Here is a 56,177-nt window from a genome sequence, read left to right on the forward strand (position 1 = left end):
AGGCTGAGTGGAGGGATTGATCCGGGGGTGGGAGCGCAGCGACCGTGCGGCGCAGCCGCATGCATCGAGAGGAGGTGCAGCGAAGCAAACCGTAGGCGATGCCCCCGGATCAATCCCGGAGCGAAGGAACCCGAGCCACAGCGAGGGCCGTACGTCAGGGTAAAGCCTTTTTGGTTACTTTTTCGGCGTTTGGAAAAAGTGACCCGCCGTAAGGGCGGAACCCCAAGAAGCCGTTACCGCAGCAACGGATATACACACAAACCAAAACCACCCCAAAGAAAGCCCGATAACCGCCCACAAAAAAACGCCCCAATCTCTCGACCAGGGCATTTTCCATTCAACTCAACTTACAAAGCCTCAGTGCGAAACCGCCCCACTAGCCCCCAACCCAGTCTGCGAACGCACAAACTGCGGGAAGAACGCCGCACGCTCGTTCTCAGCCGCCGCCGACTTGTCGGTAACGGAGAAGAACCAGATCCCGATAAACGCAATGATCATCGAGAACAACGCCGGATACTCATAAGGGAAGATCGCCTTCTCATGATGCAGAATCTGCACCCAGATGGTCGGGCCAAGGATCATCAGACCCACCGCACTCACCAGACCCAACCAGCCGCCAATCATGGCGCCACGGGTGGTCAGCTTCTTCCAGTACATCGAAAGCAGCAGCACCGGGAAGTTGCAGCTCGCCGCGATGGAGAACGCCAGACCCACCATGAACGCAATGTTCTGGCTTTCGAACAGGATGCCCAGGCCGATGGCCAGAACGCCCAGTGCGATGGTGGTGATCTTCGAAACGCGGATCTCATCCTTCTCGTTGGCCTTGCCCTTCTTGATCACGCTGGCGTACAGGTCGTGAGACACCGCCGAAGCACCGGCCAGAGTCAGACCGGCCACTACTGCCAGAATGGTCGCGAACGCCACCGCCGAGATGAAGCCGAGGAACACGCTGCCGCCCACGGCGTTGGCCAAGTGCACCGCCGCCATGTTGTTGCCGCCGAGCAGAGCGCCCGCCGCATCTTTGAAGGCCGGGTTGGTGCTGACCAGCAGGATCGCGCCGAAGCCGATGATGAAGGTCAGGATGTAGAAGTAACCAATGAAACCGGTCGCGTACAGCACGCTCTTGCGGGCTTCTTTCGCGTCGCTAACAGTGAAGAAGCGCATCAGGATGTGCGGCAGGCCGGCGGTACCGAACATCAGCGCCAGACCCAGGGAGAACGCCGAGATCGGATCTTTTACCAGACCGCCCGGGCTCATGATCGCTTCGCCCTTGGCGTGAACCTTGATGGCTTCGGAGAACAGGGTGTTGAAGTCGAAGTTGACGTGCTTCATCACCATCAGCGCCATGAACGAGGCACCGGACAGCAACAGCACCGCCTTGATGATCTGCACCCAGGTGGTCGCCAGCATGCCGCCGAACAGCACGTACATGCACATCAGGATACCGACCAGAATCACCGCAACGTGGTAGTCGAGACCGAACAGCAGCTGGATCAGCTTGCCGGCACCGACCATTTGCGCGATCAGGTAGAACGCCACCACCACCAGCGAACCGCAGGCAGACAGGGTGCGAATCTGGGTTTGCCCGAGGCGGTAGGACGCCACGTCGGCAAAGGTGTATTTGCCCAGGTTACGCAGACGCTCGGCGATCAGGAACAGAATGATCGGCCAGCCCACCAGGAAGCCGATCGAGTAGATCAGGCCGTCGTAGCCGGAGGTGAACACCAGCGCGGAAATACCCAGGAAGGACGCCGCCGACATGTAGTCACCGGCAATCGCCAGACCGTTCTGGAAACCGGTGATCTTGCCGCCCGCCGCATAGTAATCGGCCGCCGAGTTGTTGCGCTTGGACGCCCAGTAAGTGATGCACAGGGTCGCGCCAACGAACGCGACGAACATGACGATCGCGGAAACGTTGAGCGGTTGTTTGTGGACTTCGCCGGTCAGGGCGTCAGCGGCCCAGACGGCTGGAGCGAACGCTGCGATGCTCAAAAGAGCCAGTAGACGCCGGATCATTGCTGAGCCTCCTTGAGAATCGCGTTGTTCAGGTCGTCGAACTCGCCATTGGCGCGGCGCACGTAAATGCCGGTCAGGATAAAGGCCGAGATAATCAGTCCGACACCGATCGGGATGCCCCAGGTGATGGACGATTCAGGACTGATTTTCGTGCCGAGCACTTGCGGCCCGTACGCGATCAGAAGGATGAAGCCGGAGTAGAGCCCGAGCATGATCGCCGAGAGTATCCAGGCGAACCTTTCTCTTTTCTTGACCAGCTCCTTGAAGCGCGGGCTGTTCTGAATCGAGAGGTAAATGCTGTCGTTCATTGTTTTTATCCTCGCAGCACAGATTTTTATTTTTGGAACATATCCACTGTATGCGGCTGCGAGCCGGGTTCCAGACGACCTTAGTAGTAGAACGCCATGACGTTTTTGCCAATTTCCAGACAAGCCGAAAACGGCCAACGCTGCTTATTAATAGTAGGCAAACAAAAAAGGCCGCCCGACTGTCATGTCGGGCGGCCCTGGGAAGCGCAGATTAGACGCTTCGGCTTAAATCACTTGGTCCAGTCGGCAACACGTTCCGGGTGTTTGGCAACCCAATCCTTGGCCGCTGCGTCAGGTTTTGCACCGTCCTGAATCGCCAGCATGACTTCGCCGATTTCGTCTTTCGAAGCCCACTGGAAGTTCTTCAGGAACTTGGCCACTTCCGGCGCCTTGGTCGCCAGTTCCTTGCTGCCGATGCTGTTCACGGTTTCAGCCGCGCCGTACACGCCTTTCGGGTCGTCGAGGAAGCGCAGTTTCCACTTGGCGAACATCCAGTGCGGCACCCAGCCGGTGACGGCGATGGATTCGTTTTTCTTCTCGGCACGGGTCAGCTCGGCAATCATGCCGGCGCCGGAACTGGCCTTGAGTTGATAGCCGGTCAGGTCGTAATCCTTGATCGCCTGATCGGTCTTGAGCATCACGCCTGAACCGGCGTCGATGCCGACGATGCGTTTCTTGAAGGAGTCGTCGGTTTTCAGGTCTTCGATGGTCTTGGCCTTGACGTACTCCGGCACGATCAGACCGATTTTCGCGTCCTTGAAGTTCGGACCGTAATCGACGACCTGATCCTTGTTCTTGGTCCAGTATTCGCCGTGGGTCACCGGCAGCCAGGCCGAGAGCATGGCGTCGAGTTTGCCGGTGGCAACGCCCTGCCACATGATGCCGGTAGCGACGGCTTGCAGTTTCACGTCGTAGCCGAGTTTCTGCTTGATCACTTCGGCCGCCACGTGGGTGGTCGCGACGCTGTCGGACCAGCCGTCAACGTAACCGATGTTCAGGGTCTGTTTTTCAGCGCTGGCGAAAGTGGAGCTCATCGCAAGCACCAAAGCGGCACCTGCGCCTAAAAGTCGTCGCATCTTCATCGTTACTTCCCCGAAATGCTGCGCCCGACGAATGCCGGGCATCGTCAACGTATTGTTATGGTGCACAGCGCCCCCATCACGCCTGACCGCAAACTCGTTAGATCATCAGCGGAGTACTGATGAGTCCGATCATCAACCTGACGCCCGTTAAGACCTGCTCTGCCAGCGACCTCGAAGCAACGAGAAACGACATCAGAAAGCCATTAACTGCGTCAGGATATTTGGCGCCAGACAATCCGCCCGAACTTTGCATGTCAAAATCGTGCGGGCCACCAACCTGCTTATAAATGCAGGTAACATGCGTCGCTTTGCAGCCACTCGGCCTGACCATGTCCGCGACTTCCCGCTTCCCCTTTCTTCCTTATGTGTTCGCCTGCCTGCTCGGGCTGTTTGCCCTGTGCGGTTTCTGGTACGGCCTCGGCAAACCGGTGATCCTGCCGGACGTCGCCACCCCGAGCCACAAGCTGCAATGCGCCTCCTACACCCCGTTCGACAAGGACCAGTCGCCGTTCGACGTGCCGTTCAAGCTGCGCCCGGAGCGCATGGACGCCGACCTCGCCCTGCTCGCCACCCGTTTCGAATGCATCCGCACCTACTCAATGACGGGCCTCGAAGCGCTGCCGGATCTGGCGCGCAAGCACGGTTTGAAGTTGATGATCGGCGCGTGGGTCAACAGCAATCCGGTGGACACCGAGAAGGAAGTCGATCTGCTGATTGCCTCGGCCAACGCCAACCCGGACGTGGTCAGCGCCGTAATCGTCGGCAACGAGGCCTTGCTGCGCAAAGAGGTCACCGCGACCCAGTTGGTGAAGCTGATCAACAAGGTCAAGAGCCACATCAAGCAGCCGGTGACCTACGCCGATGTCTGGGAATTCTGGCTCAAGCACCCGGAAGTCGCGCCGGCGGTGGATTTCCTGACCATTCACTTGCTGCCGTACTGGGAAGACGATCCATCGAACATCGACGCGGCCCTGCATCATGTGGCCGAAGTGCGTCAGGTGTTCGGCAACAAGTTCGCCCCAAAAGACGTGATGATTGGCGAAACCGGCTGGCCGAGCGAAGGCCGCCAGCGTGAGACCGCGCTGCCGAGCCGGGTCAACGAGGCCAAGTTCATTCGTGGTTTTGTCACCCTCGCCGAACAGGAAGGCTGGCGTTACAACCTGATCGAAGCGTTCGACCAGCCGTGGAAGCGCGGCAGCGAAGGCGCGGTCGGCGGTTATTGGGGGCTGTTCGATGCGGATCGCCAGGACAAGGGCGTGTTGGCCGGCCCGGTGTCGAACGTGCCGTACTGGTCGCAGTGGCTGACCATCGGCGGGCTGATTTTCCTCGGAACACTGCTGCTGGGCGGTCGGGTTCGTACGACGCGTTCGGCGCTGATCCTGCCGCTGCTCGGCGCCCTCGCCGCCTGCTCGATTGGTGCCTGGGGTGATCTGGCCCGGGTGACCACGCGATTTGCCAGCGAATGGCTGTGGGTCGGGTTGCTGACGGCTCTGAATCTGTTGGTGCTGGCCCATGCCGCGCTGACCTTGAGCGCCCACAGTGGCTGGCGTGAACAGGCGTTCAACGCTTTCGAGCGACGGGCCGGCTGGCTGGTGGCGGCAGCCGGTTTCGCCGCTGCCGTGATGATGCTGGAGCTGGTATTCGATCCGCGCTATCGCAGCTTTCCGAGCGTGGCCTTCATCCTGCCAGCGCTGGTTTACCTGTGCCGCCCGGTGCCCGTTGCCCGGCGGGAGATCGCCCTGCTGACCTTCATCATCGGCGCCGGCATTGCGCCGCAGCTGTTCCGTGAAGGATTGCAGAATCAGCAGGCGTGGGGTTGGGCGCTGGTCAGCATGTTGATGGTGGCTGCACTTTGGCGCTGCCTGCGGGCTCGCAAGGGCTGACCTTCAGCATCTGAAAGCATTGCATCGCGGGCGAGCCCGCGATGCATGACTACTTGGCGTCGCGCGATTCCCGCACCAGTCGCAACCCGGCAATCACCACCGCAAACACCGCCAGCGTCGTGTTGTACAGCGCCAGCGCCGGCAACCCGAACACCAGCGCCAGCACCGCCAGCCACCACCCTGCCCGTCCCGGCACGACAAAACCGATCACCGCAGCCGCGACCGCCGCCCAGCCCAGCATCTGAAAATGAATCATCAGGCCCAGGTTCGAGCGCACCGAGCATTCCCAGCGGCTCGCCTCATCCACGCAGATGCCCACCCACTGCGCATCTTCCATGAAGCCATAACGCGCGCCATAACTGGCGGCCAGCCACAACGGCAACAGAACGAGCAGCAGAATAACGGGCAAGCGGCGGGACATGGAACACTCCAATCGATGAAATCGGCGGCCAGCTTAATCTGCCGCCGCGCATACGCAAGGACTAACAACTCTTAACTGGTCATTCCTTCCTTGCAAAGTGTATCGTCCGGCTACTATTACTCCGAATTCCGTCAGTTTGGTGCCGTGGCATGGCACTTTGGCGCAAACCCGGTGGTCATAGCCTGCGAACCTCATTCGGCACCTTCCTCTAAGGGATCTAGTCATGCTCCGTTCCTTGCGCTTCGCCGCCCTGTTTGGCGGCCTTATTCTGAGTGCGTCCGCGCTGGCGGTGGATATCGACGCCGCCAGCTATGGCTATCCCCTGACCAATCCGTTCGAGGCGACCATCGCCACCACGCCGCCGGACTTGCGCCCTGAACTGCCACTGGACGACGACATCGATCAGACCGATCGCAGCGTCACCCTGCGCCCCGAGCGCGAATTCATCCTGCCGGACAATTTCTGGCCGGTGAAAAAACTCACCTACCGCATCGCCACCCAGGACAAGGCCGCGCCGCTGATCTTCCTGATCGCCGGCACCGGCGCGCGCTACGACAGCACGCTCAACGAATACCTGAAGAAGCTTTATTACAAGGCCGGCTACCACGTGGTGCAGCTGTCTTCGCCGACCAGCTTCGACTTCATGAGCGCCGCCTCGCGTTTCGCCACCCCCGGCGTGACCAAGGAAGACGCCGAAGACATGTACCGGGTGATGCAGGCCGTGCGGGCGCAGAACCCGAAACTGCCGGTCACCGACTATTACCTCAGCGGCTACAGCCTCGGCGCGCTGGACGCGGCGTTCGTTGCCCACCTGGATGAAACCCGGCGCAGCTTCAACTTCAAGAAAGTTCTGCTGCTCAATCCGCCGGTCAACCTCTACACCTCGATCACCAACCTCGACAAGCTGGTGCAGACCGAGGTCAAGGGCATCAACAACAGCACCACGTTCTATGAACTGGTGCTGAGCAAACTGACCCGTTACTTCCAGCAGAAGGGTTACATCGACCTCAACGATGCGCTGCTCTACGACTTCCAGCAGTCCAAGCAGCACCTGAGCAACGAGCAGATGGCGATGCTGATCGGCACTTCGTTCCGCTTCTCGGCGGCCGATATCGCGTTCACTTCGGACCTGATCAACCGTCGCGGCCTGATCACCCCGCCGAAATTCCCGATCACCGAAGGCACCAGCCTCACGCCGTTCCTCAAGCGTGCGCTGCAATGCGACTTCGACTGCTACCTCACCGAACAGGTAATCCCGATGTGGCGCGCCCGCACCGACGGCGGCAGCCTGCTGCAACTGATCGATCAGGTGAGCCTGTACGCATTGAAGGATTACCTGCACGACAGCCCGAAAATCGCCGTCATGCACAACGCCGACGACGTGATCCTCGGCCCGGGCGACCTCGGTTTCCTGCGCCGCACCTTCGGCGATCGCCTGACCGTTTACCCGCTGGGCGGCCATTGCGGCAACCTTAACTACCGCGTCAACAGCGACGCCATGCTGGAGTTCTTCCGTGGCTAAATATCTCCTGCTGATTGCAGCGCTCCTCAGTGCAGGTATGGCCCAGGCCGACAACAGCAAAGCCAATGCACCGGTGGTCATCGACAGCGACGGCTTCAAGGAGCCGCTGTCCAAACTCAAGTTCAACCCGGGGCTGGATCAGCGCGAGTTCGAACGCTCGACCCTCAACGCGCTGAACGTCTACGACCCGCTGGAAGAGTGGAACCGCCGCGTCTACCACTTCAACTACCGCTTTGACCAATGGGTGTTCCTGCCGGTGGTCGATGGCTATCGCTACATCACTCCGAGCTTCGTGCGCACCGGCGTGAGCAACTTCTTCAACAACATTGGCGACGTGCCGAACCTGGTCAACAGCCTGTTGCAGTTCAAGGGCAAGCGCTCGATGGAAACCACCGCGCGCCTGCTGCTCAACACCACCATCGGCATCGCCGGGCTCTGGGATCCGGCCACCGCCATGGGCCTGCCGCGTCAGAACGAAGACTTCGGCCAGACCCTGGGCTTCTACGGCGTACCGGGCGGCGCCTACTTCGTGCTGCCGATCCTCGGCCCGTCGAATCTGCGTGATACTGCAGGTCTGGCCGTGGACTACACCGCCGAGTCCGCGATCAACTTCCTCAACGTCTCGGAAGTCAGCTCCAACCATCCGGAAGTGTGGGTACTGCGTGGCGTCGACAAGCGTTACCAGACCAGCTTCCGCTACGGTCAGCTGAACTCACCGTTCGAGTACGAGAAGGTGCGCTACGTCTACACCGAGTCGCGTAAGTTGCAGATCGCCGAGTAAAAACGCCGGCCACAAAAAAGGCCATTCGATGCGAGTCGAATGGCCTTTTTGTTTGCCTCAGGATTCAACCCTTCAGCGCTTTCCAGACTTTGCCGATCACGGACACGCCCGCCAGCACCACCGCACCCGCGATGATCCCCGCCACGCCGTTCAACAGCATCGGCACCACAAACCCGGCGCCACCGGCCGCTGCGCCGACGCTTTCGATCCAGTGATGCACCACCGGCACGCCGTGGGTCAGGATGCCGCCACCGACCAGGAACATCGCTGCGGTGCCGATTACCGACAGGCTTTTCATCATGTAGGGCGCGGCGCGCAGGATGCCGTTGCCGATACTTTTGGCCATCTGCCCAGGCTTCTGAGTCAGCCACAGACCGAGGTCATCGAGTTTGACGATACCGGCCACCAGGCCGTAAACGCCCACGGTCATGACAATGGCGATGCCCGACATCACGATCACTTGCTGGGTCAGCGAAGCATCGGCCACGGTACCGAGGGTGATGGCGATGATTTCCGCCGAGAGGATAAAGTCGGTGCGGATCGCGCCTTTGATCTTGTCCTTCTCGTACGCCACCAGATCGGTGGCAGGATCAGCCACGGCTTCAACCAACTGGGCGTGCTCGGCTTCGTCTTCGGCCTTGCTGTGCAGGAACTTGTGCGCGAGTTTTTCGAAGCCTTCGAAACACAGGTAGGCGCCACCGACCATTAACAGCGGCGTCACCAGCCACGGCACGAACGCACTGATCGCCAGCGCCGAGGGCACCAGGATCAACTTGTTGACGAACGAGCCCTTGGCCACCGCCCAGACCACCGGGATTTCCCGCTCCGCGCGTACGCCGGAGACCTGCTGGGCATTGAGCGCCAAGTCGTCGCCGAGCACGCCGGCGGTCTTCTTGGCAGCCATTTTGGTCATCAACGCAACGTCGTCCAGAACGGTCGCGATGTCGTCGATCAGCACCAGCAAACTGCTTCCTGCCATGAATCATGTTTCCTTATGTGAATAATGCCGCGCAGCATACCGCGACTGCAGGCCACACGGGGCATTGTTGAGCGCCGCGCGAGGCCGGTGCTACCATGCGCAACCGCCAGAACAGGCAAGGAATCACCGGGTTTATGAGCACAATCCGCGAGCGCAACAAAGAACTGATCCTGCGTGCAGCCAGTGAAGAGTTTGCCGACAAGGGCTTCGCTGCCACCAAAACCAGCGACATCGCCGCCAAGGCAGGACTGCCCAAGCCCAACGTCTATTACTACTTCAAGTCCAAGGAAAACCTCTACCGCGAGGTGCTGGAAAGTATCATCGTGCCGATCCTGCAGGCCTCGACCCCGTTCAACCCGGACGGCGTACCGAGCGAAGTGCTGAGCGGCTACATCCGCTCGAAGATCCGCATCTCCCGCGACCTGCCCTTCGCCTCCAAGGTCTTCGCCAGCGAAATCATGCACGGCGCCCCGCACCTGAGCGCCGACCTGGTCGAGCAGCTCAACGGCCAGGCCAAGCACAACATCGACTGCATCCAGACCTGGATCGACCGCGGCCAGATCGCCCCGATCGACCCCAACCACCTGATGTTCAGCATCTGGGCCGCAACCCAGACCTACGCCGACTTCGACTGGCAGATCTCCGCCGTCACCGGCAAGGACAAGCTCGACGAAGCCGACTATGAAGCGGCAGCACAAACCATCATCCGGTTGGTGCTCAAGGGCTGCGAGCCGGACTGAAGTCCGCACCTCCAGACACAAACAAGCCCGCCCTCACATCATCCTGTGAGGGCGGGCTTGCGCGTTTCAGCGACTATCCGGTTTTAGCCACTCAGGCTGCCACCCCCGCATCCGCCCGCAGGTCCAGGGCCTCCACGGCCTTGATTGCGACCTGCTCATCGATGTCCGACAGATCGCCGCTGATGCCGATCGCACCCAGCACGTTCCCCGCCTGATCACGAATCAGCACACCACCCGGTGCCGGCACGACGCTGCCCTGCCCCATGCTGTTAAGTGCGGCGATGAACGCCGGGCGTTGTTGCGCGTCCAGCGCCAGCAGGCGTGAGCCCTTGCCCAGCGCGATGGCGCCCCAGGCTTTGCCGATGGCGATGTTCGGGCGCAGCAGGCTGGCACCGTCTTCGCGTTGCAAGGTGACCAGATGGCCGCCGGTATCCAGTACCGCGATGGTCAGCGGCGCGGCGGAGATGGCCCGCCCCGCATTGATGGCTTCGTTGACCAGCTTGACTGCGACTTTCAAGGTTAAAGCGCTCATGGTGCCGTCCTCATTTTGTTATTGGGAAAGTCGTTGGGCTGCGCTTTTCTGCCGCAGCCAGATGCAATAAATAGAACACAATGAACTATTTTTTTGTATACAATAATTCTCGAAAAGCGCCCCATGCGACGAAAAGCCACAGCAGAAAAGGCTTCCGACGAATGAAACAGGCGCTTGAGAAAATGGATTGACCTGCGCCGTCCGCCGTGAATACACTCTGCGCAAAGCCACTTGTATACAATTACAAAACGTAAAGAGGCACAAAACCATGAGCAAAATGAGAGCAATCGAAGCCGCCGTTCTGGTGATGCGCCGTGAAGGGGTTGATACCGCTTTTGGCATTCCAGGCGCTGCAATCAATCCGCTGTACTCCGCCCTGCAGAAAGTCGGTGGCATCGATCACGTCCTCGCTCGCCACGTTGAAGGCGCCTCGCACATGGCCGAGGGCTACACCCGCACCAAGGCCGGCAACATCGGCGTGTGCATCGGTACTTCCGGCCCGGCCGGTACCGACATGGTCACCGGTCTGTACAGCGCCTCCGCGGACTCGATCCCGATCCTCTGCATCACCGGGCAAGCCCCCCGCGCCCGTATGCACAAGGAAGACTTCCAGGCCGTCGACATCACCAGCATCGTCAAGCCGGTGACCAAGTGGGCGACCACCGTTCTGGAGCCGGGCCAGGTGCCTTACGCCTTCCAGAAAGCCTTCTACGAAATGCGCTCCGGCCGTCCAGGCCCGGTGCTGATCGACCTGCCGTTCGATGTGCAGATGGCTGAAATCGAATTCGACATCGACGCCTACCAGCCACTGCCGCTGGCCAAGCCGAGCGCCACACGCGTGCAAGTCGAAAAAGCCCTGGCGATGCTGGACCAGGCCGAACGTCCATTGCTGGTCGCCGGCGGCGGCATCATCAACGCCGACGCCAGCGAACTGCTGGTCGAGTTCGCCGAGCTGACCGGCATTCCAGTAATCCCGACCCTGATGGGCTGGGGCACCATTCCTGACGATCACCCGCTGATGGTCGGCATGGTCGGTCTGCAGACTTCGCACCGCTACGGCAACGCCACGATGCTGAAATCCGACGTGGTACTGGGCGTCGGCAACCGCTGGGCCAACCGTCACACCGGTTCGGTCGACGTTTACACCGAAGGCCGCAAGTTCATTCACATCGACATCGAACCGACCCAGATCGGCCGCGTGTTCACCCCGGACCTGGGCATCGTTTCCGACGCCGCAGCCGCGCTGACCGTGTTCATCGAAGTCGCCCGTGAATGGCAAGCCGCCGGCAAGCTGAAAAACCGTTCTGCCTGGCTGCAGGACTGCCAGCAGCGCAAGGCCAGCCTGCATCGCAAGACCCACTTCGACAACGTGCCGGTCAAGCCGCAGCGCGTTTACGAAGAAATGAACCAGGTGTTCGGCAAGGACACCTGCTACGTCAGCACCATTGGTCTGTCGCAGATTGCCGGCGCGCAGTTCCTGCACGTCTACAAGCCGCGTCACTGGATCAACTGCGGCCAGGCCGGCCCGTTGGGCTGGACCATTCCGGCAGCGCTGGGCGTGGTGAAGGCCGATCCGAACCGTAAAGTCGTGGCCCTGTCGGGGGACTATGACTTCCAGTTCATGATCGAAGAGCTGGCGGTCGGCGCTCAGTTCAAACTGCCGTACATCCACGTCGTGGTGAACAACTCGTACCTGGGGCTGATCCGTCAGGCCCAGAGAGGGTTCGATATGGACTACTGCGTGCAGCTGTCCTTCGATAACCTGAACGCGCCGGAACTCAACGGTTATGGTGTCGACCACGTCGCAGTCGCCGAAGGCCTGGGCTGTAAAGCGCTGCGTGTGTTCGAACCGGCTGACATCGCCCCTGCCCTGCGCAAGGCCGAAGAGCTGATCGAAGAGTTCAAGGTGCCGGTGATCGTCGAGATCATTCTGGAGCGTGTGACCAACATCTCCATGGGGACCGAGATCAACGCCGTCAACGAATTCGAAGACCTGGCGCTGGTCGGCAACGATGCGCCTACCGCGATTTCGTTGCTCGATTAAAACTGCTTGCCGTTCGTTCCCGCGCCGGGCGCGGGAACGATCAATCTAACGGGAGACCACCATGCCGCGTTTCGCAGCCAACCTGTCCATGCTGTTCACCGAACAGGATTTCCTTGCCCGTTTCGACGCCGCCGCCAAGGCTGGCTTCAGCGGTGTCGAGTACCTGTTCCCGTACGATTTCAGCTCTGCCGAAATCAAGGCCAAACTCGACGCCAACGGTCTGACCCAAGTGCTGTTCAACCTGCCGGCCGGTGACTGGGCCAAGGGCGAGCGCGGTATCGCGTGCCTGCCGGACCGGGTCGAAGAGTTCCGCGCCGGGGTCGATCTGGCCATCGCTTACGCACAGGTTCTGGGCAACACCCAGGTCAACTGCCTGGCCGGTATCCGTCCGCAGGGCGTGGACGATGCCACCGTTGAAAAGACCTTCGTCGCCAACCTCAAGTACGCCGCCGACAAGCTGCAAGCCGTCGGCATCAAACTGGTGATGGAAGCGATCAACACCCGCGATATCCCGGGTTTCTACCTGAACAACACGGCGCAGGCCCTGTCGATTCGCGAGCAGGTCGGCAGCGCCAACCTGTTCCTGCAATACGACATCTATCACATGCAAATCATGGAAGGCGATCTGGCCCGCACCCTGCAATCGCACCTGGCCGAGATCAACCATGTGCAGCTGGCCGACAACCCGGGCCGCAACGAGCCGGGCACTGGCGAGATCAACTACCGCTTCCTGTTCGAACACCTCGATCGCATCGGTTATCAGGGCTGGGTCGGCTGCGAGTACAAACCGCTGACCACCACTGAAGCGGGCCTCGGCTGGCTGAAGACCCACAACGCGATCTGACCCCTATTTGCTTGAGCAAGACAAAAACAAGAGGAATTTCTCATGGCTAAAATCGGATTCATCGGCACCGGCATCATGGGCCACCCAATGGCGGCGAACCTGCAGAAAGCCGGTCACAGCCTGTTCCTGTCGGCGCACCACGACGCCGCCCCTGCCGACCTGGTCGCCGCTGGCGCCGTCGCTCTGGCCAACCCGCGTGACGTGGCTCAAGAAGCCGAATTCATCATCGTCATGGTGCCGGATACCCCGCAGGTCGAAGACGTGCTGTTCCGCGCCGACGGCGTCGCGGCCGGCATCGGCAAAGGCAAGGTCGTGATCGACATGAGCTCGATCTCGCCGACCGCCACCAAGGCTTTCGCTGCGAAGATCAACGAGAAAGGCGCGCAATACCTCGACGCCCCGGTGTCCGGTGGTGAAGTCGGTGCCAAAGCCGCGACCCTGAGCATCATGGTCGGTGGCGATGCCGATGCCTTCGAACGCGCACTGCCGCTGTTCCAGGCCATGGGCAAGAACATCACCCTGGTCGGTGGCAATGGCGACGGTCAGACCGCCAAGGTGGCGAACCAGATCATCGTTGCCCTGAACATTCAGGCTGTCGCCGAAGCCCTGCTGTTCGCTTCGAAAAACGGTGCCGATCCGGCCAAGGTGCGTGAAGCGCTGATGGGCGGTTTCGCCTCCTCGAAGATCCTCGAAGTGCACGGCGAGCGCATGATCAAGGGCACCTTCGATCCGGGCTTCCGCATCAGCCTGCACCAGAAGGACCTGAACCTGGCCCTGCAAGGCGCCAAGGAGCTGAACATCAACCTGCCGAACACCGCCAACGCCCAGCAAGTGTTCAGCACCTGCGCGGCCATCGGTGGCAGCAACTGGGACCACTCGGCGCTGATCAAGGGCCTGGAACACATGGCCAACTTCTCGATTCGCGACAAGAAGTAAGCCCTGCCCCGTCGCTCGTTCCCACGTCGAGGCGTCGAACCGTCAGCGTGGGAATGCAGCCCGGGACGCTCCGCGTCCCTGCCGAAGCGGACGTAGAGCGTCCATTGAAGCATTCCCACGCAGAGCGTGGGAACGATCACCTGCACTAACCAAGAACAATAAGATTGGGAGCCCGCCATGTCGGTCGATCCGCAACAACTGCTGCGCGAGCTGTTTGCCACAGCCATCGACGCGGCCCATCCGAACCAGGTCCTCGAAGCGCATCTGCCGGCCGATCGCACAGGTCGCGTGATCGTCATCGGCGCCGGCAAGGCTGCCGCTGCCATGGCGCAAGTGGTCGAGCGCTGCTGGGAAGGTGAAGTCTCGGGCCTTGTGGTGACCCGCTACGGTCACGGCGCCCCGTGCGAAAAAATCGAAGTGGTCGAAGCCGCGCACCCGGTGCCGGATGCTGCCGGTCTGGCCGTGGCCAAACGCGTGCTGGAACTGGTCAGCAACCTGACCGAAGACGACCGCGTGATCTTCCTGTTGTCCGGCGGCGGCTCTGCCCTGCTGGCGTTGCCGGCCGAAGGCATCACCCTGGCCGACAAACAATCGATCAACAAAGCCCTGCTCAAATCCGGCGCGACCATCGGCGAGATGAACTGCGTGCGCAAACACCTCTCGGCGATCAAGGGCGGACGTCTGGGCAAGGCCTGCTGGCCGGCGACTGTTTATACCTACGCGATTTCCGATGTACCGGGCGACCTCGCCACGGTCATCGCCTCCGGCCCGACCGTGGCCGACCCGAGCACCAGCGCCGAAGCGCTGGCGATCATCAAGCGCTACGGCATCGAGATTCCGGCCTCCGTGCGCAGCTGGCTGCAGAGCCCGGAATCGGAAACCGTCAAACCCGGTGATCCGAGCCTGGCCCGCAGTCACTTCCAGTTGATCGCCCGCCCTCAGCAATCGCTGGATGCCGCGGCAGTGAAATGCCGTCAGGCCGGTTTCAGCACGCTGATCCTCGGCGACCTGGAAGGCGAATCCCGCGAAGTGGCGAAAGTCCACGCCGGCATCGCGCGCCAGATCATTCATCACGGCCAGCCGCTGGCAGCGCCGTGCGTGATTCTCTCCGGCGGTGAAACCACGGTGACCGTGCGCGGCAATGGCCGTGGCGGCCGCAACGCCGAATTCCTCCTCAGCCTCACCGACAGCCTCAAGGGCCAGCCCGGCGTTTATGCGCTGGCCGGTGACACCGACGGCATCGACGGCTCGGAAGACAACGCCGGCGCGATCATGACCCCGGACAGCTACGCCCGCGCCGCCGCCCTGGGCCTGAGCGCCAGCGACGAGCTGGATAACAACAACGGCTACGGCTACTTCGAGGCGCTCGATGCGCTGATCGTCACCGAGCCGACCCGCACCAACGTCAACGACTTCCGCGCCATCCTGATCCTCGAGAGCTCTAAATCATGACGCCTGATAAAAAGGTCAAAATCCTCGCCACCCTCGGGCCTGCCGTCGACGGCATCGAAGACATCCGCGAGCTGGTCGAGGCCGGGGTCAATATCTTCCGCCTCAACTTCAGCCACGGCGATCACGCCGACCACGCCAAGCGCTATCAGTGGATCCGCGAAGTCGAGCGCCAGCTCAACTACCCGCTCGGGATCCTGATGGACCTGCAAGGCCCGAAACTGCGGGTCGGCAAGTTCGCTGACGGCAAGGTTCAGTTGCATCGCGGTCAGGCCTTCCGCCTCGACCTGGACGCAACGCCGGGCGACGAACGCCGGGTTAACCTGCCGCATCCGGAGATCATCGCCGCGCTGGAAGCCGGGATGGATCTGCTGCTCGATGACGGCAAACTGCGTCTGCGCGTCGTCACCAAATACTCCGACGCGATCGACACCACCGTGCTCAACGGCGGCGAACTGTCGGACCGCAAAGGCGTGAACGTGCCGCAAGCGGTGCTCGACCTGAGCCCGTTGACCACCAAGGATCGTCGCGACCTGAGCTTCGGTCTGGAGCTGGGTGTGGACTGGGTCGCGCTGTCGTTCGTGCAGCGCCCGCAAGACATCATCGAGGCCCGCGAACTGATCGGCGACAAGGCGTTCCTGATGGCGAAAATCGAGAAGCCGTCGGCCGTCGAGCAACTGCGCGAGATCGCCGAACTGAGCGACGCGATCATGGTGGCTCGCGGCGACCTGGGCGTGGAAGTGCCGGCCGAGAGCGTGCCGCAGATCCAGAAAAACATCATCACCACGTGCCGCCAGCTCGGCAAACCGGTGGTGGTGGCGACGCAGATGCTCGAGTCGATGCGCTTCTCCCCGGCCCCGACCCGCGCCGAAGTCACCGACGTGGCCAACGCCGTGGCCGAAGGTGCCGATGCGGTGATGCTGTCGGCGGAAACCGCGTCCGGCGAGTATCCGCTGGAAGCCGTGCAGATGATGAGCAAGATCATCCGCCAGGTGGAAAACGGTCCGGACTACCAGACCCAACTCGACGTCAGCCGGCCGAAAGCCGAAGCGACCGTGTCCGATGCAATCAGCTGCGCGATCCGCCGGATCAGCAACGTGCTGCCGGTGGCGGTGCTGGTCAATTACAGCGAGTCCGGCGCATCGAGTCTGCGTGCAGCGCGGGAGCGGCCGAAAGCGCCGATCCTCAACCTGACGCCGAACCTGCAGACCGCCCGCCGGTTGAGCGTGGCGTGGGGCATTCATTCGGTGGTCAATGATCGCCTGCGTCAGGTGGATGAGGTGTGCTCGACCGCGCTGGAAATCGCTCAGGCGCAAGGAATGGCCGAGCGTGGCGATACGTTGCTGATCACCGCGGGTGTGCCGTTCGGGCTGCCGGGGTCGACTAATTCGCTGCGGATCGAAACATTGATTTAAGCAACACCTGTGTGGCGAGGGAGCGTGCTCCCGCCGCCCGGCATGACGGTTTCCACAAGAGACACCGCATTCACCGGGCACGAGCTCCTCGCCACCGCTTCAAGCAAGACCTTTTGATTTTCCCACTGCCCAGATTCTCCAGACATGCCTGCCAATCATTTCAACACCCACTGCCCTGACTGGGCCGAGGCCTTGCTCAACGGCTTCAGTCAAATCTTCCTCCAGCGCCATCCGCTGTGTGGACTCCTGTGCCTTCTGGCCATTTTATTTACCGCGCCGGTGCTGTTCGCCGGCGCGCTGCTGGGCGCGGTCGCCGGTTTGCTCACCGCGCAACGGCGCAACTACGCCAAGGCGGATCGCCAGGCCGGACTGTTCAGCTACAACGGCGTGCTGGTCGGTCTGTTGCTGAGCCTGTATTTCCCCTGGTCGCCAATGCTGCCGCCGCTGATTCTGGCGGCTGGCGGACTGAGCGCGATGATCACGCAGCAATGGCTCAAGCGCGCACGCCTCACCGAGTACCTGCCCGCCTACACCGCGCCGTTCGTGCTGCTGAGCTGGGTGTTCCTGTGTTTCGCCGAGCCTTCGACGCCGGCTCCGGCGCTTGAGCTGAACACCGTGAACCTGCTCGGTGCCGCCCTGAAAGGCTTCGGTCAGGTGATGTTCCTCGACCATCCGTTGGCCGGTGGATTGATCGCCGCCGGTTTGCTGATCGCCGATCGCCGGGCCTTTGCCTGGGCGCTGCTGGCTTCGGTAATCGGTCTGGGTTCCAGTCTGTTGCACCACGACAGCCAGGTCGCGCTGCTGGGGCTGGGCGGCTACAACGCCGTCCTCGCCGCCCTCGCCTTCAGTGCGCAGCGCCAGCAACCTTGGCTGCCATTGTTCGGTATCGGCCTGGCGCTGCTGCTGACGCCGCTGTTCAGTGCCCTGGGTCTGGCAACCCTCACGGCACCGTTCATTCTCGCCTGCTGGCTGCTGCGCACCGGCATTCGCCTGATGCAGCAACCGCAGATCAACGGCGCGCCTTGCGCTCACGGGGAGAATCAACCTAGGCTGCGCTGATCTTTGATTCAGGCGTGATCCATGGACAGTAACCAGCACTGGCGTGAACAGCTTTACGTCATGATTTTCCAGAGCGACACCCCCGCCGGGCGACGTTTCGACGGCATTCTGCTGCTGATCATTCTGGCCAGCCTGGTGATCGTGATGCTCGACAGCATCGACAGCGTTCACCGCAATTACGCCGATGTGCTGGCGTATATCGAGTGGGGGTTCACCATCATCTTTGCCGGCGAGTACATCCTGCGTCTGTACTGCTCGCCCAAACCGTTGCGCTACGCCTTCAGTTTTTACGGATTGGTGGATCTGCTGGCGATCGTGCCGGGCATCCTCGCGCTGTACTACAGCGATGCGCAGTACCTGTTGATTATCCGGATCATCCGGATGCTGCGAATTTTCCGCGTCCTCAAACTCAGTCCGTACCTCAAGCAAGCCAACTACCTGATGTCGGCGCTGCGTGGCAGCAAGCAGAAGATCGTGGTGTTTCTGGTGAGCGTCTGCACACTGGTAACGGTGTTCGGTACGTTGATGTACGTGATCGAAGGCCCGGAACACGGCTTCACCAGCATTCCCAAGGGTATCTATTGGGCTATCGTGACCCTGACCACCGTCGGCTTCGGCGACATCGTGCCGAAGACTCCGTTGGGCCAGGTGATTTCGTCGCTGGTGATGATCACTGGTTACTCGATCATCGCGGTACCCACCGGGATCTTCACCGCCGAACTGGCCAATGCGATGCGTGGTGAACAGTTGCAACACGACTGCCCGGTTTGCCAGAAAAAGAGCCATGAAAGCGGCGCCGCCTTCTGTTCGCGATGCGGCAATCAGTTATTCAAGAAGATGGAATAAGCAAAGTTCTTTTTAATCTTTAAACGACTATGCGTGCCCCGCTATAGTCGCTGGCAAATGGCCTCATCTTTGTAACCCCCCCCCCTACAGAACAAGGAATGCGCAGTGAAAAAACTCTTTGGCGCCTCACTTCTCGCCGCAGGTCTTGCCTTCGGCAGCGTGGCTCAGGCCGCACCGACCCTGCTCAACGTGTCCTACGACGTGATGCGCGATTTCTACAAGGACTACAACACTGCGTTCCAGAAACACTGGCAGGCCGAACACAACGAAAACATCACGGTGCAGATGTCTTTCGGCGGTTCGAGCAAACAGGCGCGCTCGGTCATCGACGGCCTGCCGGCTGACGTCATCACCATGAACATGGCCACCGACATCAACGCCCTGGCCGACAACGGCCAACTGGTGCCGAAGGACTGGGTCACCCGTCTGCCGAACAACAGCGCGCCGTTCACCTCGGCCACCGTATTCATCGTGCGCAAAGGCAACCCGAAAGCCCTGAAAGACTGGCCGGACCTGCTCAAGGACGGCGTGCAGGTAATCGTGCCGAACCCGAAAACCTCGGGTAACGGCCGCTACACCTACCTGTCGGCCTGGGGCTACGTGCTGAAAAACGGCGGTGACGAGAACAAGGCCAAGGACTTCGTCGGCAAGCTGTTCAAGCAGGCACCGGTGCTGGATACCGGTGGCCGCGCCGCGACCACCACGTTCATGACCAACCAGATCGGCGACGTGCTGGTGACCTTCGAAAACGAAGCCGAAATGATCGCCCGCGAGTTCGGCCGCGACCAGTTCGAAGTCATCTACCCGAGCGTCTCCGCCGAAGCCGAGCCGCCAGTGTCGGTGGTCGACAAAGTGGTCGAGAAGAAAGGATCCCGCGCCGCTGCCGAGGAATACCTGAAGTTCCTGTGGTCGCCGGAAGGTCAGGAAATCGCGGCCGCCAACTACCTGCGTCCACGTGACCCGGCGGTGCTGGCCAAGTACACCGACCGTTTCCCGAAAGTCGACTTCCTGTCGGTCGAGAAGACCTTCGGCGACTGGCGCACCGTGCAGAAGACCCACTTCAACGATGGCGGGATCTTCGACCAGATCTACAGCGGCCAGTAAGGCTTGAGCTGACATGAAAAAGGCGACCTGCAGAGGTCGCCTTTTTTGTGGGCGGCTACATGGGCGGCTTCACGCCATCCTTGCCTGCCGAGATCGATTGCGCGGTCAGCGTGCCATCCGCGCTCTGGGTCACGAAGGTGACGATCTTCACCCCGACCTTGAGCAGGCTGCGATCACCCGGCGTCAGGTTGACGATCGGCACGTCCTCCGGCACCAGGATCTTCTGCTGGCCGCCCTTGTAGTTGACGGTCAGCACCCGGCCGTTGCTCACCACCAAATCGCCGACGCTGCCGTTGGTCATGCTGCTGCCCTTGGCCAGGTCGAACGGCCGATGACCGTCGCCGCTGCCGGCCAGCTCTGGCGGGAACACGTGAACCTCCAGCGCCTTGAGCGTGCCATCCTCTTGGGGAATGGCGGCCGAGCCGATGTAGCTGCCGGGCTTGATGTCTTCGATGTTGGCCAGGGTGACCGCGCGGACCTTGGTGTCCGGGGTCAACTGGATCACGACGTTTTCACCGCTGTTGACGTGAACCTTGAGCGAGTCGGAACTGACCCCGGTAATTTCCCCGCGCACGCCCATGCGCATGCCGGGCGCTTCGGCGGCCTGTGCGGCAGTGGCGCCGAGCAGACTGATCAGGGCAATCGTTGTGGTGTGGCGAAGCAACTGACGAAACATCGCAATCCTCCGTTGATGAACGCTGAAACCCGGTCACAACATAAGCACGCTATCGAACAAGATGTAAGTGAATGTATCATCGACGCTCAACGGTCGGACGCAAGGTTCGCCGATGAACAATGGATTGTTCGGCGCCACCTGTTCCGCAACGGAATAACTGATATCGATCAGAAGCCTCTACTGCCGGCTCGGCCCGTCCCTTAGCCTCACCGCATTCCTTTTCGCTGGATCGAGAAACCCTATGACCGCCACAACTCACACAATGACCCGAGGCATGGTGCTGCTGTTCGCTTTCTGCTGCGGCGCCATCGTTGCCAACATCTACTACGCCCAGCCGATCATCGGCCTGATCGCGCCGGACATCGGCCTGAGCGACACCATGGCCAGTTTCATCGTGTCGCTGACCCAGATCGGGTATGCGCTGGGCCTGTTCTTTCTGGTGCCGCTGGCGGACCTGCTGGAAAACCGCCGGTTGATGATCATCACCACCGTGGTGGCAATTGCCAGCCTGCTGGGTGCGGCGTTTACCGATCAACCGAATGTGTTCCTGCTGATTTCGTTGCTGGTGGGCTTCAGCTCGGTGTCGGTGCAGGTGCTGATTCCATTGGCGGCTCATCTGGCGCCGGAAGAATCCCGCGGCCGGGTGGTCGGCGGGATCATGGGCGGTCTGCTGCTGGGGATTCTGCTGGCGCGGCCAGTGTCGAGCGTGGTCGCCGACCATCTCGGCTGGCGGGCGATGTTCATGATCGCAGCAGCCTTGATGGCAGCGATCAGCGTGGTATTGGCGCTGACCGTGCCCAAACGCCAGCCGGATCACAGCGCGTCCTACGGCCAGTTGCTGGGTTCGTTGTGGACGCTGCTGCGCAAACAACCGGTGCTGCGTCAGCGGGCGTTTTATCAGGCCTGCATGTTCGCCACCTTCAGCCTGTTCTGGACCGCCGTACCGCTGGAACTGGCGCGCAACCATGGCCTGTCCCAGAGTGAAATCGCGATCTTCGCCCTGGTCGGCGCCATCGGTGCCATCGCCGCCCCGATCAGCGGACGCCTGGCCGACGCCGGCCACACCCGCATCGCTTCGTTGCTGGCCATGCTGTTCGCCAGCCTGAGCTTCCTGCCCGCCTTCATCCACCCGGCCTACAGCGTGATCGGCCTGGCCGTGACCGGCGTGGTGCTCGATTTCTGCGTGCAGATGAACATGGTGCTCGGCCAGCGCGCGGTCTACTCCCTCGACGCCAAAAGCCGCGGCCGCCTCAACGCGCTGTACATGACCAGCATCTTCGTCGGCGGCGCCTTCGGCTCGTCAGTGGCGAGTGCGGTGTACGAGCATGGCGGCTGGTTGTGGATCGTGATTGTTGGCAGCGCGTTCCCGCTGCTGGCGCTTGTGCGGTTTTTGAGTGCTTCGCAGAAGCCTGTTCTGGCAACGGCCTAGACTCTGAAAAGCACTGCCGGATCGCTGATCCGACAGTGCTCGAGGCTCAATGCCGAACCAGTTTTTCCATGGCGGCATCCGCCAGAAAAGAGGAGCGGCTTTTGACATTGTGTTCACGCACGTAGCGGTCAATGCGCTGGATGACATAGCCCGGCAACGTCACATTGACCTTTTCGGTCTTGCCCATGTACGGCGAGATGTCCAGCTCGAGCATGCCCCAGCCCATGTCGGCAAACTCCGGGTTGTTGCGATGGGTGGCCGCCGAAGTCGGCATCGGAATCGAGTCGCCATCGGCCGCAATCTCCTGCAGCATGATGTGGGCAATCTCGACGGCCGCGTTGTAGGCATCCTCAAACGTATCTCCGGCAGTAATCGCGCCGGGAATATCGGGGATCTGAATCCCGATGGCGGTGTTCTCGTCACCCCATTCGATGCAGATTGGGTATTGCATTACGGATCTCCTCTGTAACTGGCTGGCGGGTTGTACAACCCGGCACGCCTCCTGATGCTCTTGACCGTCCCGACCGGCAAATCCTTTTTCGGATGCGGGACGGGAATCGTGTATGGGTTGTAACGGTGCGTGAAGATGTGGTGGCTGCCGGTTATCCGGTCCAGCGTCCAGCCTGCCTCCTCCAGCTCCTTGATCAATAACCTGCTCTGCACCAACCGCCTCCTTGCTTCGGCTTAACAAAAGTAACCCTAGAGTTATCTTTACTCAAGCACAGAAATTCGCAGCACGACGTTCGGTTGTTTTGCAGCATGTGATTGATGCACTGCCCCAGCGAGCTGGCATTGGCGCTTCTCGCAAAGCAAGCTCAGGCGTTGATGACAGGATACGAGTGAGGCATTGCTCATCACCCCAGACAGCAAAACGGCGATCCTGAGATCGCCGTTTTTCATTACTCCCCGAACTGCTTGCTTAGTCCCGCCGGTACGCCGTGGATGTTGGTTTCTTCCCACGGGCCGTTGGGGCTGATCGAGCGGCTCCAGCCGTTGTTCCAGCGGTAGTAGGTGCGCTGACGGTAGAAGGTGTTGGTCTGGTCGTCGAGCACGTAAACGCCCAGTTTCTGGTCCCAGTGGCTGTTGCCGCCAGGGGGCGGGGCGAAGCTGGCGGAGGTGCGCGGGACAGGTTTGGCGGGTTTGGCCGGGATGCCGGGCTTGCTCGGCGTCGGGCTGGTCGACGGGGTCGGGCTGGGTTGTGACGGCGGGATAGGCGGCAGCCTGGTGGTCGGCTCCGGTCGTTGCACCGCACATGCGCTCAAGCCCAGGGCCAGTGTGAGGACTGTGATTCGGGCGATGGCGTTCATGGCGGTACTTTCCTGTTGGTTCCGGCTATTTGTCCGGGCTGTCGATGGTCAGTGTCTGCGGCGCGGTGGTGCTGCTGGCCAGAGGCCCGCTGCGACCGACCCACTCACCGGCGGTCGGCTCACCGGCACGGGAGATGCGCGCAACCAGTTGGACTTCGGGGAAGTTCGACAGTTTCAATTGCGGCATCATCGCGTCGGCATCGCCCAGTTCGACAGTCACCGGCAGATCGGCGACGGTCAGGCGCTTGGCTGCCAGCGGTGCCGGCGGGCCCGAGGTGGCGCGGGCAAAAATGAACACGCTGTCACCCGGTTGCACCTTGGCTTTGAGCTCGCTGGCCAGATCCACACGCACTTTCAACAACGCCGCCGCTCTCGCTGCTGGCGCCGAGGCGACCTTGCCACCGCTGGCCTGCAGCTTTTCGGTGGCGCGGGTGATGCCGCCCTGCAGGGCCTCGCGGGATTTGTCCTGTGGCGGCAGTTGCGCCAGCAGACGGTTCCAGTAGTCGATGGCTTCCTGATAACGCTCGCCTTCGAACGCGGCGATGCCCAACAGGCCGAGGCTGGTGACTTCCTTCGGATCGGCTTTCAGCGCTTCGTCGGTCAGGGCCTGAACCTTGTCCGACCATTTTTTGTTGTCGGCAAAGTACTGGGCCTGCGCCCACTGGCCGAGCAGTTCCGGCTGGCGACCGGCGAGATTGACGGCACGTTCGAACATCTTCGCCGCGTCCGCCGGGCGATCCTGAGCCATGTAGGTACGACCGAGGAAATACACGCCTTCAGCCGAATCCGGTTGTGCGGCAACTGCGCGCTCCAGACGCTGGGTCATCTCTTCCATCGACTGCGGCGCCTGGGCGAACTCCCGGGTCAGCTCGACCTTGTCGCTCGCGCCAAAATGCAGATACAGACCCAGGCCCAACACCGGCACCAGCACGGCTGCCAGCAATGGAAGTGGTTTACCCAAACGCGAAACCCGCGCCGGCGCCACGCCTTCGGTGTCGGCCAGCAGTTCCCGGGCCGCTTCGGCACGGCCGCTGTCCATTTGCGCAGCATCGAGGACGCCTTCGGCCTGCTGCGATTGCAGTTCGGCGACGCGTTCCTGATACAGCGCGACGTTGAGAGCGGTTCGATCCTCTTCACGCTGGGCGCGACGTTCACGCAGGACGGGGATCAGCAGGAAACTCAGGGCGACCAGAAGCAACAGCCCTGCGGCAAGCCAGAAATCAATCATTCTTGGTTTTTATCCAACAGTTGGTCGAGGCGCTGACGCTCTTCAGGGGACAGCGATTGCGGCGTCTCGGCGCGCTGCCCGCGACGGCGGCGGACGATCACCGCGATCACCACGAAGCCACCCAGCAACAGGCCGGCCGGGCCGAACCAGAGCAAAGCGGTCTTGGCATTGAGCGCCGGTTTGTAGCGGACGAAATCACCGTAGCGGTCGACCATGAAGTCGATGATCTGCTGATTGTCCTTGCCCTCGCCGAGCATGCGGAAAATCTCTTTGCGCAGGTCGGCGGCAATCGGTGCATTGGAGTCGGCGATGTCCTGGTTCTGGCACTTGGGGCAGCGCAGTTCCTTGGTCAGCTCGCGGAAACGCTCGCGATCGCCTTCTTTGGCGAACTCGTAGGTGTCGATGGCGGCGTGGGCCACACCGGCCAGGCTCAAGCCCAACACCATGGCAGCTAAAAAGCGCTTCATGGCTTGGCCTCGTCGACCAGCGCCTGATACTTGGCCGCCAGTTTTTCCCGCCAGACCTGCTCATCGATCACGCCGACGTACTTGTCGCGGATGATGCCCTTGGCGTCGATGAAGAAGGTTTCCGGCGCACCGTAGACACCCAGGTTCAGGCCCAGCGAGCCTTCGTCGTCGCGGATGTCCAGTTGATACGGATTGTGGAACTCGGCCAGCCACTTCAACGCATCGGCGTTGGTGTCCTTGTAGTTGATCCCGTAGATCACCACGCCGCGCTCGGCGAGTTTGTTCAGCACCGGGTGCTCGACCCGGCAGGAAATGCACCAGGTGCCCCAGACGTTGACCAGTGCCGGTTTGCCGAGAATGTCGGCGCGGGTCAGGGTCTTGTCGCCCTGCACCGCCGGCAGCGAAAACTCCGGGAACGGCTTGTTGATCATCGCCGACGGCAGCTCCGCCGGATCCAGATACAGACCGCGATAAAGGAATACGGCCACCAGCAGGAAAATCGCCAATGGCACCAGCATCAACCAACGTCTCATGCAGCGGCTCCTTCCATGCCCAGCGCTTCACGCACGCGGGCTTTGACCTTGACCCGGTAACGCCGATCCAGCGCCGCCAGCAGACCACCGAAACCGGTCAGCAGACCGCCGAACCAGATCCAGCGCACAAACGGTTTCACATGCACCCGCACCGCCCAGGCGCCACCGCCCAGCGGTTCGCCCAGGGCGACGTAGAGGTCGCGGGTGAAACCGGCGTCGATCCCGGCCTCGGTCATCACCGAGTTCTGCACGGTGTACAGACGTTTTTCCGGGTGCAGCACGCTGACTTCCTGACCGTTGCGAATCACCCGGACGGTGCCCTTGTCGGAGGTGAAGTTCGGGCCTTCGAAGTGCTTGGCGCCTTCAAACACGAACTGATAACCGGCCAGATCCATTGATTCGCCCGGTGCCAGACGCAGGTCACGTTCGGCACTGTTCTGGCTCGACAACACCACGCCCAGCGCGCAGACGGCGATCCCGAGGTGGGCGATCTGCATGCCCCAGTAACTGCGGGTCAGGGTCGGCAGGCCTTTGATCAGACCTTTGTGGCGGGTCTTGTCGAATATGTCGCGCACGCCGGCCAGCAACACCCAGGCCGCGAGCAGGAACGTCGCGATGACGGCCCAGTTGAAATCGCCGTAAGCGACACCGGCCACCACCGCCAGGGCAACGCTGCCCAGCAGCACCGGGGTCAGCATGCTGACCAGCCATTTCACCGGAGTGTCTTTCCAGCGCACGATCACGCCGACCGCCATCACCAACATCAACAGCGCCATCAACGGAATGAACAACGCGTTGAAGTACGGCGGGCCGACCGACAGCTTGGCGCCGCTGATCGCGTCGAGAATCAGCGGATACAGGGTGCCGAGCAGGATCATCGACGCGGCCACCACCAGCACCAGGTTGTTACCCAGCAGCAGGGTTTCCCGCGACCACAGATTGAAGCCGACCTGGCTCTTGACCACTGGCGCACGCAACGCAAACAACGTCAGCGAACCGCCCACCACAAACAGCAGGAAGATCAGGATGAACACGCCACGCTCAGGATCCGAAGCAAACGCGTGCACCGAGGTCAGCACGCCGGAACGCACGAGGAACGTCCCGAGCAGGCTGAGGGAGAACGCGGCAATCGCCAGCAACACCGTCCAGCTTTTGAACACGCCGCGTTTCTCGGTGACCGCCAGCGAGTGAATCAGCGCCGTGCCCACCAGCCATGGCATGAAGGAGGCGTTCTCCACCGGGTCCCAGAACCACCAGCCGCCCCAGCCAAGTTCGTAATAGGCCCACCAAGAACCGAGGGTGATGCCGATGCCGAGGAAGGCCCACGCAACGATGGTCCACGGACGCGACCAGCGTGCCCACGCCGCATCGAGACGACCGCCGAGCAACGCGGCGATGGCAAAAGCAAACGCCACCGAGAAACCGACGTAACCCATGTACAGCATCGGCGGATGGACGATCAGGCCGATGTCCTGCAGCAACGGATTGAGGTCACGACCGTCGGCCGGGATCTGCGGCAGGATCCGCGAAAACGGGTTCGAGGTCAGAATCAGGAACAGCAGAAAACCAGTGCTGATCATGCCCATCACCGCCAGCACGCGAGCGAGCATCACTTGCGGCAGTTGCCGGGAGAACACCGACACGGCGAAGGTCCAGCCGCCAAGGATCAACGCCCACAGCAGCAGCGACCCTTCGTGGGCGCCCCACACCGCGCTGAACTTGTAGTACCACGGCAGCGCGCTGTTGGAGTTCATCGCGACGTAAGCCACGGAGAAATCGTCGGTCATGAAGGCGTGGGTCAGGCAACCGAAGGCAAACAGCAAAAACGCGAACTGCCCCCACGCCGCCGGTTGGGCGAGGCCCATCCACAGACGATCGCCGCGCCAGGCACCGAGCAACGGCACCACGGCCTGCACCAGCGCAAAACACAGCGCGAGGATCATGGCCAGATGGCCTAACTCAGGAATGAAAATGCTGGATGTCATCGATCAACCCTCCTTCGCAGGGGTTGGCGCGGATTGGCCGCTGTCCTTCAGGGCTTTGGTCACTTCCGGCGGCATGTATTTCTCGTCGTGCTTGGCCAGTACTTCGTCGGCGACCACCACGCCATCGGCGTTGAGCTTGCCGAGCGCAACGATGCCCTGCCCTTCGCGGAACAGGTCCGGCAGGATCCCGCGATAGGTGATGGTCACGGATTTGTTGAAGTCGGTGACCACGAATTTGACGTCCAGCGAATCCGTGGAACGCTGCAGCGAACCCTTCTCGACCATGCCGCCGGCGCGGATGCGGGTGTCCTGCGGCGCTTCGCCGTTGGCGATCTGGGTCGGGGTGTAAAACAGGTTGATGTTCTGCTGCAGGGCGCTCAGGGCCAGGCCGACGGCAGCGCCGACCCCGACCAGAATTGCCAGGATGATGATCAGTCGCTTTTTACGCAGCGGATTCACTTGCCGTTCTCCCGGCGCAGACGACGCGCCTCTTGTTGCAGATAACGCTTGCGGGCCGCGATCGGCGCCACCACGTTGAGGATCAGTACCGCCAGACAGATGCCGTAGGCCGACCAGACATACAGGCCGTGATGGCCCATGGCGAGGAAGTCGCCGAATGACGCGAAACTCATCGAGCGGCCTCCAGGCTGTTCTGCACTTCTTCTTTCACCCAACTGGCGCGGGCTTCGCGCTTGAGCACTTCAAGGCGCATGCGCAGCAACAGCACGGCGCCGAAGAAACAGTAGAAACCCAGCACCGTCAGCAGCAGCGGCAGCCACATCTCGACGGGCATCGCCGGTTTTTCGGTGAGGGTGAAGGTCGCGCCCTGGTGCAGGGTGTTCCACCACTCCACCGAGTATTTGATGATCGGAATGTTGATCACGCCGACGATGGCCAGCACCGCGCAGGCCTTGGCGGCGCTGTCGCGGTTGCTGATGGCGTTGCCCAGCGCGATCACGCCGAAATACAGGAACAGCAGAATCAGCATCGAGGTCAGACGCGCGTCCCAGACCCACCACGAACCCCAGGTCGGCTTGCCCCAGATCGCCCCGGTGACCAGCGCTACGGCGGTCATCCACGCACCGATCGGTGCGGCGCACTGCAGGGCGACATCGGCCAGTTTCATCTTCCACACCAGCCCGACCACACCGCACACCGCCAGCATCACGTAGATCGACTGAGCGAGCATCGCGGCGGGTACGTGGATATAGATGATGCGAAAGCTGTTGCCTTGCTGATAGTCCGGCGGCGCGAAGGCCAGGCCCCAGATGACGCCAACGCAGATCAGCAACAACGCGGCGAGGCTCAACCACGGCAGCAACTTGCTGCTGATGCCGTAGAACCACTTGGGCGAGCCGAGCTTGTGAAACCAGGTCCAGTTCATACTGTTTCCATCACGGGTGCCGCTCATCGGTGTGAGCAGTCTCAGGGTCTTTGCTGGTTAAATTTTAACCAGACCTCATTATTCGCCGACGCTGATCTTCAGGCCAGCCGCTATTGCAAAAGGTGTCAGGGTTATCGCCAGGGCGGTCAGGCTGCCAAGCCACAACAGATAACCAAGCGCCGGCATGCCCTGCAATGCCGCCTGCAAGGCGCCACTGCCGAGGATCAACACCGGGATGTACAACGGCAGAATCAGCAGCGCCAGCAACAGGCCACCACGTTTCAGACCGACCGTCAGCGCCGCGCCCACCGCGCCGAGCAAGCTCAGCACCGGTGTTCCCAGCAGCAACGAAAGCAGCAAAACCGGCAGACACGCAGCCGGCAACCCGAGCATCAACGCCAGTAACGGCGAGAGCAAAACCAGTGCCAGCCCGGAAAAAAGCCAGTGTGCCAGCACCTTGGCCAATACCAGAAGTGGCAGGGGGTGCGGCGAAAGGACCCACTGTTCAAGGGAGCCATCTTCGAAATCACTGCGGAAAAGCCCGTCCAGCGAGAGCAGGACCGACAAAAGTGCCGCCACCCAGACTAACCCCGGGGACAAGTTTTGCAATACTTGAGTTTCCGGTCCGACGGCCAGCGGGAACAGCGCGATGACGATGGCGAAGAAAATCAGCGGATTGGCCAGCTCCGCCGGGCGACGGAACAGCAGTCGGGATTCACGGGCAACCAGCAGGCCGAACACACTCATACCGCCCAATTCCCCAGATCGATGTCGCGATAACCGGCCGGCATCCGGCTCAGCGTATGGTGCGTGGTGAGCACCACCAGCCCTCCCCGTTCGCAGTGCCCGGCCAGGTGTTCTTCAAGCTGTGCCACGCCCTGTTTGTCGAGGGCGGTGAACGGTTCGTCGAGAATCCACAACGGCGGGCTGTCCAGATACAAACGCGCCAATGCCACGCGGCGCTGCTGGCCGGCGGACAGACTGTGGCAGGGAACATCCTCGAAACCGCGCAATCCAACCGCCGCCAGGGCCTGCCAGATCGCGTCGCGTTCGGCGGGTTGATGCAGGGCGCAGAGCCAGGCGAGGTTTTCTTCCGGCGTGAGCAGATCCTTGATCCCGGCGGCATGGCCGATCCACAGCAGGTTGCGCGCCAGCTCACTGCGTTGCTCGCTCAGCGGCTTGCCGTTGAGCAGTACCTGACCGTCGGTCGGCTGCATCAAACCGGCCAGCAAACGCAGCAGGCTGGTCTTGCCGCTGCCGTTGGGGCCGCTGATCTGCACCATATCGCCACTGGCCAGTCTCAATTCGAGATTGTCGAAGAGCAGTCTGAGATCACGTTCACACGCGAGGGCAACGGTTTGCAGGACAGGACTGGTCAAGGGTTCACGGGCCTTATACGGTTCAAGTCGGCTCTGGCGCGGCCGTTAAAGAGTTGCAGCATAGATGCATTGACGGCTCGATCTAGAGAGCTGCGTCAAACAATTGCAATGTTTTCGCCACTCCTGGAACGACGGGCGGCATTATACATGTCGCCATCCTCTCTCCAGAGTGCATTTTCCTCAGGTTGTGTCCGCGTATGACAGGCGAAATGAACATCCTCCCGCTCCCGCCCACCACCCCGGCGACCGTTCGCCCGCAGGTGGGTGAGCTGCTGAAGTTGCTGACGCCGGTCGACGGGCTGATTGCCGCCGGCCAGAGCGCCAAGGCCGAGGTGTTGTCGCTCAAGCAGGCGGATCAGACCTTTCAGTTGCTGCTCAAGGTGACGCTGGACAGCGGCCGTCAGACCACCGTGCAGGCGACCAGCAATCTGCCGCTGCCTCAGGGCACCAGCCTGGCGATCACCCAGCCGTCGGCGGGCAATCTGGCGATCACCGTGCAACAGGCCATCGCCAGCAGCGTCGCCACCCTCACCCGCATCGACACCGCGCAACTGCCGGTCGGCACGCTGCTACAAGGCAAGGTGCTGACGGCTCAGGTCTTGCCGCAGGTGCCGGGGCAACCGACGGTGTATCGCTCGATGGTCAGCCTGCTCAACACCGCGTTGAGCGGCACCACCCTGAGCATCGACAGCCCGCAACCGTTGCGTATCGGCACCTTGCTGTCGGCGCTGGTGCAGGACTCGCAAACCCTGAAGTTCCTGCCGCTGAGCAATCGCCAGGAACAACTGGCGGTCAGCCAGCAACTGGTCAGTCAGCAAAGCCGTCAGGGCTCGCTCGACGGCTTGCTGAAAATGCTCCAGAGCCTGCCCCCCGCCACCGACCAGACCTCCCAGGATTTGCGTGCCGCCGTGGACAAACTGCTCGCCAACCTGCCGGACGTGCAGCAACTGAGCACCCCAAAAGGTCTGGCCCAGGCGCTGGCCAACAGCGGCGTGTTCCTCGAAACCAAACTGCTGACCGGACAGAACCCGACGCTGGCCCCGGACATGAAAGCCGATCTGCTCAAGCTGATCGCCCAGCTCACACCCGGCCTGCCCGGCAATACCAACCTGAATGCGATCATCGCCGCCAACACGTTGGCCCAGGCGCTGCCGAGCTTTGTGCGCAACGCCCTGGGCATGCTCGGTCAGGTCAGTGCGAAGCCGGTGCCGAGCAGTTTTCCGCTGCCCGACCGGCTGCTGCAAAGTCTGGAAGGTGAAGGCGATCTGGAACATTTACTGCGCCTCGCCGCAGCCGCCGTGTCGCGCTTGCAAAGTCATCAGCTGTCGAGTCTGGAACAGACCGGCGTCACCGATGACGGTCGTCTGCTCAGCACCTGGCAACTGGAAATCCCGATGCGCAACCTGCAGGACATCGTGCCGTTGCAGGTCAAGTTCCAGCGCGAAGAAGCACCGGAGAAACAGGAAGCGAACGAGCAGCGCCGCGATGAGCGCGAGCCGAAACAACAACTGTGGCGCGTCGATCTGGCGTTCGACATGGAACCGCTGGGGCCGATGCAGATTCAGGCGCAATTGATCAGCGGCAGCCTGTCCAGTCAGCTATGGGCCGAGCGGCCGTACACCGCGAGCCTGATCGAAAGCAATCTGACTGCACTGCGCCAGCGCCTGCTGGATTCCGGGCTGAACGTCGGCGACATCGACTGCCACCTCGGCACCCCGCCGCAAGGCATCCAAACCCGCCTCGAACACCGCTGGGTCGACGAAACCGCATGAATGACACCACCGCTCCACGCCAGGCCATCGCCCTCAAATACGACGGCAGCCACGCCCCGACCCTCACCGCCAAGGGCGACGAAGAACTGGCCGAAGAAATCCTGCGGATCGCCCGCGACTGTGAAGTGCCGATCTACGAAAACGCCGAACTGGTGAAGTTGCTGGCGCGGATGGAACTGGGCGACAGCATCCCCGAAGAGCTGTACCGCACGATCGCCGAGATCATCGCGTTCGCCTGGAACCTCAAGGGCAAGTTCCCGGCGGGACACAACCCGGATGCACCGATGGTCGAGAAAGACGTCACCGAACGCGGCGACGATTACTGAAGGCAAAAAAAACGCAGTCATCGATGACTGCGTTTTTTCGTTCCCACCTGAGGCTTTTAGCTGCTTCTGTGCAGCTTGCGCATCAACTCCGCCTCAGCCTGGGTCAACCCGCAGGACTGGGTCAGCTCATCGACACTCGCGCCCATCCCCACCAGTTTCGCCGCCTGGGCGAATGACAGGCTGGATGGATCACGCTGCTCGAGCTGGGCGAGTTTGTCCGGGATCGGACCGACGACCGAGCGCAGCTCGTGCAGGGCTTCGCCCATGCGCACGTTGCCGTTCTGGTAATCGTCGACACGCTTGGCCAGGTCCTTGATGCGCTGATCACGCAGCGCATCGCCCTGGGCCTGTTGCGCAGCGATCACCCGCTGCGCCTTGATGTACGCCAGAAACATCGCCAGCGTGCCTGCCCAGAACAGGAACAGGACAATGACCGCTACCTCGAGAATCAATCAGATGTTCTCCAGTTCCGACCATTCTTCTTCGCTCATCATCTTGTCCAGCTCGACCAGGATCAGCAACTCGTTGTTCTTGTTGCACACGCCCTGGATGAACTTGGCCGACTCTTCGTTACCGACGTTCGGTGCGGTTTCGATTTCCGACTGACGCAGGTAAACCACTTCGGCCACGCTGTCGACCATGATGCCAACCACTTGCTTGTCGGCTTCGATGATGACGATACGGGTGTTGTCGCTGATCTCACCGCTCATCAGGCCGAAGCGCTGACGGGTATCGATCACGGTCACCACGTTGCCGCGCAGGTTGATGATGCCCAGCACGTAGCTTGGCGCACCCGGAACCGGAGCGATCTCGGTGTAGCGCAGGACTTCCTGAACGCGCATCACGTTGATGCCGTAGGTTTCGTTGTCCAGCTTGAAGGTCACCCATTGCAGGATCGGATCTTCGGAACCCTTTGCCGCCGTAGCCTTGTCGTTCATACCCTAGCCCCTCGAAAAACCGCGCCTGGCGGTGTGTGTTTCGTTCGCCGGCATTTGAATGCCGGTACTGTCTTTATGTCGGTTTGTGGTTCGGCTTACTGCCGGACATGTGCTTTGCCCCACCGCTGGCGATCAACTCGGCCAGTGCGGAAACATCGAGCAAGGCGCACATGTGTTCAATCACCGTGCCGGCAAGCCATGGCCGCTGACCCCGGTGACTTCTCCATTTGATTTCATTCGGGTCCAGACGCAACGAGCGACTGACCTGATGCACCGCCAGGCCCCACTCGTAACCCTGCACCGAAATCACGTATTGCAGGCCCTGACGGAAATCATCGCGGTAGCGATCCGGCATGACCCAGCGTGCGGTGTCCAGCACCTTCAGGTTGCCGGCCTGGCTCGGCAGAATCCCGAGGAACCATTCCGGCTGACCGAACAGCGGCGTCAGCTCATGGCCGGCCAGCGAATAGATCGAGCCCAGGCACACCAGCGGCACGGCCAGGGTCAACCCGGCGACGTCGAACAGCAGGCATTCGAACGCTTCCGAAGCCCAGGCTGGACGACCGTCGGTTTCTACCGGTGGCGGCGTGTTGCTGGGCGGCAGATGCACTTCCACCAGCGGCGCAACCAGGGTTGGTTCGACCGGGGCTGGCGCAGGTGCTTCAGATTCTGGCTCTGGGACTACGGGAGCCGGAGGCGTTTGCAGAAGCTGGGTTTGCAGCAGCGGCGCCAGGGTCGATACCACGCGCACCGGCTCAGGCTCTTTGATCAACGTCGCAGGCGCCTTCGCTACCACAGCGGCAGGCGCTGCAACGGGGGCGATCGGCCGGGCGGCTTTTTGCGCATCCCGGGCCTGCTCTTCAAGCACGGCGGCCTGGAATTCATCGAGCGCCGCGGCGGTCTCGACCACCTCGACCGGGGCTGCGATTTGCTGCTCGACCTCGTCCGGCACTTCCTGCAGCAAGCCGTCCAGATAGGACTGCAGCGCCAGTTGCGGCTTCGACGTCAGCTTGATCGGCCGATTCATGCTCAAGCCACCTGCGGAACGAGTTGCTGCGCCAGCAGATGCTTGAGCAGCGCGCGGTAAGCCAGCACGCCACGGCTCTTGCCGTCGAACTGCGAAGGGGTGACACCGGCACGACTGGCGTCGCGCAGACGGGTATCGACCGGGATGTAACCCTGCCATATCTCGTCGGGGAATTTGTCACGCAGCACGCGCAAGGTGCCCATCGACGCCTGAGTGCGGCGGTCGAACAGGGTCGGCACGATGCTGAACGGCAGCGCCTGTTTGCGCGAGCGGTTGATCATCGCCAGGGTATTGACCATACGCTCCAGGCCTTTGACGGCCAGGTGCTCGGTCTGCACCGGGATCACCAGTTGCTGGCTCGCGGCCAGGGCGTTGACCATCAACACGCCGAGCAACGGCGGGCTGTCGATGATCGCGTAATCGAAGTCCTGCCACAGCTGCGCCAGACTCTTGGCGATCACCAGACCCAGGCCACTCTGCCCCGGCGACTGGCGCTCGAGGGTGGCCAGCGCGGTGCTCGACGGCAACAGGGAAATGCGTTCATCGCTGGTCGACAGCAGCAGCTGGCCCGGCAGGCCTTGCGGCACGCTGCCCTTGTGCAGAAACAGGTCGTAGTTGCTGTGTTCCAGGCTGTCGGGGTCGTAACCGAAATAGCTGGTCATCGAGCCGTGCGGGTCGAGATCGACCACGACCACGCGCTTGCCCGCCTCTGCCAGCAAACCGGCTAAAGCGATGGAAGAAGTGGTTTTACCAACACCACCCTTTTGATTGGCGACTGCCCAGACTCTCATTCAGATCGTTCCTCCCGGCCGGTATACTCGGCCGAGACATGGTTCAGCGTATTAATGCGGGCGACGGAGAATTGACGGCACTCTCGCGTCCCGGCGTCTTGACCGGGGTCGGTGCAGTTTGTGTGCCAGCACGCTTCAACGCGGCATCCGGTTGCGCATGGGCGGTTCCGGTGCCGGTCAGGCTGCGGCGCACATCAAGATTGCGCGACACCACCAGCACCACACGACGGTTCTTCGCCCGGCCTTCGGCGGTGGCGTTGTTGGCCACCGGCTGGAATTCGCCGTAGCCCACCGACGCCATGCGGCCAGGGTTGACACCCTGCATCGCCAGCATGCGCACGATGCTCGCCGAACGCGCCGAGGACAGTTCCCAGTTGGTCGGGTACTGCGCCGTGCGGATCGGTTGATCGTCGGTGAAGCCTTCGACGTGGATCGGGTTGTCGAACGGTTTGAGAATCGCTGCGACCTTGTCGATGATGTTGAACGCGATATCGCTGGGCATCGCATCACCGCTGCCGAACAACAGGCTGGAGTTGAGTTCGATCTCGACCCACAGCTCGTTGCCGCGCACGGTCATCTGGTTCGAGGAGATCAGGTCGCCGAACGCGGCGCTGATGTCATCGGCGATGCTTTTCAGCGGATCGCTGGCCCCGGCGATGCCGGCGTCGACCTGTTCGGCGTCCTTGACCAGCGGCTTGGCCGGGGTCACGGTCTTCGGTCGTTCTTCACCGATCGGGATCGGCTTGAGCGCGCGGTCGGAGTCGGTGAAGACCCCGATCAGCGCTTCGGAGATGATCTTGTACTTGCCTTCGTTGATCGACGAGATGGAGTACATCACCACGAAAAAGGCAAAGAGCAAGGTGATGAAGTCGGCGTAGGAAACCAGCCAACGTTCATGGTTTACGTGCTCTTCATGCTGGCGACGACGTGCCATGAGGTTAGTCCCTTAATCCATGAAGCCCTGAAGCTTCAACTCGATGGAGCGTGGGTTTTCACCTTCAGCGATCGACAAGATCCCTTCCAACAACATTTCGCGATAACGCGACTGTCGCAACGCGATTGACTTGAGCTTGGCGGCCACCGGCAACAGGATCAGGTTGGCACTGGCTACACCGTAGATGGTAGCGACGAACGCGACCGCAATACCGTTGCCCAGTTGCGACGGATCGGCCAGGTTGCCCATCACGTGGATCAGGCCCATCACCGCACCGATGATGCCGATGGTCGGCGCGTAGCCGCCCATGCTTTCAAACACTTTGGCCGCTTCGACGTCGCGAGCTTCCTGAGTGTAGAAATCCACTTCGAGGATGCTGCGGATCGCTTCCGGCTCGGCGCCGTCGACCAGCAGTTGCAGGCCCTTGCGCGAATAGGCATCAGGCTCGGCATCCGCCACGCCTTCCAGACCCAGCAGGCCTTCCTTGCGCGCGGTGAGGCTCCAGTTGACCACGCGGTCGATGCCGCCGGCCAGGTCCACACGCGGCGGAAAAAAGATCCAGGCCAGAATCTGCATGGCGCGCTTGAACGCGCTCATCGGCGATTGCAGCAGCGCGGCACCGACGGTGCCACCGAGCACGATCAGCGCCGCCGGGCCGTTGGCCAGCGCGCCGAGGTGACCACCTTCCAGGTAGTTGCCGCCGATGATGGCGACGAACGCCATGATGATCCCGATAAGGCTTAGAACATCCATCAGACGCATGCCTCGACGATGTGCTTGCCGATATCGTCCAGGCTGTACACCGCGTCGGCGAGGTCAGCTTTGACGATGGCCATCGGCATGCCGTAGATCACGCAACTGGCTTCGTCCTGAGCCCAGACCGTGCTGCCACCCTGCTTGAGCAGGCGTGCGCCTTCACGGCCGTCGGCGCCCATGCCGGTCAGTACCACCGCCAGAACTTTGTCACTGTAGGATTTGGCTGCAGAACCGAAGGTGATGTCCACGCACGGCTTGTAGTTCAGACGCTCGTCGCCCGGCAGGATTTTCACCGCGCCACGGCCATCGATCATCATCTGCTTGCCACCCGGCGCCAGCAGCGCCAGGCCCGGACGCAGGATGTCGCCATCCTCGGCTTCCTTGACGCTGATGCGGCACAGCTTGTCCAGACGTTCGGCGAAGGCCTTGGTGAAGGCTGCCGGCATGTGCTGGATCAGCACGATCGGTGCCGGGAAGTTGGCCGGCAACTGGGTCAGAACCCGTTGCAGCGCTACCGGGCCGCCGGTCGATGTACCAATCGCCACAAGCTTGTAGTTTTTGCGTTTCGGGGCCGGCGACGAAGCGCTGGCCGCTGGCGCGCGAGTCGGTGCAGGCGCAGGTGCCGGACGGGCCGGAACGCTGTGGCTGCCAAAGCTCGACGGCGCCGCTGCCGGAGTCGGCGCAGGTGCAGGTGCCGCAGCAGGCGCCGGCGCACTGTAGGCACTGAAACGACGGTTGCTGCGCGAGATGCTGTGAACCTTCTCGCACAGCAGTTGCTTGACCTTCTCCGGATTGCGGGAGATGTCTTCGAAATTCTTCGGCAGGAAATCCACCGCGCCGGCATCCAGCGCATCCAGGGTGACCCGGGCGCCTTCGTGCGTCAGCGAGGAGAACATCAACACCGGGGTCGGGCAGCGCTGCATGATGTGCCGCACGGCCGTGATGCCATCCATCATCGGCATCTCGTAGTCCATGGTGATCACGTCCGGCTTGAGGGCCAGGGCCTGATCGATCGCCTCTTTACCGTTGGTTGCCGTGCCGACAACCTGGATGCTCGGATCCGCTGAAAGAATTTCCGAGACGCGGCGGCGGAAAAAACCCGAATCGTCCACCACCAGGACTTTGACTGCCATAATCACTCCATTAGGTGCGGCGGGACGTTGTCGCCCCGCCGCCCCGGATTCAAATACGCCGTGCGGCGTAACGCTTGAGCATGCTCGGAACATCGAGAATCAGTGCAATGCGGCCGTCACCGGTGATGGTGGCGCCGGACATGCCCGGAGTTCCCTGGAGCATCTTGCCCAATGGCTTGATGACCACTTCTTCCTGGCCGACCAGTTGATCGACGACGAAGCCGATCCGCTGGGTGCCCACCGAAAGGATCACCACATGGCCTTCGCGCTGCTCTTCGTGAGCGGCGGAGCTGACCAGCCAGCGCTTGAGGTAGAACAATGGCAGCGCCTTGTCCCGCACGATCACCACTTCCTGGCCGTCCACCACGTTGGTGGTCGACAGGTCGAGGTGGAAGATTTCGTTGACGTTCACCAGCGGGAACGCGAACGCCTGGTTGCCGAGCATCACCATCAGGGTCGGCATGATCGCCAGCGTCAGCGGCACCTTGATGACGATCTTCGAGCCCTGGCCCTTGGTCGAGTAGATGTTGATCGAACCGTTGAGCTGGGAAATCTTGGTCTTCACCACGTCCATGCCGACACCGCGGCCGGACACGTCGGAGATCTCGGTCTTGGTCGAGAAACCCGGGGCGAAAATCAGGTTGTAGCACTCGGTGTCGCTCAGGCGATCGGCGGCATCCTTGTCCATCACACCGCGTTTCACGGCGATGGCGCGCAGGACGTTCGGGTCCATGCCTTTGCCGTCGTCGGAGATCGACAGCAGGATGTGGTCGCCTTCCTGCTCGGCCGCCAGGATCACCTTGCCGCCACGGGCCTTGCCCGAGGCTTCGCGTTCTTCCGGCGACTCGATGCCGTGGTCGACCGCGTTGCGCACCAAGTGGACCAGCGGGTCGGCCAGTGCCTCGACGAGGTTCTTGTCGAGGTCGGTCTCTTCGCCCACCAGTTCCAGGTTGATCTCTTTCTTGAGCTGGCGTGCCAGGTCGCGAACCAGACGCGGGAAGCGGCCGAAGACTTTCTTGATCGGCTGCATCCGGGTCTTCATGACCGCGGTCTGCAAGTCGGCGGTAACCACGTCGAGGTTCGACACGGCCTTCTGCATCGACTCGTCGCCGCTGTTCAGGCCCAGGCGCACCAGACGGTTACGCACCAGTACCAGCTCGCCGACCATGTTCATGATTTCGTCGAGACGTGCGGTGTCCACACGCACGGTGGTCTCGGCTTCGCTCGCCGGTTTTTCCGGTGGCGGCGTCGCCGGTGCACGGGCCGGAGCCGGTGCAGCAGCGGCGGCTGGCTTGGCCGGTTCGGCTTTCGGCTCCGGCGCTTTTGCAGCAGGTTTTGCCGCAGCGGCCGGGGCCTTCGCAGCAGGCGTTGCAACAGCAGAAGAACTGCCGGCAGTCACGACAGCACCGGTGGCGACGTCAGTGAACTTGCCTTTGCCATGCAGATCGTCGAGCAGCGATTCGAACTCGTGATCGCTGATCAGATCGCTACCGGCCGCAGCCGCTGCCGGAGCAGCCGTTGCAGGAACCGAAGCAATAGCCGACTCCAGTGCATCGACAGCAAAGTTGCCCTTGCCGTGCAACTGATCGAGCAAGGCCTCGAATTCGTCGTCGGTGATGTCCGAGCTGTCGCCCGCTGCCGGAGCAGCAGGTGCAGCGGCCGCCGGAGCTACGGCGTCGGCCGCGAACTGGCCTTTGCCATGCAACTGGTCGAGCAGCGACTCGAACTCGGCGTCGGTGATTTCATCGCTGGCCGCTTCGGTGGAAGCAGGTGCAGCGGCAGCCGCCGGGGCTTCGGCTTCGGCCTTGACGGCGTTCAGCGAGTCCAGCAACTGTTCAAATTCGTTATCGGTGATGTCGCCCGAATCGCCTTCGACGACCAGTTCTTCGATCATCTCGGCAACCGGCGAAGCCGGGGCTTCATCCGCCGATTGCGGTTCGGCCAGACGCGCCAGGGCGGCCAGCAGTTCCGGGGTGGCGGCGGTGATCGGGCTGCGATCGCGGACTTCGCTGAACATGCTGTTCACCGCGTCCAGCGCTTCGAGCACCACGTCCATCAGTTCTGCATCGACGCGTCGTTCACCCTTGCGCAGGATGTCGAACACGTTTTCGGCGATGTGACAGCACTCCACCAGCTCGTTGAGCTGAAGGAAGCCGGCGCCCCCTTTTACAGTGTGGAAACCGCGAAAAATTGCGTTGAGCAGATCTGCGTCATCCGGGCGGCTTTCCAGCTCGACCAGTTGTTCGGACAGTTGCTCAAGAATCTCGCCGGCCTCAACCAGGAAATCCTGAAGGATCTCTTCATCGGCGCCGAAGCTCATTAATGGGGTGCTCCTACAGGTCTAAAAACCCAAAAAAACTCAAAATCCAAGGCTGGATAGCAAATCGTCCACATCGTCCTGACCGGACACAACGTCTTCTCGTTTATCGGCATGAATCTGCGGACCTTCACCCTGCGAGAGATGTTTTTGTGGATCTTTTTCAGCAAGCATCGCCGCACGGTCATGTTCGATGCCCGCAAAGCGGTCCACCTGGCTGGCCATGAGCACGAGCTTGAGCAGGTTGCTTTCGACTTCGGTGACCAATTGGGTCACGCGCTTGATCACCTGACCGGTGAGGTCCTGGTAATCCTGGGCGAGCAGAATGTCGTTCAGATTGCTCGACACCGCGCGGTTGTCCGCGCTGCTGCGTGCCAGAAAACCGTCGACCCGGCGCGCCAGTTCACGGAACTCTTCAGCCCCGACCTCACGGCGCATGAAGCGGCTCCAATCGGCGCTCAAGGCCTGGGCTTCGTCAGCCAGGCCATTGACCACAGGGGTCGCGCTTTCCACCAGATCCATGGTGCGGTTGGCGGCAGCTTCGGTCAGTTTGACCACGTAGCCCAGGCGCTCGGTAGCGTCGGTGATTTGCGACACTTCCTCAGCCTGTGGCATGTGCGGATCGATCTGGAAATTGACGATCGCACTGTGCAGTTCACGCGTGAGCTTGCCCACTTCCTGGTACAGGCCACGGTCACGGGTCTGATTGAGCTCATGGATCAGTTGCACAGCGTCGCCGAACTTGCCTTTTTCAAGGCTCTCGACCAGTTCGACCGCGTGTTTTTTCAGGGTCGACTCAAAATCGCCCTGTGAAGATTCGTTATGCTCCATAGCTCCCCCGCGCGTTCATCAGCCGATGCGTTCGAAAATCTTCTCGATTTTTTCTTTCAACGCCTGGGCCGTGAAAGGTTTGACCACGTAGCCGTTAACGCCGGCCTGGGCCGCTTCGATGATCTGCTCGCGCTTGGCTTCAGCGGTCACCATCAGCACTGGCAGGTGCTTGAGCTTTTCATCGGCACGCACGTGGCGCAGCAGGTCGATACCGGTCATGCCGGGCATGTTCCAGTCCGTTACCAGAAAGTCGATGCTGCCGCTGTTGAGCACCGGAATGGCAGTGGTGCCATCGTCGGCTTCAACGGTATTGGTGAACCCCAGATCACGCAACAGGTTCTTGATGATCCGCCGCATCGTTGAGAAGTCATCAACGATGAGGATTTTCATGTCTTTGTTCAATTCGACCTCCAAGCAGTCTTAAACGCGCCCAGCACCTGGACGCGCCATTTCAATCAATCCGGCAAAACACTCGATGACTGTCTGGAGCACAACAGATCGAGACCGGTGCCGTTCACCACCGCACCAGCCTCGTTCGCAGTGTCCCCACACTGCCTTCAGCGCGCTCGCCACTCCCCCAAACGCCCCCGCAAGCGGGCCGCGCACTGGCTGTGTAACTGGCTGACCCGCGATTCACTGACGCCAAGGACTTCACCGATCTCCTTGAGGTTCAGCTCTTCGTCGTAGTACAGCGCCAACACCAGTCGCTCACGCTCCGGCAAATTGGCAATCGCGTCCGCCAGCGCGGCCTGGAAACGTTCGTCTTCCAGATCGCGCGACGGCTCCAGATGAGCACTGGCGCCATCCTCGTGCAGCCCTTCGTGTTCGCCGTCCTGCAACAGGTCGTCGAAACTGAACAGCCGGCTGCCCAGGGTGTCGTTCAAAATCCCGTAGTAATCGTCGAGACTCAATTGGAGTTCGGCCGCAACTTCGTGATCTTTAGCGTCACGGCCGGTTTTAGCTTCAATCGAGCGAATCGCGTCGCTGACCATACGGGTATTGCGGTGAACCGAGCGCGGTGCCCAATCCCCTTTTCGGACTTCATCGAGCATCGCACCACGGATCCGGATGCCCGCGTACGTTTCAAAACTGGCGCCCTTGCTGGCGTCGTATTTGGTCGAGACTTCGAGCAGGCCGATCATCCCGGCCTGGATCAGGTCTTCGACCTGCACACTGGCCGGCAATCGCGCCAGCAAGTGGTAGGCGATGCGTTTGACCAGTGGCGCGTAACGCTCGATCAGCTCGTACTGCGCGTCACGCGCCGACTTCTTGTAGAAATTCATACCGCTGGCGGTCATAGCACAGGTCCTGCCGTTTGCTGCACGAGGCGCTCGACGAAAAATTCGAGGTGGCCGCGCGGGTTGGCGGGCAGCGGCCAGGTGTCGACCTTCTGTGCGATCGCCTTGAACGCCAGTGCGCACTTGGAACGCGGGAAGGCTTCATAGACCGCACGCTGCTTCTGCACCGCCTTGCGCACGCTTTCGTCGTAGGGCACCGCGCCGACGTATTGTAGGGCGACGTCGAGGAAGCGATCCGTGACCTTGGTCAACTTGGCGAACAGATTGCGACCTTCCTGCGGGCTCTGGGCCATGTTGGCCAGGACGCGGAAGCGGTTCATGCCGTAATCGCGGTTCAGCAGTTTGATCAGCGCGTAGGCGTCGGTGATCGAGGTCGGCTCGTCACAGACCACCAGCAACACTTCTTGCGCAGCGCGAACAAAACTGACTACCGAGTCACCAATACCCGCAGCGGTGTCGATCACCAGTACGTCGAGGTTGTCGCCGATGTCGCTGAACGCCTGAATCAGGCCGGCATGCTGGGCCGGGCTCAGGTGAACCATGCTCTGGGTGCCGGAAGCGGCCGGCACGATGCGGATTCCGCCGGGGCCTTGCAACAGCACGTCGCGCAGCTCGCAGCGGCCTTCGATCACGTCGGCCAGGGTGCGTTTGGGTGTGAGGCCCAGCAGAACGTCGACGTTCGCCAGCCCCAGGTCGGCGTCCAGCAGCATGACCCGACGGCCAAGCTCTGCCAGCGCCAAGGACAAGTTCACTGACACATTAGTCTTGCCGACGCCACCTTTGCCGCCGGTCACCGCGATCACCTGTACGGGATGCATGCTGCCCATGTTATTTCTTTACCTTGTCTTGCATAGACGGAGGCCACATTACTGGCTGCGCGTTCACAACCGGAACAATGCATGGCAGACCATCGATGTAGGTACAAAAACGGTTCATTACCTCAGCCAACCTGCTTGGTCGGACTGTGGTAGATATCAGCGAACATGTCAGCCATGGCTTCTTCGCTGGGTTCTTCCTGCATTTGCACACTGACGGCGCGGCTGACCAGTTGATGACGGCGCGGCAGATGCAGATCATCCGGAATACGCGGCCCATCGGTCAGGTAGGCGACCGGCAGTTCGTGACTGATCGCCAGGCTCAGCACTTCGCCAAGGCTGGCCGTCTCATCCAGTTTAGTCAGGATGCAGCCGGCCAGCCCGCAACGCTTGTAACTGTGATAAGCGGCGGTTAGAACCTGTTTCTGGCTGGTGGTTGCCAGGACCAGATAATTTTTTGAGCGAATGCCACGACCGGCCAGACTTTCCAGCTGCATGCGCAGGGCCGGATCGCTGGCTTGCAGGCCGGCGGTATCGATCAGCACCACGCGTTTGCGCAGCAGTGGATCCAGCGCCTGCACCAGGGACTGGCCCGGATCGACGTGAGTCACCGACACATTGAGGATGCGACCCAGAGTCTTGAGCTGCTCCTGCGCGCCGATACGGAAACTGTCCATGCTCACCAGCGCGATGTTCTGCGCGCCGTACTTGAGCACGTAGCGGGCGGCCAGTTTGGCCAGGGTGGTGGTCTTGCCCATGCCGGCCGGGCCGACCATCGCAATCACCCCACCTTCTTCCAGCGGCTCGACTTCCGGCACGGCAATCATCCGCGCCAGGTGCGCCAGCAGCATGCGCCAGGCCTGACGCGGTTCGTCGATCTCGGTGATCATCGACAGCAGATCCCGGGACAGCGGGCCGGACAGACCGATGCGTTGCAGACGACGGTACAGATTGGCTTGGGCCGGACGGCTGCCTTGCAGTTGGTTCCAGGCCAGGGTGCCGAGTTGCACTTCCATCAGCTCGCGCAGGCTGTTGAGTTCGAAACGCATCGAGTCCAGAGCACGCGGGTCGACGCCAGCGGAAACCGGTGCAGGCGCTGGTGCCGGACGGGCCGGAGCTTCGTAGGTCGGTTCGGTCAGCGGCTCGGCAGCGGTCAGTGGCAGGCCGGCCGTCAACGGCAGCCCGGCGAACAGCTGGCGATTGGTGTTGCCGTCGGCTTCGCCACGCAGGCTCAGTTCGGCCTGGGCGGTAACGATGCGCGACTGGGTCTTGCGCAGCTCATCCTCGAGTTCCATGTTCGGAACACGCGGGGCCAGCGCCGACAGTTTGTAATCGAGCGCCGCCGTCAGCTCGACGCCGCCGGCGATGCGGCGGTTGCCAATGATGGCGGCATCAGCGCCCAGCTCATCACGAACCAGCTTCATGGCCTGACGCATATCGGCGGCGAAAAAACGCTTAACTTGCATAAACCACTACCTCAGCCGTTGGGCCCTACTGTCGCAACGATGGTCACTTGCTTGTTGTCCGGAATTTCCTGGTAGGCCAGCACATGCAGTCCGGGAACTGCCAGGCGACCAAAGCGCGAGAGCATCGCGCGTACCGGGCCTGCTACCAACAGGATCACCGGCTGACCTTGCATTTCCTGGCGCTGCGCCGCTTCGATCAGCGAACGCTGCAGCTTCTCGGCCATGCTCGGCTCCAGCAGAACGCCCTCTTCCGAGCCTTGTCCTGCCTTCTGCAGACTATTGAGCAATATTTGTTCCAACCTTGGCTCCAGCGTGATAACTGGCAGCTCCGACTCAGTCCCTACAATGCTTTGGACGATGGCGCGGGATACGCCGACCCGCACAGCGGCCACCAAAGCGGCGGTATCTTGACTCTTGGCGGCATTGTTGGCGATGGCTTCGGCAATGCTGCGGATATCGCGCACCGGCACGTGCTCGGCCAGCAACGCCTGCAACACCTTGAGCAGTTGCGACAGCGTGACCACGCCCGGCACCAGCTCTTCGGCCAGTTTCGGCGAGCTCTTGGCCAGCAATTGCATCAATTGCTGCACTTCTTCGTGGCCGATCAGCTCGCTGGAGTGCTTGTACAGAATCTGGTTCAAGTGGGTCGCAACCACGGTGCTGGCATCGACCACGGTGTAACCGAGCGATTGCGCCTGGGCACGCTGGCTGACCTCGATCCACACCGCCTCCAGGCCGAAAGCCGGATCTTTGGCGGTAATGCCGTTGAGCGTGCCGTAGACCTGCCCCGGGTTGATCGCCAGTTCGCGATCCGGGTAGATCTCGGCCTCGGCCAGGATCACGCCCATCAGGGTCAGGCGATAGGCGCTCGGCGCCAGGTCGAGGTTGTCGCGGATGTGCACGGTCGGCATCAGGAAGCCCAGATCCTGCGAGAGTTTCTTGCGCACGCCCTTGATCCGCGCCAGCAATTGCCCGCCCTGGTTGCGGTCCACCAACGGAATCAGACGGTAGCCGACTTCCAGGCCGATCATGTCGATCGGGGTCACGTCGTCCCAGCCCAGCTCCTTGGTTTCCATGGCGCGGGCTGGCGACGGCAGCAGTTCCTGTTGACGCTTGACCTCTTCCAGCGCGATGACCTTGGCCACGTTCTGCTTCTTCCAGAACAGGTAAGCGCCACCGGCAGCCAGCGCAGCCATGGTCAGGAACGAGAAGTGCGGCATGCCCGGCACCAGGCCCATGACCGCCATCAGACCGGCAGCCACCGCCAGCGCTTTCGGCGAGGCGAACATCTGGCGATTGATCTGCTTGCCCATGTCTTCCGAACCGGAAGCACGGGTCACCATGATCGCTGCAGCTGTAGATAACAACAGTGATGGCAATTGCGCCACTAAACCGTCACCGATGGTCAGCAAGGCGTAAACCTTGCCCGCGTCAGCGAACGTCATGTTGTGCTGGAAGATACCGACGGCCATACCGCCGATCAGGTTGATGAACAGAATCAGCAGACCGGCGATGGCGTCACCGCGTACGAACTTGCTGGCACCGTCCATCGAACCGTAGAACTCGGCCTCTTGGGCCACTTCCTGACGACGGGCCTTGGCCTGGGCCTGGTCGATCAGACCGGCGTTGAGGTCGGCGTCGATCGCCATTTGCTTGCCGGGCATCGCGTCGAGGGTAAAACGCGCGCTCACCTCGGAGATCCGGCCGGCACCCTTGGTCACCACGACGAAGTTGATGATCATCAGGATCGCGAAGACCACGATACCGACCACGTAGTTACCGCCGATCACCACCTCACCGAAGGCCTGGATCACCTTACCGGCGGCGGCGTGGCCGTCCTGACCGTGGAGCATCACCACCCGCGTCGACGCCACGTTCAGCGCCAGTCGCAACAGCGTCGCCACCAGCAGGATGGTCGGGAACACCGCGAAATCCAGCGGCCGCAAGGCGTATACGCAGACCAGCAGCACGACGATCGACAGGGCAATGTTGAAGGTGAAGAACACGTCGAGCAGGAACGGCGGCACCGGCAACATCATCATCGCCAGCATGACCAGCAGCAACAGCGGCACACCCAGATTGCCTCGACTGAGGTCGGCAACATTCGAGCGAGCAGTGTTGAATAACTGAGAGCGATCCACCGGTTTTCCCCGTTCCTTTAAAGCAAACTTTTGACGCCCGAAGCAGGCGCACGGCGGCTACTGCAAGAAGCCTTCCAACTTTTGCCGATGATTGAAACAGAGGGGTTTGGGCGTGGTTTTTCTGCTGGGCGGGATGTTTCCTTCGCAAGAGTTCAGCAAAAAGCGCCTTTTAAACTCAGGTGTTTAAAAGACACCTTCAGACACGCCTTACAGGCTACGAATCCTTGCGTCGTTGCCTACGGCTACGCCAGAATCCGCCGGCTTGTGCGCTGTGGGGTCGGGTTCTATTGTGGATCGGTCGCTGACGAATCAGCGATCGGGTTTAGCGACTCGAACTTTCTCAGCGCATCAGCGTTCATGGCTTCGTTGTGGGACTCTTCGTCCGCAATTACGTTATGGCGGCTGTATGCGGGAGACCTTTGGGTCTACCGGGGTGCCTGAGACCGGTTCGCTAACCTGCGTACAGCTGCCACCTTCACTTGTTTAGCGACAGGCGAGAGTGGCTCCATAACTCAGGAGCTTCACCATGATCAAACCAACACCCAATCCACCCGAAACCGATCCCGCCTCGCCCTACGAATCCGCCGATTCCAGAAAGCTTCACGAAGCCGCCGACCGCGCCCTCGACCACTATCTCTGCCCGCCCGGCTCCACGCCACCACCGCGCAAGACCCGCAGAATGTACGCCGTCACCGCGGACTTCAAAAACGAAGAGCTGCTGGCCGATGCCTGCGAAACGCTGGCTTCCGCCAGAACCATCGTCAATGACTTCACCCACCTCATGCCCGCCTCCCAGCGCAGGACATTGGTGGGTATTGCGCAACTGATCATGCTCGGGGAACTGGCAGTGAATCGGGTGCTGGATAATCTGGAAATACCGCAGTCGCAGACTTCCGTGTAAAGGCTTTAGAGATGTGCAGTGGCGGCTGACGCCTTCGCGAGCAGGCAACACAGGTCATCAGGCATAAAAAAACCGCCACCGGATTTAACCGGATGGCGGTTTTTTTTGCTTCATCACCATCAGGAATCGCGCCGCAAATCCGGCGGGATCGGCAGGTCGTCCTTGAGCGGTTCCGGGAACTTGCCCTTGCCCGCGCGGTGCTGGCGGATCTGGTAGACGTAAGCCAAAACCTGAGCGACCGCCAGGTACAGGCCGCCGGGGATTTCTTCTTCCAGCTCCGTGGAGTAATAGATCGAACGCGCCAGCGCTGGCGATTCGAGGAGCATGACGTTGTTGGCCACGGCAATTTCGCGAATCTTCAGCGCCAGGAAGTCGCTGCCCTTGGCCAGCAGCATCGGCGCCCCGCCCTTCTCGGCGTCGTACTTGAGCGCCACGGCGTAGTGGGTCGGGTTGGTGATGACCACGTCGGCATCCGGAATCGCCGCCATCATCCGCCGTTGCGACATCTCGCGCTGAACCTGGCGAATGCGCTGCTTGACCTCTGGCCGACCTTCCTGGTCCTTGTGCTCGTCGCGCACTTCCTGCTTGGTCATCTTGAGCTTCTTGATGCTCTCCCAGATCTGCACGGGCACGTCGACGGCGGCGATGATGATCAACCCGCAGGCCAGCCACAGAGAGCTCCAGCCCACCAGTTGCAAGCTGTGAATGATCGCCCGGTCCAGCGGCTCGTGGGCGATGCGCAGCAGATCGTCGATGTCCGCATTGAGCACCACCAGCGCCACACCCAGCGTGATGAGGAACTTGGCCAGCGCCTTGAGCAGCTCGACCACGGCCTTCATCGAGAACATCCGCTTGAGGCCCGCCGCCGGGTTCATCCGGCTGAACTTGGGTGCCAGCGAACCGGCGGCGAACAGCCAGCCGCCCAGCGCGATCGGCCCGAGGAAAGCGGCCAGCAACAGGGTAATCATGATCGGCTGAATCGCCAGCAACGCCTGCAATCCGGAACTCATCAGGAACGTCGCCATCGAGCGCTCGTCCATGATCACTTCCCGCGACAGCGTGAAGTTCTGGCGCATCAGGTCCATCAATTCCTGCGCCAGCATCCCGCCAAAAATCAGCAGCGCGGCAGAGCCGGCGAGCATGATCGCCAGGGTGTTGAGCTCCTTGGAGCGCGCAATCTCACCCTTTTCCCGGGAGTCCTTTTTGCGCTTCTCCGTGGGGTCTTCTGTTTTGTCCTGACCGCTTTCGCTCTCAGCCATGACTCAGCGCGCCTTTGCCAGTTCGCGTAAAAACTGCAGGGCCTCAGTAGCCAGCGGTTGATACTGATTGAGAATGTCCGCCAACCCGACCCAGACGATGAACAGGCCGAGCACCAGGGTCAGCGGAAAGCCGATGGAGAAAATGTTGAGCTGCGGCGCGGCCCGGGTCATCACGCCAAAGGCGATGTTGACCACCAGCAGCGCAGTGACCGCCGGCAGCACCAGCAACAACGCGGCACCCAGTACCCAGCCGAGTTTGCCGGCCAGCTCCCAGTAATGCGTGGTCATCAACCCGCCGCCGACCGGCAGCGTGGTGAAGCTTTCGGTGAGCACTTCGAAGACCACCAGGTGCCCGTTCATCGACAGGAACAGCAAGGTCACCAGCATCGTGAAGAACTGCCCGATCACCGCCACCGACACGCCGTTGGTAGGGTCGATCATCGACGCGAAGCCCATGCCCATCTGGATCGCGACGATCTGCCCCGCCACCACAAAGGCCTGAAAGAACAACTGCAAGGAGAAACCCAGCACCGCGCCAACGAGAATCTGCTCGGCGATCAGCAGCAGGCCGCTGAGGTCCAGAGGACTGACCGCCGGCATCGGCGGCAGGTTGGGCGTGATCACCACGGTGATCGCGAAGGCGAAATACAGACGGATCCGCCGGGGCACCAGCGTGGTTCCGAAGACCGGCATCACCATCAACATCGAGGCGACGCGAAACATCGGCAGCATGAACGACGCCACCCAGGTACTGATCTGGGTATCGGTCAACTGAAGCAGCGATTGCATGGCTTAGCCGATGACCATCGGAATGTTTTTGTACAGCTGAGTGATGTATTCCATGAACGTCTGCACCAGCCACGGGCCGGCGACGATCAGCGTTACCAGCATCACCAGCAGACGCGGCAGGAAGCTCAGGGTCTGTTCGTTGATCTGGGTGGCGGCCTGGAACATCGACACCAGCAGGCCCACCAACAGACTCGGCACCACCAGAATCGCCACCATCATGGTGGTCAGCCACAGGGCCTCGCGAAAGATGTCGACCGCTACTTCTGGCGTCATGGCGATACACCTCCGAAACTGCTGGCCAGGGTGCCGATGATCAGCGCCCAGCCATCCACCAGCACGAACAGCATGATTTTGAACGGCAGGGAAATGATCAGCGGCGACAGCATCATCATACCCATCGCCATCAGCACGCTCGCGACCACCAGGTCGATGATCAGGAACGGGATGAAGATCATGAAGCCGATCTGGAACGCGGTCTTCAGTTCAGACGTCACGAAGGCCGGCACCAGAATCGTCAGCGGCGCAGCATCCGGAGTGGCGATGTCGGTGCGTTTGGACAGGCGCATGAACAGCTCCAGATCGCTGGAGCGGGTCTGGGCGAGCATGAAGTCCTTGATCGGCACTTGAGCCTTTTCCACCGCCTGCTGGGCCGTCAGCTTTTCCGCGAGGTACGGCTGCAAGGCATCGTTGTTCACGCGGTCGAACACTGGTGCCATGATGAACAGCGTCAGGAACAGTGCCATGCCGGTGAGGATCTGGTTCGACGGTGTCTGCTGCAAGCCCAGGGCCTGACGCAGGATCGAGAAGACGATGATGATCCGGGTGAAACTGGTCATCAGGATGACGGCGGCCGGAATGAAGCTCAGCGCCGTCATGATCAGCAGGATCTGCAGGCTGACCGAGTACTCCTGCGCGCCCTCGGCGTTGGTACCCAGAGTGATCGCCGGGATCGACAACGGATCGGCGGCGAATGCCAGCGGCGCGGCCAACATCAAGGCCAGGGTCAAGACGATGCGCAACGCACCCATTACTTCTTATCCTTCTGATCCTTGCCGAGGATCTTCAACAGATGCTGGGCAAATTCCGGAGTCGCTTTGTCGGCGGTGCTCGGCACCTCGACCGGCTCTTTGAGCACGTGCAACGCAGTGATGGTTCCGGGGCTGAGACCGAGCAGAATCTGCTCGTTGCCGACCTGCACCAGCATCAGACGGTCACGCGGCCCGAGCGCGCGGGAGCCTATCAGCTCGATCACCTGGCCCTTGCCGGCGGGACCTGCCTGCTGCACCCGGCGCAACAGCCAGGCGAGGAAGAAGATCAACCCCAGCACCAGCAACAGACCCAGCACCAGTTGCGTCAGCTGTCCGGCCACGCCGCTGTTGACGGCCGGCGCAGCAGTGGCCGCTGTTGCCGCCACTGGCTCGGCCGCCAGCACGCTGAACGGCAAGGCCAGCGCCAGACCGAACAAAGCCCCCAGAACCTTTTTCACTCAGCGCAGCTTCTTGATGCGTTCGCTCGGGCTGATCACGTCAGTCAGACGGATGCCGAACTTTTCGTTGACAACAACCACTTCACCGTGAGCGATCAGGGTGCCATTGACCAGTACGTCCAGCGGCTCGCCGGCCAGACGATCGAGCTCGATCACCGAACCCTGGTTGAGTTGCAGCAGGTTGCGGATGTTGATGTCGGTGCTGCCCACTTCCATCGAGATCGACACCGGAATGTCGAGAATCACGTCCAGGTTCGGACCGTCGAGGGTCACCGGGTCGTTGTTCTTCGGCACGCTGCCGAACTCTTCCATCGGCAGACGGTTGGAGCTCGAAGCACCTGCATCGGCGGCCAGCAGCGCGTCGATGTCGGCCTGCCCGGCTTCACCGGTTTCTTCCAGGGCGGCAGCCCATTCATCGGCCAGTGCCTGATCGTCCTGGGTGTTCATATCGTCGTTCATCATTTGTCCTCGGCGGGCAAAAAACCGGTAAAAGAATCAGGGAGTGAGGGCGCCGCTTCAGCGGCGCTCGATCGGCTCGATCACCTGCAACGCAAGGTTGCCTTTGTGCGAGCCCATCTTGACCTTGAAGGCCGGCACGCCGTTGGCGCGCATGATCATGTCTTCCGGCATCTCGACCGGAATCACGTCACCCGGCTGCATGTGCAGGATGTCGCGCAGTTTCAACTGGCGGCGAGCCACGGTGGCACCGATCGGCACGTCGACGTCGAGCACGTCCTGGCGCAGGGCGTTGACCCAGCGCTCGTCCTGGTCGTCGAGGTCCGACTGGAAACCGGCGTCGAGCATTTCGCGCACCGGCTCGATCATCGAGTACGGCATGGTCACGTGCAGATCACCGCCACCGCCGTCGAGTTCGATGTGGAACGTGGAAACCACGATCGCTTCGCTCGGACCGACGATGTTGGCCATGGCCGGGTTCACTTCCGAGTTGATGTACTCGAAGTTGACTTCCATGATCGCCTGCCAGGCTTCTTTCAAATCGACGAACGCCTGCTCCAGCACCATGCGCACCACGCGCAGTTCGGTCGGGGTGAATTCACGCCCTTCGATCTTGGCGTGACGGCCATCGCCGCCGAAGAAGTTGTCCACCAGTTTGAACACCAGTTTGGCGTCGAGGATGAACAGCGCGGTGCCGCGCAGGGGTTTGATCTTGACCAGGTTGAGGCTGGTCGGCACGTACAGCGAGTGCACGTATTCGCCGAACTTCATCACCTGTACGCCACCGACGGCAACGTCCGCCGAGCGGCGCAGCATGTTGAACATGCTGATGCGGGTGTAGCGGGCAAAACGCTCATTGATCATTTCCAGAGTCGGCATGCGTCCACGGACGATGCGATCCTGGCTGGTCAGGTCGTAGCTTTTGACACTGCCGGGTTCGGCAGCGTTATCGGTCTGTACCAGACCATCGTCGACGCCATGCAACAGCGCGTCGATTTCATCCTGGGACAGCAGATCCTGCACGGCCATGTCGTGTTCCTACTGCAGTACGAAATTAGTGAAAAGCAACTGTTCGATCACCACTTTGCCCAGCTCTTTCTGCGCCACTTCCTGGACGCTGGCTGTGGCCTTCTGGCGCAACATCTCTTGACCGACCGGGGTCGCCAGCGTGGCGAAATCCTGACCGGAGAAGAGCATCACCAGGTTGTTGCGGATCACCGGCATGTGCACTTTGAGCGCTTCCAGATCCGCCTGATTGCGCGCCAGCATGGTGATGCTCACCTGCATGTAGCGCTGACGGCCGTTCTGGTTGTAGTTGGCCACGAAGGCCGGCGCCATCGGTTCGAAAATCGCCGGTTGCTTGCCGACCGGAGCCGCTTCGGCCGCCGCCGCAGGCTTGCTCTGGGCACTGTGCATGAAGAACCAGGTCGCCCCCACAGATGCGCCGATGGCCAGCAGCAACCCGAGCACGATCGCAATGATCATCTTGAGTTTGCCTTTGGTTGCGGGGTCTTTTACTGCTGCAGCTTCGCTCTTCGCCATGCCAATAATCCGTCACTAATCGGGTTTTCACAGTCGCACGGCAAGGCAAGAGCAAGTGTTATGCCAGAAGTATAGGTAGTAGCGGAGACAACGCTGAAGTCAAAAGCAACCCTCACCCCAGCCCTCTCCCGGAGGGAGAGGGAGCCGATCGAGTTGTCTTGTTGTGATATATCGACCTGAGGCACCGAGTCGACTTGGATTCAGCCCAAACAATCAGGTTAGCGAGCATCTCAAGCATCCCCAATCAGTTCCCTCTCCCTCCGGGAGAGGGCTAGGGTGAGGGGCTTTTGATTTGATCAGGCGTAGTAGTCGACGGCGCTGGAGCCGATCACGTGAGTGGCCGTGGCCGCCGCTTCAGCCACGGCTGTCGGCGTCAACTCTTCTTCAGCCGAATCCAGGCGACCGCCGGCTGCGCTGGTGCGACCGCCCTGCCCCTGCTGCGCCTGTTCCTGGCCTTGACCCTGCCAGCCACGGTTCTGGTCGGACACGTTGACGTCGACCTGCCCCATGCCTTGCTGATTGAACATGTCCCGCAGGCGGTGCATCTGACCGTCGAGGGCTTCACGCACGCTCGGATGCGCGCTCATGAAGGTCACCTGGGTTTGCTGGTCCGGGACCATGTTCACCCGGATATCCAGACGTCCGAGCTCGGCCGGTTGCAACTGGATGTCAGCCGCTTTCAGGTTGTTGCTCGACAGGTACATGACCCGGTTGACTACTTCTTCGGTCCAGCCGTTCTGGTGCATGGCAATCGGCTGGTTCACCGGCACCGCGTTGGCGGTTTTCGGCGTGGCAGCCTGGGTCAGCGCCGCCAGACGGTTGGCGAAATCATCGACACGAGTGTCGCTTGTGGCGGTCTTCAGGTCTTTCAGGCCGTCATCGATCAGGCCGCTGAACGCCTTCTCACCGCCCTGACTGGTGCTGTCCTTGTCAGCCTGCACATCGAGCATGCTGGCCATGCCGGCAGCGAAGGTCTGCGCCGAGGTCAATTCGCCGTCACCCTGAGTCTGGGCCGGGGTGGCCTTGGGCTGGGACTGACTGGAAGCGGAAATGTGACCACTCTGCTCCATGGCCATGCGCACGGCAGGCAGCGAATCCAGCGGATCCGCCTCGGGGTCGAAAGCAGGATCAGTGGCCGGCGCCGGATCCTTGACCATACCCGGCAATGCCGCCACGGCAGGTTGATCGGTTTCCGGTTTCGCAGCGGTATCGACGACAGGGGTGACGGCTACCGGTGCGGTAACGACAGGTTCTACCGCCACCACAAGTGCCGGATCCACCGGTGCTGTGTCGACAACAGGAGTCGTTGCGGTATCGGCAGTCTCATCATCAGTAGCGGTCTTGTCGTCCGTTGCCGCCGTCGCCGATTTGTCGGCGGGCAAGGCTTTGCCGCTATCGGCAACCGCCGGCTCCGGGGCGGCAGACTGATCCTTGCCGAGGTCTTTCTTGCCGCTGTTGTCGGCGACCTTGTCACGGGCAGGTTTTGCCGAATTGTCGACGCTCACCGAGGGCTTGTTCGGGCCTTGATCGGCGAACACCTGAGCGAAGCTGGAGGCCTTGTCCCCGGGCTCTGCGGCCACTGCCGATGATTTGGCCGAGGCAGCTTGCGCCTTGGCCTGGGCGGCGGTCTGAAGAAGAATGTTGGGGCTTGCAGGCATGGCACGGTCTCCGCTGCACTGGGATCGTAGGTACAGTTGGGATAGATGACTGCAAGTGCCGGGCCAGTTTCGCCAGAATTCCGGCAAAACCGCCCGACGGCAGAATCAGTGCGTCAGCGAGCGCTGCCGCTCGGCGACATAAACGGGCCGCACATCGGCGAATTCGCTATGGATGTCGGCGACCAGTTTGATGATTTCAGAAGGGCTTTTGTCTTTGGCATGCTGTTCCAGCTCCTGGCACAGCACCGCAAGACGGGTCGCACCCATGTTGCTGCTGCTGCCCTTGAAGCTGTGCGCAACGGAAGACAATGCGTCGGCATCGGCAGTCTGCTGCAACTCCCGCAGGCGATTTTCGGAATCGGCAAGAAAGGTATCCAGCAGTTCCGGATAGCTGTCTTCCATCACTTCCCGCAGCACGCTTAGCGCTTCGTGGTCCACATGTGTATCAGCCACTTGTTCACTCCTTGATCAAGAATGCGCGGATTATGCCAGAGCCTCCCAGAAAAACTCCACGCGAGCACTGCGACCATCGTCTGACCAGCTGGCATTACGCGCCAATTGCCGGATCAGACTGACTCCGCGCCCCGACAGACGGACACCGTCGAGCGGCCGCTCCATCACGCGCGAGACATCGAATCCCTGGCCGCTGTCTTCGACCCGCACCACCAGACAACCGCCCTCGCCTTCCGGCCGCACCTGCAAATGCACGCGCACGTAACCATCCTGCAAGGCCTCGAGACGCGCATTGCGTTGCTCATAATAACGGGCGAAACCCGATGCATCGCGCTTGAGGCTCGAATCCAGTCCCAGCACGCCATGCTCCAGCGCGTTGGAATAAAGCTCGGCCAGCACGCTGTACAGTGCGCCACTCTGCGCCCGCAAGCCATGCACCTCAAGCAGCAACTGCAAGAGATAAGGCAGCGGATTGAAGCGCTTGAGCGTGGCACCGCGAAATTCGAAGCTCACCGACCAGTCCAGCGGACACGACTGACCACTGTCGGAATACACCGGTGCCGATGGATTGACCTGCGCCATTTCCAGCAGGCTGACCTCGACCATGCTCACATCGTCCCGGGCCTCACCGCGAAAGTCCTGCAAGGCCTGCTCGATGTCCTCGAACAGCCGATCCGGCTGGCGATTGGCGGCGAACACCTGGTGCAAGCGCTCGACACCGAACAACTGATCGTTGGCA

General features: G+C 61.4%; 60 protein-coding genes (1 of these 60 cut by a window edge). 16 read left to right on the forward strand and 44 right to left on the reverse strand.

Annotation, left to right across the window (positions count from 1 at the left end; genetic code table 11):
* Positions 1-357 precede the first annotated feature (357 nt).
* From GQX66_RS26585 to GQX66_RS26595, 3 genes are all read right to left on the reverse strand, one after another.
* Positions 358-2,016, reverse strand: coding sequence for a cation acetate symporter (locus GQX66_RS26585; protein WP_064594474.1), 1,659 nt, complete (start codon positions 2,014-2,016; stop codon positions 358-360).
* Complete coding sequence (locus tag GQX66_RS26590) at positions 2,013-2,324, reverse strand: DUF485 domain-containing protein (RefSeq protein WP_007959307.1); 312 nt, start codon at positions 2,322-2,324, stop codon at positions 2,013-2,015. The genes GQX66_RS26585 and GQX66_RS26590 overlap by 4 nt, the downstream gene beginning before the upstream one ends.
* 230 nt (positions 2,325-2,554) lie before the next feature.
* On the reverse strand, positions 2,555-3,406 hold the full coding sequence (locus GQX66_RS26595; RefSeq protein ID WP_102686063.1) for a glycine betaine ABC transporter substrate-binding protein: 852 nt from the start codon (positions 3,404-3,406) through the stop codon (positions 2,555-2,557).
* A gap of 287 nt (positions 3,407-3,693) precedes the next feature.
* On the opposite strand from GQX66_RS26595, the gene GQX66_RS26600 reads away from it, so the two are divergent.
* Positions 3,694-5,289 (forward strand): beta (1-6) glucans synthase, encoded by a 1,596-nt coding sequence (locus GQX66_RS26600; RefSeq protein WP_240872024.1) that lies wholly within the window; start codon positions 3,694-3,696, stop codon positions 5,287-5,289.
* 49 nt (positions 5,290-5,338) lie between these two features.
* On the opposite strand, the gene GQX66_RS26605 is transcribed toward GQX66_RS26600, so the two are convergent.
* Positions 5,339-5,710, reverse strand: a complete 372-nt coding sequence (locus GQX66_RS26605; RefSeq protein ID WP_102686061.1) for a hypothetical protein — start codon at positions 5,708-5,710, stop codon at positions 5,339-5,341.
* A gap of 223 nt (positions 5,711-5,933) precedes the next feature.
* Between GQX66_RS26605 and GQX66_RS26610 the strand changes: the two genes are divergently transcribed.
* Together GQX66_RS26610 and GQX66_RS26615 are read left to right on the forward strand one after the other, a co-directional pair.
* Positions 5,934-7,232 (forward strand): serine protein kinase PrkA, encoded by a 1,299-nt coding sequence (locus GQX66_RS26610; protein ID WP_007959293.1) that lies wholly within the window; start codon positions 5,934-5,936, stop codon positions 7,230-7,232.
* The gene (locus GQX66_RS26615; RefSeq protein ID WP_129973896.1) at positions 7,225-8,013 is read left to right on the forward strand and encodes a VacJ family lipoprotein; all 789 of its coding nucleotides are present in this window, start codon (positions 7,225-7,227) and stop codon (positions 8,011-8,013) included. Before GQX66_RS26610 ends, GQX66_RS26615 begins: the two co-directional genes overlap by 8 nt.
* 64 nt (positions 8,014-8,077) lie before the next feature.
* Here the strand turns inward: GQX66_RS26615 and GQX66_RS26620 are convergent, their stop codons facing one another.
* The gene (locus GQX66_RS26620; protein ID WP_007959291.1) at positions 8,078-8,992 is read right to left on the reverse strand and encodes a DUF808 domain-containing protein; all 915 of its coding nucleotides are present in this window, start codon (positions 8,990-8,992) and stop codon (positions 8,078-8,080) included.
* 134 nt (positions 8,993-9,126) lie between these two features.
* On the opposite strand from GQX66_RS26620, the gene GQX66_RS26625 reads away from it, so the two are divergent.
* The gene (locus GQX66_RS26625; RefSeq protein ID WP_007959290.1) at positions 9,127-9,732 is read left to right on the forward strand and encodes a TetR/AcrR family transcriptional regulator; all 606 of its coding nucleotides are present in this window, start codon (positions 9,127-9,129) and stop codon (positions 9,730-9,732) included.
* Positions 9,733-9,823: 91 nt separating this feature from the next.
* On the opposite strand, the gene GQX66_RS26630 is transcribed toward GQX66_RS26625, so the two are convergent.
* On the reverse strand, positions 9,824-10,264 hold the full coding sequence (locus GQX66_RS26630; protein WP_011333104.1) for a heme-binding protein: 441 nt from the start codon (positions 10,262-10,264) through the stop codon (positions 9,824-9,826).
* 268 nt (positions 10,265-10,532) lie between these two features.
* On the opposite strand from GQX66_RS26630, the gene gcl reads away from it, so the two are divergent.
* The 8 genes from gcl to GQX66_RS26670 all read left to right on the forward strand — a co-directional run bounded on the left by gcl (position 10,533) and on the right by GQX66_RS26670 (position 19,961).
* Positions 10,533-12,308, forward strand: coding sequence for a glyoxylate carboligase (gene gcl / locus GQX66_RS26635; RefSeq protein WP_102717483.1), 1,776 nt, complete (start codon positions 10,533-10,535; stop codon positions 12,306-12,308).
* 61 nt (positions 12,309-12,369) lie between these two features.
* The gene (gene hyi / locus GQX66_RS26640; protein WP_007959286.1) at positions 12,370-13,152 is read left to right on the forward strand and encodes a hydroxypyruvate isomerase; all 783 of its coding nucleotides are present in this window, start codon (positions 12,370-12,372) and stop codon (positions 13,150-13,152) included.
* Between the two features lie 42 nt (positions 13,153-13,194).
* Entirely contained in the window at positions 13,195-14,088 is an 894-nt protein-coding gene (locus GQX66_RS26645; RefSeq protein WP_085747089.1) for a 2-hydroxy-3-oxopropionate reductase, read from the forward strand.
* Between the two features lie 177 nt (positions 14,089-14,265).
* Positions 14,266-15,540, forward strand: a complete 1,275-nt coding sequence (locus GQX66_RS26650) for a glycerate kinase (RefSeq protein ID WP_039769767.1) — start codon at positions 14,266-14,268, stop codon at positions 15,538-15,540.
* Positions 15,537-16,952: a pyruvate kinase gene (pyk, locus tag GQX66_RS26655; RefSeq protein WP_240872025.1), complete on the forward strand. Its 1,416-nt coding sequence runs from the start codon at positions 15,537-15,539 to the stop codon at positions 16,950-16,952. Before GQX66_RS26650 ends, pyk begins: the two co-directional genes overlap by 4 nt.
* Positions 16,953-17,096: 144 nt before the next feature.
* On the forward strand, positions 17,097-18,011 hold the full coding sequence (locus tag GQX66_RS26660) for an urea transporter (RefSeq protein ID WP_085747091.1): 915 nt from the start codon (positions 17,097-17,099) through the stop codon (positions 18,009-18,011).
* 21 nt (positions 18,012-18,032) lie between these two features.
* A complete protein-coding gene (locus tag GQX66_RS26665; RefSeq protein ID WP_129973898.1) occupies positions 18,033-18,857 on the forward strand; it encodes an ion transporter in 825 nt (274 codons plus the stop codon).
* Positions 18,858-18,962: 105 nt separating this feature from the next.
* Positions 18,963-19,961, forward strand: a complete 999-nt coding sequence (locus tag GQX66_RS26670) for a sulfate ABC transporter substrate-binding protein (RefSeq protein WP_085747093.1) — start codon at positions 18,963-18,965, stop codon at positions 19,959-19,961.
* A gap of 55 nt (positions 19,962-20,016) precedes the next feature.
* Here the strand turns inward: GQX66_RS26670 and GQX66_RS26675 are convergent, their stop codons facing one another.
* The gene (locus GQX66_RS26675) at positions 20,017-20,637 is read right to left on the reverse strand and encodes a DUF5666 domain-containing protein (protein ID WP_102717479.1); all 621 of its coding nucleotides are present in this window, start codon (positions 20,635-20,637) and stop codon (positions 20,017-20,019) included.
* Between the two features lie 241 nt (positions 20,638-20,878).
* Between GQX66_RS26675 and GQX66_RS26680 the strand changes: the two genes are divergently transcribed.
* Entirely contained in the window at positions 20,879-22,066 is a 1,188-nt protein-coding gene (locus GQX66_RS26680) for an MFS transporter (protein WP_163974325.1), read from the forward strand.
* Between the two features lie 46 nt (positions 22,067-22,112).
* Here the strand turns inward: GQX66_RS26680 and GQX66_RS26685 are convergent, their stop codons facing one another.
* The 12 genes from GQX66_RS26685 to ccmA form a co-directional block, all read right to left on the reverse strand.
* A complete protein-coding gene (locus GQX66_RS26685; protein ID WP_011333093.1) occupies positions 22,113-22,517 on the reverse strand; it encodes a type II toxin-antitoxin system HicB family antitoxin in 405 nt (134 codons plus the stop codon).
* Positions 22,517-22,729: a type II toxin-antitoxin system HicA family toxin gene (locus tag GQX66_RS26690; RefSeq protein WP_085611511.1), complete on the reverse strand. Its 213-nt coding sequence runs from the start codon at positions 22,727-22,729 to the stop codon at positions 22,517-22,519. The genes GQX66_RS26685 and GQX66_RS26690 overlap by 1 nt, the downstream gene beginning before the upstream one ends.
* A 236-nt stretch (positions 22,730-22,965) precedes the next feature.
* Positions 22,966-23,373 carry a hypothetical protein gene (locus GQX66_RS26695; RefSeq protein ID WP_240872026.1) on the reverse strand — a complete coding sequence of 136 codons (408 nt, stop codon included), beginning with the start codon at positions 23,371-23,373 and terminating at the stop codon, positions 22,966-22,968.
* A gap of 25 nt (positions 23,374-23,398) precedes the next feature.
* On the reverse strand, positions 23,399-24,601 hold the full coding sequence (gene ccmI / locus GQX66_RS26700; protein WP_240872027.1) for a c-type cytochrome biogenesis protein CcmI: 1,203 nt from the start codon (positions 24,599-24,601) through the stop codon (positions 23,399-23,401).
* A complete protein-coding gene (locus GQX66_RS26705; protein ID WP_011333089.1) occupies positions 24,598-25,068 on the reverse strand; it encodes a cytochrome c-type biogenesis protein in 471 nt (156 codons plus the stop codon). Before GQX66_RS26705 ends, ccmI begins: the two co-directional genes overlap by 4 nt.
* Complete coding sequence (locus GQX66_RS26710) at positions 25,065-25,601, reverse strand: DsbE family thiol:disulfide interchange protein (protein WP_085611514.1); 537 nt, start codon at positions 25,599-25,601, stop codon at positions 25,065-25,067. The genes GQX66_RS26705 and GQX66_RS26710 overlap by 4 nt, the downstream gene beginning before the upstream one ends.
* Entirely contained in the window at positions 25,598-27,586 is a 1,989-nt protein-coding gene (locus GQX66_RS26715; RefSeq protein ID WP_240872028.1) for a heme lyase CcmF/NrfE family subunit, read from the reverse strand. Before GQX66_RS26715 ends, GQX66_RS26710 begins: the two co-directional genes overlap by 4 nt.
* Positions 27,587-27,589: 3 nt before the next feature.
* The gene (ccmE, locus tag GQX66_RS26720; protein ID WP_011333086.1) at positions 27,590-28,045 is read right to left on the reverse strand and encodes a cytochrome c maturation protein CcmE; all 456 of its coding nucleotides are present in this window, start codon (positions 28,043-28,045) and stop codon (positions 27,590-27,592) included.
* Positions 28,042-28,218, reverse strand: a complete 177-nt coding sequence (gene ccmD / locus GQX66_RS26725; protein WP_003222944.1) for a heme exporter protein CcmD — start codon at positions 28,216-28,218, stop codon at positions 28,042-28,044. Before ccmD ends, ccmE begins: the two co-directional genes overlap by 4 nt.
* On the reverse strand, positions 28,215-28,970 hold the full coding sequence (gene ccmC / locus GQX66_RS26730; protein ID WP_102686055.1) for a heme ABC transporter permease: 756 nt from the start codon (positions 28,968-28,970) through the stop codon (positions 28,215-28,217). The genes ccmD and ccmC overlap by 4 nt, the downstream gene beginning before the upstream one ends.
* A gap of 78 nt (positions 28,971-29,048) precedes the next feature.
* A complete protein-coding gene (ccmB, locus tag GQX66_RS26735) occupies positions 29,049-29,717 on the reverse strand; it encodes a heme exporter protein CcmB (RefSeq protein ID WP_011333083.1) in 669 nt (222 codons plus the stop codon).
* Positions 29,714-30,349 (reverse strand): cytochrome c biogenesis heme-transporting ATPase CcmA, encoded by a 636-nt coding sequence (gene ccmA / locus GQX66_RS26740; RefSeq protein ID WP_240872029.1) that lies wholly within the window; start codon positions 30,347-30,349, stop codon positions 29,714-29,716. Before ccmA ends, ccmB begins: the two co-directional genes overlap by 4 nt.
* 197 nt (positions 30,350-30,546) lie before the next feature.
* Between ccmA and GQX66_RS26745 the strand changes: the two genes are divergently transcribed.
* On the forward strand, positions 30,547-32,121 hold the full coding sequence (locus GQX66_RS26745) for a flagellar hook-length control protein FliK (protein ID WP_085747096.1): 1,575 nt from the start codon (positions 30,547-30,549) through the stop codon (positions 32,119-32,121).
* Positions 32,118-32,447, forward strand: coding sequence for an EscU/YscU/HrcU family type III secretion system export apparatus switch protein (locus tag GQX66_RS26750; RefSeq protein ID WP_007959228.1), 330 nt, complete (start codon positions 32,118-32,120; stop codon positions 32,445-32,447). The genes GQX66_RS26745 and GQX66_RS26750 overlap by 4 nt, the downstream gene beginning before the upstream one ends.
* Before the next feature lie 56 nt (positions 32,448-32,503).
* Here GQX66_RS26750 and GQX66_RS26755 read toward each other — a convergent pair whose 3' ends face one another.
* From GQX66_RS26755 to flhA, 14 genes are all read right to left on the reverse strand, one after another.
* Positions 32,504-32,899 (reverse strand): DUF2802 domain-containing protein, encoded by a 396-nt coding sequence (locus GQX66_RS26755; RefSeq protein ID WP_007959226.1) that lies wholly within the window; start codon positions 32,897-32,899, stop codon positions 32,504-32,506.
* Positions 32,900-33,385 carry a chemotaxis protein CheW gene (locus tag GQX66_RS26760; protein ID WP_007959223.1) on the reverse strand — a complete coding sequence of 162 codons (486 nt, stop codon included), beginning with the start codon at positions 33,383-33,385 and terminating at the stop codon, positions 32,900-32,902.
* Between the two features lie 73 nt (positions 33,386-33,458).
* Entirely contained in the window at positions 33,459-34,412 is a 954-nt protein-coding gene (locus tag GQX66_RS26765) for a CheW domain-containing protein (RefSeq protein ID WP_085747098.1), read from the reverse strand.
* A gap of 2 nt (positions 34,413-34,414) precedes the next feature.
* Entirely contained in the window at positions 34,415-35,203 is a 789-nt protein-coding gene (locus GQX66_RS26770) for a ParA family protein (RefSeq protein WP_007959220.1), read from the reverse strand.
* A gap of 43 nt (positions 35,204-35,246) precedes the next feature.
* A complete protein-coding gene (gene motD / locus GQX66_RS26775) occupies positions 35,247-36,137 on the reverse strand; it encodes a flagellar motor protein MotD (RefSeq protein ID WP_007959218.1) in 891 nt (296 codons plus the stop codon).
* A gap of 12 nt (positions 36,138-36,149) precedes the next feature.
* The gene (locus GQX66_RS26780; protein WP_064600715.1) at positions 36,150-36,890 is read right to left on the reverse strand and encodes a flagellar motor protein; all 741 of its coding nucleotides are present in this window, start codon (positions 36,888-36,890) and stop codon (positions 36,150-36,152) included.
* Complete coding sequence (locus GQX66_RS26785) at positions 36,890-38,026, reverse strand: chemotaxis response regulator protein-glutamate methylesterase (protein ID WP_240872030.1); 1,137 nt, start codon at positions 38,024-38,026, stop codon at positions 36,890-36,892. Before GQX66_RS26785 ends, GQX66_RS26780 begins: the two co-directional genes overlap by 1 nt.
* Positions 38,027-38,075: 49 nt before the next feature.
* On the reverse strand, positions 38,076-40,346 hold the full coding sequence (locus tag GQX66_RS26790) for a chemotaxis protein CheA (RefSeq protein ID WP_240872031.1): 2,271 nt from the start codon (positions 40,344-40,346) through the stop codon (positions 38,076-38,078).
* 39 nt (positions 40,347-40,385) lie between these two features.
* Positions 40,386-41,174: a protein phosphatase CheZ gene (locus tag GQX66_RS26795; protein WP_085605803.1), complete on the reverse strand. Its 789-nt coding sequence runs from the start codon at positions 41,172-41,174 to the stop codon at positions 40,386-40,388.
* An 18-nt stretch (positions 41,175-41,192) separates the two neighbouring features.
* A complete protein-coding gene (locus GQX66_RS26800) occupies positions 41,193-41,564 on the reverse strand; it encodes a chemotaxis response regulator CheY (protein WP_003183998.1) in 372 nt (123 codons plus the stop codon).
* A 167-nt stretch (positions 41,565-41,731) separates the two neighbouring features.
* The gene (fliA, locus tag GQX66_RS26805) at positions 41,732-42,472 is read right to left on the reverse strand and encodes an RNA polymerase sigma factor FliA (protein WP_011333070.1); all 741 of its coding nucleotides are present in this window, start codon (positions 42,470-42,472) and stop codon (positions 41,732-41,734) included.
* Positions 42,469-43,299, reverse strand: coding sequence for a flagellar synthesis regulator FleN (fleN, locus tag GQX66_RS26810; RefSeq protein ID WP_003222917.1), 831 nt, complete (start codon positions 43,297-43,299; stop codon positions 42,469-42,471). The genes fliA and fleN overlap by 4 nt, the downstream gene beginning before the upstream one ends.
* A gap of 113 nt (positions 43,300-43,412) precedes the next feature.
* A complete protein-coding gene (gene flhF, locus GQX66_RS26815) occupies positions 43,413-44,753 on the reverse strand; it encodes a flagellar biosynthesis protein FlhF (RefSeq protein WP_085605801.1) in 1,341 nt (446 codons plus the stop codon).
* An 11-nt stretch (positions 44,754-44,764) separates the two neighbouring features.
* The gene (gene flhA, locus GQX66_RS26820) at positions 44,765-46,894 is read right to left on the reverse strand and encodes a flagellar biosynthesis protein FlhA (protein ID WP_085747103.1); all 2,130 of its coding nucleotides are present in this window, start codon (positions 46,892-46,894) and stop codon (positions 44,765-44,767) included.
* A 526-nt stretch (positions 46,895-47,420) separates the two neighbouring features.
* On the opposite strand from flhA, the gene GQX66_RS26825 reads away from it, so the two are divergent.
* On the forward strand, positions 47,421-47,795 hold the full coding sequence (locus GQX66_RS26825) for a DUF6124 family protein (RefSeq protein WP_240872032.1): 375 nt from the start codon (positions 47,421-47,423) through the stop codon (positions 47,793-47,795).
* 119 nt (positions 47,796-47,914) lie between these two features.
* Here the strand turns inward: GQX66_RS26825 and flhB are convergent, their stop codons facing one another.
* The 11 genes from flhB to GQX66_RS26880 form a co-directional block, all read right to left on the reverse strand.
* The gene (flhB, locus tag GQX66_RS26830) at positions 47,915-49,054 is read right to left on the reverse strand and encodes a flagellar biosynthesis protein FlhB (RefSeq protein WP_134022263.1); all 1,140 of its coding nucleotides are present in this window, start codon (positions 49,052-49,054) and stop codon (positions 47,915-47,917) included.
* 3 nt (positions 49,055-49,057) lie between these two features.
* Positions 49,058-49,843: a flagellar biosynthetic protein FliR gene (gene fliR, locus GQX66_RS26835; protein ID WP_102717471.1), complete on the reverse strand. Its 786-nt coding sequence runs from the start codon at positions 49,841-49,843 to the stop codon at positions 49,058-49,060.
* 3 nt (positions 49,844-49,846) lie between these two features.
* Positions 49,847-50,116, reverse strand: a complete 270-nt coding sequence (gene fliQ / locus GQX66_RS26840) for a flagellar biosynthesis protein FliQ (protein WP_007951951.1) — start codon at positions 50,114-50,116, stop codon at positions 49,847-49,849.
* Positions 50,113-50,871, reverse strand: coding sequence for a flagellar type III secretion system pore protein FliP (gene fliP / locus GQX66_RS26845; protein ID WP_039765605.1), 759 nt, complete (start codon positions 50,869-50,871; stop codon positions 50,113-50,115). Before fliP ends, fliQ begins: the two co-directional genes overlap by 4 nt.
* Positions 50,871-51,329: a flagellar biosynthetic protein FliO gene (fliO, locus tag GQX66_RS26850; RefSeq protein ID WP_085747106.1), complete on the reverse strand. Its 459-nt coding sequence runs from the start codon at positions 51,327-51,329 to the stop codon at positions 50,871-50,873. Before fliO ends, fliP begins: the two co-directional genes overlap by 1 nt.
* Positions 51,330-51,791 carry a flagellar motor switch protein FliN gene (fliN, locus tag GQX66_RS26855; protein WP_162831786.1) on the reverse strand — a complete coding sequence of 154 codons (462 nt, stop codon included), beginning with the start codon at positions 51,789-51,791 and terminating at the stop codon, positions 51,330-51,332.
* A gap of 54 nt (positions 51,792-51,845) precedes the next feature.
* Complete coding sequence (gene fliM, locus GQX66_RS26860; RefSeq protein WP_003222890.1) at positions 51,846-52,814, reverse strand: flagellar motor switch protein FliM; 969 nt, start codon at positions 52,812-52,814, stop codon at positions 51,846-51,848.
* 9 nt (positions 52,815-52,823) lie between these two features.
* Entirely contained in the window at positions 52,824-53,327 is a 504-nt protein-coding gene (gene fliL / locus GQX66_RS26865) for a flagellar basal body-associated protein FliL (RefSeq protein WP_221533337.1), read from the reverse strand.
* A gap of 296 nt (positions 53,328-53,623) precedes the next feature.
* Complete coding sequence (locus GQX66_RS26870; RefSeq protein WP_240872033.1) at positions 53,624-54,985, reverse strand: flagellar hook-length control protein FliK; 1,362 nt, start codon at positions 54,983-54,985, stop codon at positions 53,624-53,626.
* A 105-nt stretch (positions 54,986-55,090) separates the two neighbouring features.
* Positions 55,091-55,438: an Hpt domain-containing protein gene (locus tag GQX66_RS26875; protein WP_085747108.1), complete on the reverse strand. Its 348-nt coding sequence runs from the start codon at positions 55,436-55,438 to the stop codon at positions 55,091-55,093.
* Positions 55,439-55,468: 30 nt separating this feature from the next.
* Positions 55,469-56,177, reverse strand: the end of a protein-coding gene (locus tag GQX66_RS26880; protein ID WP_102717469.1) for a fused response regulator/phosphatase. 995 nt of this gene lie beyond the right edge of the window; only the last 709 of its 1,704 coding nucleotides appear in the window; the start codon falls outside the window, past its right edge — the gene reads right to left on this strand; its stop codon occupies positions 55,469-55,471.

The sequence above is a fragment of the Pseudomonas sp. B707 genome (genome assembly GCF_022496685.1).
Classification (GTDB): domain Bacteria; phylum Pseudomonadota; class Gammaproteobacteria; order Pseudomonadales; family Pseudomonadaceae; genus Aquipseudomonas; species Aquipseudomonas paraglycinae.

Excerpts from the sequence above, each read along its gene's own strand:
- GQX66_RS26585 (WP_064594474.1), bottom strand. The coding sequence starts at position 2,016 with ATGATCCGGCGTCTACTGGCTCTTTTGAGCATCGCAGCGTTCGCTCCA.
- GQX66_RS26590 (WP_007959307.1), bottom strand. The coding sequence starts at position 2,324 with ATGAACGACAGCATTTACCTCTCGATTCAGAACAGCCCGCGCTTCAAG.
- GQX66_RS26595 (WP_102686063.1), bottom strand. The coding sequence starts at position 3,406 with ATGAAGATGCGACGACTTTTAGGCGCAGGTGCCGCTTTGGTGCTTGCG.
- GQX66_RS26600 (WP_240872024.1), top strand. The coding sequence starts at position 3,694 with ATGCAGGTAACATGCGTCGCTTTGCAGCCACTCGGCCTGACCATGTCC.
- GQX66_RS26605 (WP_102686061.1), bottom strand. The coding sequence starts at position 5,710 with ATGTCCCGCCGCTTGCCCGTTATTCTGCTGCTCGTTCTGTTGCCGTTG.
- GQX66_RS26610 (WP_007959293.1), top strand. The coding sequence starts at position 5,934 with ATGCTCCGTTCCTTGCGCTTCGCCGCCCTGTTTGGCGGCCTTATTCTG.
- GQX66_RS26620 (WP_007959291.1), bottom strand. The coding sequence starts at position 8,992 with ATGGCAGGAAGCAGTTTGCTGGTGCTGATCGACGACATCGCGACCGTT.
- GQX66_RS26625 (WP_007959290.1), top strand. The coding sequence starts at position 9,127 with ATGAGCACAATCCGCGAGCGCAACAAAGAACTGATCCTGCGTGCAGCC.
- GQX66_RS26630 (WP_011333104.1), bottom strand. The coding sequence starts at position 10,264 with ATGAGCGCTTTAACCTTGAAAGTCGCAGTCAAGCTGGTCAACGAAGCC.
- gcl (WP_102717483.1), top strand. The coding sequence starts at position 10,533 with ATGAGCAAAATGAGAGCAATCGAAGCCGCCGTTCTGGTGATGCGCCGT.
- hyi (WP_007959286.1), top strand. The coding sequence starts at position 12,370 with ATGCCGCGTTTCGCAGCCAACCTGTCCATGCTGTTCACCGAACAGGAT.
- GQX66_RS26645 (WP_085747089.1), top strand. The coding sequence starts at position 13,195 with ATGGCTAAAATCGGATTCATCGGCACCGGCATCATGGGCCACCCAATG.
- GQX66_RS26650 (WP_039769767.1), top strand. The coding sequence starts at position 14,266 with ATGTCGGTCGATCCGCAACAACTGCTGCGCGAGCTGTTTGCCACAGCC.
- pyk (WP_240872025.1), top strand. The coding sequence starts at position 15,537 with ATGACGCCTGATAAAAAGGTCAAAATCCTCGCCACCCTCGGGCCTGCC.
- GQX66_RS26660 (WP_085747091.1), top strand. The coding sequence starts at position 17,097 with ATGCCTGCCAATCATTTCAACACCCACTGCCCTGACTGGGCCGAGGCC.
- GQX66_RS26665 (WP_129973898.1), top strand. The coding sequence starts at position 18,033 with ATGGACAGTAACCAGCACTGGCGTGAACAGCTTTACGTCATGATTTTC.
- GQX66_RS26675 (WP_102717479.1), bottom strand. The coding sequence starts at position 20,637 with ATGTTTCGTCAGTTGCTTCGCCACACCACAACGATTGCCCTGATCAGT.
- GQX66_RS26680 (WP_163974325.1), top strand. The coding sequence starts at position 20,879 with ATGACCGCCACAACTCACACAATGACCCGAGGCATGGTGCTGCTGTTC.
- GQX66_RS26685 (WP_011333093.1), bottom strand. The coding sequence starts at position 22,517 with ATGCAATACCCAATCTGCATCGAATGGGGTGACGAGAACACCGCCATC.
- GQX66_RS26695 (WP_240872026.1), bottom strand. The coding sequence starts at position 23,373 with ATGAACGCCATCGCCCGAATCACAGTCCTCACACTGGCCCTGGGCTTG.
- ccmI (WP_240872027.1), bottom strand. The coding sequence starts at position 24,601 with ATGATTGATTTCTGGCTTGCCGCAGGGCTGTTGCTTCTGGTCGCCCTG.
- GQX66_RS26705 (WP_011333089.1), bottom strand. The coding sequence starts at position 25,068 with ATGAAGCGCTTTTTAGCTGCCATGGTGTTGGGCTTGAGCCTGGCCGGT.
- GQX66_RS26710 (WP_085611514.1), bottom strand. The coding sequence starts at position 25,601 with ATGAGACGTTGGTTGATGCTGGTGCCATTGGCGATTTTCCTGCTGGTG.
- GQX66_RS26715 (WP_240872028.1), bottom strand. The coding sequence starts at position 27,586 with ATGACATCCAGCATTTTCATTCCTGAGTTAGGCCATCTGGCCATGATC.
- ccmD (WP_003222944.1), bottom strand. The coding sequence starts at position 28,218 with ATGAGTTTCGCGTCATTCGGCGACTTCCTCGCCATGGGCCATCACGGC.
- ccmC (WP_102686055.1), bottom strand. The coding sequence starts at position 28,970 with ATGAACTGGACCTGGTTTCACAAGCTCGGCTCGCCCAAGTGGTTCTAC.
- ccmB (WP_011333083.1), bottom strand. The coding sequence starts at position 29,717 with ATGAGTGTGTTCGGCCTGCTGGTTGCCCGTGAATCCCGACTGCTGTTC.
- GQX66_RS26745 (WP_085747096.1), top strand. The coding sequence starts at position 30,547 with ATGACAGGCGAAATGAACATCCTCCCGCTCCCGCCCACCACCCCGGCG.
- GQX66_RS26750 (WP_007959228.1), top strand. The coding sequence starts at position 32,118 with ATGAATGACACCACCGCTCCACGCCAGGCCATCGCCCTCAAATACGAC.
- GQX66_RS26760 (WP_007959223.1), bottom strand. The coding sequence starts at position 33,385 with ATGAACGACAAGGCTACGGCGGCAAAGGGTTCCGAAGATCCGATCCTG.
- GQX66_RS26765 (WP_085747098.1), bottom strand. The coding sequence starts at position 34,412 with ATGAATCGGCCGATCAAGCTGACGTCGAAGCCGCAACTGGCGCTGCAG.
- GQX66_RS26770 (WP_007959220.1), bottom strand. The coding sequence starts at position 35,203 with ATGAGAGTCTGGGCAGTCGCCAATCAAAAGGGTGGTGTTGGTAAAACC.
- motD (WP_007959218.1), bottom strand. The coding sequence starts at position 36,137 with ATGGCACGTCGTCGCCAGCATGAAGAGCACGTAAACCATGAACGTTGG.
- GQX66_RS26780 (WP_064600715.1), bottom strand. The coding sequence starts at position 36,890 with ATGGATGTTCTAAGCCTTATCGGGATCATCATGGCGTTCGTCGCCATC.
- GQX66_RS26785 (WP_240872030.1), bottom strand. The coding sequence starts at position 38,026 with ATGGCAGTCAAAGTCCTGGTGGTGGACGATTCGGGTTTTTTCCGCCGC.
- GQX66_RS26790 (WP_240872031.1), bottom strand. The coding sequence starts at position 40,346 with ATGAGCTTCGGCGCCGATGAAGAGATCCTTCAGGATTTCCTGGTTGAG.
- GQX66_RS26795 (WP_085605803.1), bottom strand. The coding sequence starts at position 41,174 with ATGGAGCATAACGAATCTTCACAGGGCGATTTTGAGTCGACCCTGAAA.
- GQX66_RS26800 (WP_003183998.1), bottom strand. The coding sequence starts at position 41,564 with ATGAAAATCCTCATCGTTGATGACTTCTCAACGATGCGGCGGATCATC.
- fliA (WP_011333070.1), bottom strand. The coding sequence starts at position 42,472 with ATGACCGCCAGCGGTATGAATTTCTACAAGAAGTCGGCGCGTGACGCG.
- fleN (WP_003222917.1), bottom strand. The coding sequence starts at position 43,299 with ATGGGCAGCATGCATCCCGTACAGGTGATCGCGGTGACCGGCGGCAAA.
- flhF (WP_085605801.1), bottom strand. The coding sequence starts at position 44,753 with ATGCAAGTTAAGCGTTTTTTCGCCGCCGATATGCGTCAGGCCATGAAG.
- GQX66_RS26825 (WP_240872032.1), top strand. The coding sequence starts at position 47,421 with ATGATCAAACCAACACCCAATCCACCCGAAACCGATCCCGCCTCGCCC.
- flhB (WP_134022263.1), bottom strand. The coding sequence starts at position 49,054 with ATGGCTGAGAGCGAAAGCGGTCAGGACAAAACAGAAGACCCCACGGAG.
- fliR (WP_102717471.1), bottom strand. The coding sequence starts at position 49,843 with ATGCAATCGCTGCTTCAGTTGACCGATACCCAGATCAGTACCTGGGTG.
- fliQ (WP_007951951.1), bottom strand. The coding sequence starts at position 50,116 with ATGACGCCAGAAGTAGCGGTCGACATCTTTCGCGAGGCCCTGTGGCTG.
- fliP (WP_039765605.1), bottom strand. The coding sequence starts at position 50,871 with ATGGGTGCGTTGCGCATCGTCTTGACCCTGGCCTTGATGTTGGCCGCG.
- fliN (WP_162831786.1), bottom strand. The coding sequence starts at position 51,791 with ATGATGAACGACGATATGAACACCCAGGACGATCAGGCACTGGCCGAT.
- fliM (WP_003222890.1), bottom strand. The coding sequence starts at position 52,814 with ATGGCCGTGCAGGATCTGCTGTCCCAGGATGAAATCGACGCGCTGTTG.
- fliL (WP_221533337.1), bottom strand. The coding sequence starts at position 53,327 with ATGGCGAAGAGCGAAGCTGCAGCAGTAAAAGACCCCGCAACCAAAGGC.
- GQX66_RS26870 (WP_240872033.1), bottom strand. The coding sequence starts at position 54,985 with ATGCCTGCAAGCCCCAACATTCTTCTTCAGACCGCCGCCCAGGCCAAG.